Genomic DNA, 49,126 nt, shown 5'->3' on the forward strand with positions numbered 1-49,126 from the left:
GGCGGGGGGAGACCTGGTCGGTCATCGCTGTCCTCTCCGTCGTCGTGCCGTGCGGCGGCCTCAGCCGCCGAGCCCGTTCGGCAGTGCCCGGCTGCCGCCCCGGAACTCGGCGACGACCCCGCCGCCCGGGCGGGTGACGGTGACGTCGTAGATGCCGCTGCGGCCGTAGCGCACCCGCTCGGCCGCCGCCGCGGTGAGCACGTCGCCGTGCCGGGCGGCGGCCACGAACGTGATGTCGGCCGTGGCGGCGACCGCGGTTACGCCGTGGCTGTTGCAGGCCGCGGCGAACGCCGTGTCGGCGAGCAGGAAGACGTACCCGCCGTGGCAGACGCCGTGGCCGTTGATCATGCGCCCGGTGACCCGCATCCGCGCCACGGCCCGGCCGGGGCCGATGTCGGACACCTCGATCCCCAGGGCGGAGGACGCCGCGTCGGCGGCCAGCATGGCGGCGACCGCCCGCTCCGCGGCGGCGCGCGCCTCCGCCGCGCCGGGCGTGTCCGGTGCGTCCGCGCGGCCGTCGTCGGTCACCGCCTCCACCGCCTTCCCGCGAGCGCCGGCACCGCCCGGCGTCCCTTGAAACTGAACGAACGGTCGGTTAGGAATACCTCTAGGAACCATCACCGCCCGGTGATCTGTCAAGAGGCGGCGCGGTCGCCGGAACCACGAGGATGTTGGGAGCGGATCCGTGAGCCAGGGCAGCACAAACCCGTCGGAGTTCTTCGCGCGGCACCGCGACACCCTGAAGGAGGCGGTGGCCGCCGTCCACGGCCGGTACCACTGGAGCCCGTACCCGGAGTCGCCGAGCCCCAAGGTGTACGGCCCGGAGGCGGGACCGGAGGGGCAGGCCGCCTTCGAGCGCTACCTGGGCGCCGACTTCCCGCTGGACCAGCCGGGCGGCGGCGACCGGGTGGTCACCGAACGCTCGCCCTACGGGATCGCCCTCGGCACCGGCTACCCGCACGCCGACGTCGACACCCTTCTCTCGGCCGCCACCGCCGCGCTGCCCCGGTGGCGCGACGCCGGTGCCGAGGTGCGCGCCGGCGTCTGCCTGGAGATCCTGCACCGGCTCAACCGGCGCAGTTTCGAGATCGCGCACGCCGTCCAGCACACCAGCGGGCAGGCGTTCGTGATGGCGTTCCAGGCCGGCGGGCCGCAGGCCCAGGACCGCGGCCTGGAGGCGGTGGCCTACGGCTACGACCTCATCGCGCGCTACGCCGGCGCGGTGCGGTGGGAGAAGCCGCAGCGCAAGGGCGACCCGCTGGTGCTGCAGAAGCGCTTCCACGCCGTGCCGCGCGGAGTGGCGCTGGTCATCGGGTGCAACACCTTCCCGACCTGGAACAGCTACCCCGGGCTCTTCGCGAGCCTGGTCACCGGCAACCCGGTGATCGTCAAACCGCACCCGCGCGCCGTGCTGCCCCTGGCCATCACGGTCGCGGTCGCCCGCGAGGTGCTCGCCGAGGCCGGATACGACCCGGACACCGTGCTGCTGGCCGCCGAGCAGCCCGACGAGCGGCTCGCCGCGACGCTCGCCGTGCGGCCCGAGGTCCGGATCATCGACTACACCGGGTCCACCGAGTTCGGCGACTGGCTGGAGCGCAACGCTCCGCAGGCGTTCGTCAACACGGAGAAGGCCGGGGTGAACCCCGTCGTCATCGACTCCACCGACGACTACGCGGGCATGCTGGGCAACCTCGCGTTCTCGCTGTCGCTCTACAGCGGGCAGATGTGCACCACCCCGCAGAACATCTTCGTGCCGCGCGCCGGGATCACCACCGACGAGGGGCACCGGAGCGTCGAGCAGGTGGGGGCCGACCTCGCGGCGGCCGTGGACCGGCTGCTCGGGGACACCGCCCGCGCCACCGGCGTCCTCGGGGCGATCGCCAACGACGCCGTCCTCGCCCGGCTGGAGGAGGCCGGCGGGCTCGGCGAGGTGCTGCTGGCCTCCCGGAGCGTCGCGCACCCCGACTTCGCCGGCGCCACCGTGCGCACGCCGGCCATCATCCGGGTGGGGGCCGACCGGCGGGACGTCTACGGCCGGGAGCACTTCGGGCCGATCGCGTTCCTGGTGCCGGCGGCCGACACCGGCGACGCGCTGCGGCTGCTGCGCGAGACGGTGTCCGAGCGCGGCGCGCTGACCGCGGCCGTCTACACCCGGGAGGCCGACGTCCTGACCGCGGCCGAACGCGCCGCGCTCGACGCCGGCGTGCACCTGTCCGCGAACCTGACCGGGCAGGTCTTCGTCAACCAGTCGGCCGCCTTCAGCGACTACCACGGCACCGGCGCCAATCCGGCCGCCACCGCCGCACTCACCGACCCGCGCTTCGTCGCCGGGCGGTTCACCTTCGTGCAGTCGCGCCGCCCGGCCTGACCGCCTGCCGGCCGGGAGCGGGCCCGCCGCGCGGGTCCGCCCCGGTCGCACCGGTGCGGGTACGAGCGCGCCCGGACTCCGAGCGTCGCCGCCATGGCGACACAGAGCCGCACCACCGCCGGGCGCGTGCTCGGAGCGACCGACGAGGTCAGCGACGCGCGGCCGCGTGGACTGATCGCCGGTACCTGTCCGGCCCCGGGCGCGCTTGCCCAAGCGGCGCCGGGCCGATCGTGCGGACGAGCGGTCCGGGTGGGCGGACCTCGTTCCCGGGCATGTCGGCGTACTCCGATTCCGGATCCGCCCTCGGCGGCTGGTCCGAGACCCTGGCGGGGGAGGCCGCACCGTCCGGCGTCCGCGTGGTGATCGCCGAGCCCAACCGGTTCCGCACCGGCGTCGACCGGGCCGAGATGCTGGAGTCCGCCGAGGCGTCCGCGGCCCACCGCGACCTGCCCGCCGCGGTCCGGGCCACCTTCCCGGCGCCTGCGGACGCCGGGAAGGCGGCCCGGTGCGGACCGCCGAGCTCATGGTGTCGCCCGCACACGGCGCCGAGGCGTCGCTGCGGCTGCCGCTCGGACGCGAGACGGCCGAGCGCGACCCGAGCGCGTACCGGCGCGGGCTGGACGCGCTCCGGGCACTGGGCCGCCACCGCCCGGAGCGCGGACGTCGGGGGCCTGCCGGCGTCTCGGCCAGCTGCCACGGCCACCGACGCCCTGATGACCAGGGCGCCCGGAACGCTCGGGGACGACGGCCCGCTGCCGGTCGCGGCGATCCACCGCCGGTGTTCCTCCGCCTCACCGGCCCGGCCGACGTCCCCGGGCCGCTGCTGATCACCGAGGTCGCCCACCTCCTCGACGCCTCGCGCCACGCGCCGCGCCACTACGAGCGGGCCGGGCTGACCGAGGGGACCGGGACAGCGGCGGCCAGTGCCTCTCCGACGCCCCGGCGGTGCGGCGCCTGGTGTTCCGCACCCGGACGCGGCTGTCCGTAAGGCCATGCGCGGTGTGCGGCACTACGCGGCCCTCGTCCACGCCGGGAGGCACACGGTGCCCGAGCGGCTCGACCGGCTGGTCGAGGACCGCGGCACCAAGCCGCCGCCGGAACCGTGCGCTGACCCTCTCCCGCGCGGCGACCGAGGACAGGATCGCCCGTACGGGGGGGCGACCGGGCCCGACGTCGCGGACCCCGGCACTGGCGGCGGCCGTACCGCGTCGCCGGAGGAGCGGTCGCGCTCCCCGTCGCCCTCCGGGTGAGGAGCTGGCGCCGCGACGGCCTGGGTGGCCGGGCGGGCCCGCCGCGTCCCTCACACCCGCGGTCCGCCAGGCTGGACGGCCAGGGCGATGTCGTCGGCGAGCCGGGGCAGGTCCGCCAGGTCCAGGGCGGAGACCGTCACCCGGATGCCCGGCGGGGCCGCCGTCCGGAACCGGGCGCCGGGGGTCACCGCCCAGCCGCGGGCGAGCAGCCGGCCGACCGCGGTCGCCTCGTCGGGGACCGCCACCCACACGTTCACCCCCGAGCGCCCGGTCGCGGTGACCCCGTGCCGGGCGAGCAGCGCGACCAGCGCGTCGCGGCGCTCGCGGTACCGGTGGGCGGCCCGCCCGGGGTCGACCGCCCCGGACCGCCACAGCTCGACGAACGCCTCCTGGAGCACGTGGCTCACCCAGCCGGGGCCGAGCCGCTGCTGGGCGCGCACCCGGTCCACGGTCGCGGGGTCGCCGGCGAGCAGCGCCAGCCGCAGGTCCGGACCGTACCCCTTGGCCACCGAGCGCACCACCGCCCAGCGCCCGGTGGCACCGGCGAGCCGGCGGAAGGGGAGGTCGACGAACCCGAACCCGTGGTCGTCCTCCACCGTGAGCACGTCCGGGTGCGCGGCGAGCAGCACGCGCAGGCGCTCGGCGCGGTCGAAGGTGAGCGCCGCGCCGGTGGGGTTCTGCGCCCGGCTGGTGACCAGCACGGCCCGCGCTCCCGAGCGCAGCGCCGCATCGACGTCCTCGGGCAGCGGACCGTCGCCGTCGACGCGCATGGGAATCCGCCGCAGCCCGAGAGCCGCGGCGAGGTCGAGGCCGCTGGTCCAGCCGGGATCCTCCACGGCGATGCCGTCGCCGGTGCGCAGGGCGCCGCGCAGCACGCGGTCGATCCCGTCCAGCGCCCCGGAGGTGACGGTGAGCGCGTCCGCCGGCACTCCGTCCGCCGTGAACGACTCGCGGGCCACCGCCAGCAGGTCGGGGCTGACGGCGGGGTCGCCGTAGAGCGGATGCCGCCCAGCCCGCCGCGCCGCGACGGCGGCGAGCGCGGCACCCAGGTCCGGGAGCAGCCGGGGGTCGGGGTTGCCGCTGGCGGCGTCCCGCGCCCCTGGCGGCACCGCCTCGGGCTCGATGTCGCGCGGCAGCGCGACGGGCTGCGCGCGCACCCGCGTCCCGCGCCGGCCCCCCGTCTCCACCAGGCCGCGCTCACGCAGCACCCGGTAGGCCGACGCCACCGTGTTGGGACTGACCCCCAGCCGGCCCGCGAGTTCCCGGATCGGCGGCAGCGCGGCCCCGGCCCCGAGGCCCCCGCCGGTGATCGCCCGTTCCACGCTGTCGGCGATCTCCTGCGCTCCGCGCCCGGTGATGACCATGCCCCCATTGTGCCCGCGCCGCGGCCGGGACCGCGGATCCGGCGGCCCCGCCGCCACCGGCTACAGGTCCCGCTCCCAGGTCTCGCCGACCAGGTCCACGCCGAAGCTGCGGTGCGGCTTGGCGCGGACCCGGGTGAAGCCGGCACGGCCGTAGATCCGGCGTGCGGAGGTCAGGACGTCGTTGGTCCACAGCGTCATCCGCCGGTAGCCGGCGGCCCGGGCGAAGGAGAGGCACTCCGCCACGAGCCGGCTGCCGATGCCGTTCCCCCGGGCGGAGGGCTCCACCAGCAGCAGGCGCAGCTTGGCGGTGGTGTCGTCTCCCCGGACGCAGAGGACGCAGCCGGCGGGCTCGCCGTCGAGTTCGGCGATCCACCCGGTCTCGCGGTGCGGGTCGTGGGAGCGGCCGTAGTCGGCGACGATCTCGGCGACCAGGGCCTCGTAGGTCTGGTCGAAGCCGTACTCCGCGGCGTAGAGCGCGGCATTGCGCTGCACCATCCAGCCCAGGTCGCCGGGGCGCAGCGGGCGCAGCAGCACGGTGCCCGGGCGCGCGGCCGGGCCGGTCGCGGCGGTGAGCAGCCGGCGCGCGGTGGCGAGCGCGGTGACGAGCCGCTGCCGGTCGGCGGGGTGCAGGGGGGCGAGTTCGGCGCGGACCTGCTCGGAGGCGCGGCCGTCCAGCATCGCCGCCGTCTCGGTTCCGGCCGCCGTCAGCTCCAGCACCTGCCGCCGGCCGTCGGCGGGGGAGGGGTGCCGGGTGAGCAGGCCGCCGTCGACCAACCGGGCGACGACCCGGCTGAGCTGGCCGGCGTCGATGTCGAGCTCCCGGCGCAGGTCGGCGAGCTCCGTGCGGCCGGAGCGGGCCAGTTCGTACATGACGCGCGCCTCGGTGAGCGACCACCGGGTGTCGAGCAGCCCGGCGCGCAGCACGCCGAGGCGGTTGGTGAAGAACCGGCTGAACGCGCGGATCTCGGCGACGTCCTCGGGGGAAACCGGCGTTTCGGCGGGGGAGAGGGCATCCATGATGGAGTCAACAATCTTCTTGACTGAGTCAACTACCGCGCACTCTACTCCCGGAATGCCGGCGTGGCACCCGCGACGGCCGTCCCGGCACCGGTCCGCCACAATGGGGCGGACCGGTGGACGTCCGCCGCCGGGGTGTTCTCGGGCGAGGCGAAGGAGGAGCCATGGACACCGGACTCGCGGGGCGCACGGCGATCGTGCCGGGATCGAGCGCCGGACTGGGGCTGGCGGTCGCCCGGGCGCTGGCCGCCGAGGGCGCCAACGTCGTCATGACGGCACGGCGCGGCGACCTGCTGCGGCGGTGGGCGGACGAGCTCCCCTCGGCCCTAGCCGTTCCGGCCGACATCGCCGATCCCCAGACGCCGGCCCGGCTGGTGGCCGCGGCGCAGGAGCGGTTCGGCGCCGTGGACGTGTGCGTGCTCAACGGCGGCGGTCCCCGGCCCCAGGCCGCGGCGGAGGCCACCGACGCCGACCTGCTGGCGGCCATCGAGACCCAGCTGCTCGCGCAGCAGCGCCTGGTCGCCGCCGTGCTGCCCGGCATGCGCGAGCGGGGCTGGGGCCGCGTCGTCGCCGTCGGCTCGACGTTCGTGCGCCAGCCGGCCCCCGACATGGTCGGCTCCAACACCGCACGCGCCGCGCTGGCCAGCTACCTCAAGACCCTCGCGGCCGAGGTCGCCGCCGACGGCGTCACCGTCAACATGGTGCTGCCCGGCCGGATCGACACCGACCGGGTCGCCGCCCTGGACCGCGCCGCGGCGGAGCGGTCCGGCCGCACCCCCGAGGAGGTGCGGGCCGCCGCGATCGCCCAGATCCCGGCCGGCCGGCTGGGCACGCCCGAGGAGTTCGCCGCGGTGGTCACGTTCCTCGCCAGCGCGGGTGCCTCCTACGTGACCGGCACCCGGATCAGCTGCGACGGCGGCCTGCTGCGCGCGCTCTGACGCCGTCGCACTCCGGCGGCCACGGGCCGGGGAACGCGGTCCGGGAACCGGGGTGCCAGGGGGAGGGCTGCCGGTCAGCCCCCCGCCAGTGCGGCGAGGAGGCGGGCGGCCGCCTCCGTCGCCGTCAGGGCACCGGCGCTGCCCCCCGACCTGGACCGAAGCGAAGCGAGCCCGCGCGGCTGCTCCGGGCGGTCCCGCGTGCGGCGGGAGACGCCCGCGCCGCCCGCCGCGAAGACCCGCGACCGGCGGACCGCCCGCTTCAGCGCCCCGCTCCCGCGACGGCGGCCTGCCGGGAGGGCGGCCGGCCGCCCTCCCGGGCGTGCCCGCCTGGGCCGGGAGGGATGCGCTCGTCCTCGGGCCCGTGCCGGGAGCTCCGCGGCCCGCGGTCAGCGGCGGGACCCGCCGACCGCGGATCTCCGCACGCGGCGGTTCGGCTGGGCTGTGATGCCCGCCGGGGCGGCCGCGCCCGGTTCCCCGGCACGAACGGGGTCCCCGCCCGCAAGGCCCGCCATGGTGGGCAGGCCCGCGAGCCCCCCGCACGGGCGGCCCGGCCATGGGGGCGGCTCGCACGGGCCGCCGGGCCCGCCGCGGGCTCCGTCTCCCGGCGGCCCGGCGCGGCATGCGGCGCAGCACCCGGTGCCGGTCTGCCAGGGCGGCGGACCCGCCGGACCCGGCACGGAGACCGGGCGGGACGGATGGTCCCAGGTGCGCCGTCCGCTCCGGCGACCGCGCACCGCAGCCGGTCCCCCGCGGGCAGTGGCGGCCGGCAGCGTCCCGCCCGTGGTCCGGCGCGCGGTCACCGGATCCCCCGGACGCGCGCCGGTGGCTGCGGGCATCCGGTGCGGGAACGCTCGCCCGCCGCCCCGACCCGCGTCGGGTTCCTCCTGGTGGGCCACCGCCCGGAGGCGTATCGCACATCGGGGATCCCGCCTTCCGCCGACCGGGGGGATAGGTTAGCCTCTACTAAGTTTCAGAGTGACGGTGTCGGCGTCGGAGGTTCCTGGTGTTCCACTCGCTGCGGCGCGCCCTCCCCTTGTGCCGGGCGGGCGGGCGGTGACCCCGGGGGGCTCCTCCGCGGCCCAGGTCATCGACGGCCCGACCCGCGATGCCGCGGCCGCGCTGGAGCGGCGCACCGCGGCGCACGCGCGGGTGCACGCGGCGCGGGCCGCCGGGCTGCTGGTCGCGCTGGGCGTGCTGGGGCTGTGCGTGCTGCTCAGCATCGCGGTCGGAGCCAAGGCCATCCCGCTGTCCACGGTGTGGCAGGCCCTGTGGAACTACGACGGCTCCTACGACCACAGCGTCATCTTCGAACTGCGGCTGCCGCGCACCCTCCTCGGCGTGGCGGTCGGCGCCGCGCTCGGGCTGTCCGGCGCGCTCATGCAGGCGCTCACCCGCAACCCGCTGGCCGACCCCGGCATCCTCGGGATCAACGCCGGCGCCGCCGCCGCGGTGGTGCTGGCCGTCTACGTCTTCGGGCTGACCGACCTCAACGCCTACGTGTGGTTCGCGTTCGCGGGGGCAGCACTGACCACCGTGGTGGTCTACGTGCTCGGGTCGGCGGGACGCGGCGGCGCCACCCCGGTCCGGCTCGCGCTCGCCGGAACGGCCATCGGCGCGGTGCTGATCGGCCTGGTGCACGGCGTCATCATCCTCAACGAGTTCGTGTTCGACCAGATCCGGTTCTGGCAGATCGGCTCGCTGGTCGGCCGCGACCTGGGCGTCTTCACCGCGGTGCTGCCGTTCCTGCTCGCCGGCACGCTCCTCGCGCTGCTGCTGGGATCGCAGCTGAACGCGGTCGCCCTCGGCGAGGACCTGGCCGCCGCCCTCGGCGCGCGCGTCAACCGCACCCGTGCGGTGACCGCCCTGGCCATCGTGCTGCTGTGCGGCGGCGCGACGGCCGCCGCCGGTCCCATCGCCTTCGTCGGGCTCACCGTGCCGCACGTCGCGCGCGCCCTCATCGGCCCCGACCAGCGGTGGGTGCTGCCGTACTCGGCGGTGCTCGCGGCCATCCTGCTGGTCGGCGCCGACACCCTCGGCCGGATCGTGCTGCCCACCGGCGAACTGGAGGTGGGCATCATCACCGCGCTGGTCGGCGCGCCCGTGTTCATCGCCCTGGTCCGGCGCAAGAAGGTGGCGAAGCTGTGACGGCGCTACTTCCCGGCCCTTCCGGCTCTTCCGGCCCGTCCGGCTCCGCGCCGGAGCGAGGTGACGGCCGCACCCCGGCCGGCCGCGTGGTGCGGCTCGGCGACCGCGTCTCCTTCCGGCTGCGCCCGCGGCTGGCGGCGGTGTACGCGTCGCTGGTCGCCGCCGCGCTCGTGGTGCTCGCGGTCACCCTGATGGTCGGCGACTACCAGATCCCGCTGCCCGAGGTGCTGCTCGCGCTGACCGGCCGGGGCGAGCGGCTCGACGTCTTCTTCGTCCAGGGCGTGCGCCTGCCCCGGGCGCTGACCGCGCTGCTCGTCGGCGCCGGGCTCGGTGTGGCAGGGGCGGTCTTCCAGAGCCTGTCGCGCAACCCGCTCGGCAGCCCGGACATCATCGGGTTCACCCACGGTGCGGCCACCGGGGCGGTGCTCACCATCCTGGTGCTGGGCGGGGGCATGGTGGCCACCGCGCTCGGCGCGGTCGCCGGCGGCGTCGCCACGGCGCTGCTCGTCTACCTCCTGGCCATGAAGCGGGGCGTGCAGGGCTACCGGCTCATCCTGGTCGGCATCGGTCTGAGCGCCATGCTGCTCGCGGTACGCGACTACCTGATCAGCCGTGCCGAGCTGACCGACGCCATGGCCGCGCAGGTGTGGATGATCGGCAGCCTCAACGCCCGGACCTGGGGGCACGTCATCGCGGTCGCCGTCGGGACCGCCGTCCTCGTCCCGCTGATCATCGCCTACGGCCGCCGCCTGCGGCTGATGGAGATGGGGCACGACACCGCCCGGGCGCTCGGGGTCTCCCCGCAGTCCACCCAGGCGATGGCGCTCCTGGCGGCGAGCGCGCTCACCGGCGTCGCCATCGCGGTCTCCGGCCCGATCTCGTTCATCGCGCTCGCCGCCCCGCAGCTCGCCCGGCGGCTGGCCCGCGCCGAGGGGGCCACGATCGCGGGCGCCGGCCTCATGGGCGCGTTCCTGATGCTCACCGCCGACCTGGTGGCGCAGCGCGCGATGGCCCCCGTCCAGCTCCCGGTCGGCGTCGTCAGCGCCGTCATCGGCGGCAGCTACCTGGTCTGGCTGCTGTACCGCGAATGGCGCACCGGCCGTGCCTGACCGGCGCCCCCGGCAGGAAGAACCTCCAGGAGAGAAGCGAGAGAACATGTCCGAACCGGCCCGGTTGTGGGGAGAGAACCTGACGCTGGCCTACGACCAGCGGGTCATCTCCCGTGACCTCGGGATCACGATCCCGGACAACTCCTTCACCGTGATCGTGGGCCCCAACGCCTGCGGGAAGTCCACCCTGCTGCGCGCGCTGTCCCGCATGCTCAAGCCCAGTTCCGGCGCGGTCCACCTCGACGGCCGGCTGATCGGCTCCTACCCGTCCAAGGAGGTCGCCCGGCGGCTCGGCCTGCTGCCGCAGAGCTCCGTGGCGCCGGACGGCATCACCGTCGCCGACCTGGTCGCGCGCGGGCGCTACCCGCACCAGAAGCTGCTGAAGCAGTGGTCGCGGGCCGACGAGCAGATCATCACCGAGGCCATGGACGCCACGCGGGTCACCGACCTCGCCGCCCGGATGGTGGACGAACTCTCCGGCGGGCAGCGGCAGCGCGTGTGGCTGGCCATGGTGCTGGCCCAGCGGACCCCGCTGCTGCTGCTGGACGAACCGACGACCTACCTCGACATCGCCCACCAGATGGACGTGCTCGACCTGTGCGCCGAACTGCACCACGAGCGCGGCTACACGCTGGTCGCGGTGCTGCACGACCTCAACCAGGCGTGCCGGTACGCCACCCACATCATCACGATGAAGGACGGGCGGATCGTGGCCGAGGGGGACCCGGCCGAGGTCATCACCGCCGAGCTCGTCGAGGAGGTGTTCGGCCTGCCCTGCCGGGTCATCCCCGACCCCGAGACGGGCACCCCGCTGATCGTCGCCACCGACCGCCGCGGGACCATCGCGCGGCGCGCCGCCGGCCGCTCCGGCGCGGGCGCCGGCGAGTCCCCGCAGGCCGGCGCCGACGACGCCTCCGGAGTCCCGCAGCGCGCCTGAGCGCCGGGGCCGGCCCCGGCTACCGCTCCGCGGCCGGCGTGATCCGCGGCGGGTCGAACACCCGCACCGGCGGCGGGGTGCCCTCGAAGCGCTCCACCTCGACCAGCGCCAGCTGGCCGGTGCTGCCGTGGCTGAGCGCCGACGTGCCCGCGTCCGGGGTGAGCACGTTCGGATTGCCGTGCACGCAGGACAGCCCCGGGGCGCCCGACGGGTCGAACCACGCGCCGGTGGCCAGCTGCACCACCCCCGGGCGCAGATCCGTGCTGGTCCGGACGCCCGCGAGGCAGCTCCCGCGGTCGTTGGCCACCCGCACCACGTCGCCGTCCGCGAGGCCGCGCGCCGCCGCGTCCGCGGGGTGCATCCGGATCGGCGCCCGGTCCGCGATCTTCTCCGACCGGCTGTGTTCGCCCATGTCCTGCTGGCTGTGCAGCCGCCCGGTCGGCTGGTTGGCGACGAGCAGCAGCGGCCAGGTCCGCGACCGCGGCGATCCGAGGCGCTCCTCGGGGTCCAGCCAGGTCGGCCGGCCCGGGCAGTCCGGGTAGCCGAAACCGGCGATGGTGGCCGAGTACAGCTCGATCCGGCCGCTCGGCGTGCCCAGCGGGCAGCCGTCGGGGTCCGCGCGGAAGTCACCGAACAGCGCGCTGTCCTCGACCCGCCCCGGGATCGGGATGCTCCCGGCCGCCCAGAACTCCTCGAACGGCGGCGGCACCTCCGTGCCCGCCGCGCGCAGCCGCCCGCGCCACTCCTCGTACAGGTGCACCAGCCACTCCGCTGACGTGCGCCCCTCGGTGAACTCCGCGCCGACGCCCATCCGCGCGGCCAGCTCCGAGAACACGTCGTACTCGTCGCGCGCCTCGCCGTGCGGCGCGACCACCCGCGGCATGGCGCGCAGCCGCAGGTCCCCCTGGCCGGCGGTGAAGTCGTCCCGCTCCAGAGCGGTCGTCGAGGGCAGCACGATGTCGGCGTGCCGGGCGGTCGCCGTCCAGTGCGTCTCGTGGACCACCACCGTCTCGGGGCGGCCGAACGCCCGGCTCAGCCGGTTGAGGTCCTGGTGGTGGTGGAACGGGTTGCCGCCCGACCAGTACACCAGCCGGATGTCGGGGTAGCGGAGCCGGCGGCCGTCGAAGTCGAACGGCGCTCCCGGGTTCAGCAGCATGTCGGTCACCCGCGCGACCGGGATGACCGAGTCCACCGGGTTGCGGCCCTGCGGGAAGGTCGGCAGCCCCTCCGGCGTGGCGCCGCCGCCGTAGGAACCCATCGAGCCGTAGCCCGTGGCGAAGCCGCCGCCGGGCAGCCCGATCTGGCCGAGGCAGGCGGCGAGTGCGAGCCCCGCCCACAGCGGCTGCTCACCGTAGCGGGCGCGCTGCACCGACCAGCCCACGTTGACGAGGGTGCGGCCGGCCGCCATCCGCCGGGCGAGGTCGCGGAGCCCGTCGGCCGGCAGCCCGCTCAGCTCGGCGGCCCACTCGGGGCTCTTGGGGACCCCGTCCACGTCGCCCATGACGTAGTCGCGCAGTTCGTCCGCGCCCACGGTGTAGCGCGCGAGGAAGCCAGTGTCGGCCAGACCGTCCGCGAACAGCGTGTGGATCAGGGCGAGCAGCACCGCGGTGTCGGTACCGGGCGAGATCGGCAGCCACTCGGCCGCCACGTCGGCCGGCGTGTCGTCGCGCAGCGGGCTGACGGACACCATGCGCACGCCCCGCCCGGCGGCGGCACGCAGGTCGGGTTCGGCCGTGTGCGCCGCGCGGCCGCCGGAGGCGGTCCACATGTTGGAGACGCGCAGGCCGCCGAAGCTGACGAGCAGGTCGGTGTGCTCGGCGATGGCGCGCCACGTCGGCGGGCGCCGCAGCAGCTCGTAACCGCCGCGCGGCCCCACCACGTGCGGGAACAGCACCTCGACCGCCGCGTGGCTGTAGGTGGCGCGGGAGCGCGTGTAGCCGCCGATGGTGTTGAGGAACCGGTGCAGCTGCCCCTGCGAGTGGTGCAGCCGCCCGGCGCTCGCCCACCCGTAGGAGCCGCCGTAGACGGCGGTGCCGCCGTGTTCGCGACGCACCCGGTCGAGTTCGGCGGCGAGCAGGTCCAGCGCGGTCTCCCAGTCCACGGCCACGTACTCGTCGTCCGGGTGGCCGCGCCGGTCGTCGGGACCGGGACCGCTCTCCAGCCAGCGCCGCCGGACGGCCGGCCGGGCCACCCGGGTCGCGTGGTGCTGCGCCACCGGCGTGTTGCGGATCACCGGAGAGGGCGCCGGGTCGGCGGGGTCGGGCCGGACGCCCACCACGGTGCCGTCGCGGACCAGGACCTGGTAGCTGCCCCAGTGCGCGTGGGTCGGATGGACGGTGACGGGGGCACGGCCCTCTCCGTCTGCCATGGTGCTCCTCCCGGACGTGACGCGGCCGACCGCCAGCCTACGCGGGCGCCCCTCCGCACCCCGAGCCGCGGCTTTGCCAGACTGGACGAATCACGTTGGGCGCAGCGGTGGGAGGAACGGTCGATGGGTGCGGTGGCGTCGCGGTCGCGCAGGTCGGTGCTCGCGGTCCCGGGGTCCAACCCCCGGTTCCTGGAGAAGGCCCGCGGCCTGCCGGTCGACGCGTTCTTCCTCGACCTGGAGGACGCGGTCGCGCCGCTGGAGAAGGAGAAGGCGCGCGACACCGTGGTCGCCGCGCTGAACGAGGGCGGCTGGGACGGCAAGGTCCGCGCGGTGCGGGTGAACGACCTCGGCACGCGGTGGACCTACCGCGACGTCATCGCCGTGGTGGAGGGCGCCGGCGCCGAACTGGACTGCCTGGTGCTGCCGAAGGTCACCGACCCCGCGCACGTGCGCTGGCTGGACCTCCTGCTCACCCAGATCGAGAAGGCGGTCGGCCTGGAGGCCGGCCGCATCGGCATCGAGGCGCAGATCGAGGACGCCCGCGGCCTGGTCCGCGTCGACGAGATCGCCGCCGCCTCGCCCCGCCTGGAGAGCCTGGTGTACGGGCCGGCCGACTTCATGGCGTCGATCAACATGAAGACCCTCGTCGTGGGCGAGCAGCCGCCGGGCTACGACGTCGGCGACGCCTACCACCACGTCCTCATGCGGATCCTCATGGCCGCGCGCGCCAACGACCTCCAGGCGATCGACGGCCCCTACCTCCAGGTGCGCGACGTCTCCGCCTTCACCCGGTCCGCCCGGCGCACCGCCGCGCTCGGCTACGACGGCAAGTGGGTGCTGCACCCGGGCCAGGTCGACGCGGCCAACGAGGTGTTCTCGCCGACCCAGGACGACTACGACCACGCCGAGCTCATCCTGGACGCCTACCAGCACGCCACCACGGTCCAGCGGCGCGGGGCGGTCATGCTCGGCGACGAGATGCTCGACGAGGCGTCCCGCAAGATGGCCCTGGTCGTCGCCGCCAAGGGGCGCGCCGCCGGGCTGCGCCGCACGCGGACCTTCACCCCGGACGCCGGCTGACCGGCCCGGCCCCCGCGCGCCGGGTCACCTCGCGCGCCGCGGCCGGGACCGGTCGATGAGCAGGCTGAGCCCGATCGCCAGCAGCCAGCCGTCCTTGGCGAGGGCGATGCCCTGCTGGGACGGCCGGATCCCGTCCCGCTCCCGGGCGTCGGGGTCGGTGAAGTAGAGCCCGAGCAGCCCCGCGGCGAATCCGGTCAGCCCGGCACCCGCGATGGCACTGGGGACCGCGGGCACCAGGAGCGCGGACCCGAGGGTGATCTCGGCGGCGCTGAGCAGCTTCGTGAACTTCCGCGGATCGACCTCCTTGAGGAACGGGTAGGCGCGCGCCGCCTCGGCGTGCAGGTACCCGGCGGTGGCATCGTCGGCCCGGCGCTTGCCGAGACCGGAGTTGAGGATGAACGCGCCGGTGATCAGGCGCAGCGGCAGGTGGTGCGGGCGCATGGCCATGTTCCTGACTCTCCCCGTGGTCGACGTCGTGCGGTGGCCCCGTACGGAGCGACCGCGGGCACCGACACCCGTCGGCGCCCGCATGCCTGGGTCTACCCCGTGGGTCCCGGCTCACCGTCCAGGTGGAGCGATACGCGGGTCGAACGTCCGGATCACCGGCATCGCTATGAATTGCTGGTCGTCCGGGCGGGTTCGCGGCCCGGCAGGAGGAGAATCCATACTTCGCCAAGGTCTGATGTGCTTCGTGCTGTTGGTCGAGTTTGGCGCTGGAACTTGATTTGTGAGTGCTGCCGTATTATCGAGGCGCTTTCCAGTTGAGTGCGGCATTGATTGAGGCGGCGCCTCGGGTGTGTTTCGTGCTACTTTGCTGGAATGCGGGTGGGAATTTATGTCGACGCCTACAATCTGTACTATGGGGGGCGCGGCCTCTGTGGGCGCGGTGTAGCTGGTTGGCGTTGGCTTGACATTCGGTCCTTGGTGGAACGCCTTGTGGTGACGCGTGCTGAGTGGGGTGGCGCCGCGGTGGCCAGGATCGTCTACTGCACAGCCCGCATCGGCGCTCGGGGCAATCCTTCCGGACATCGAGACCAAGATATTTATCTGAAGGCTCTACTGGCGGCGAAAAGCGTTGATCATATCGAGTACGGCCAGTACGTCGAGCGCGTCAAACGTGCTCCACTCGCCGTGGCCGACAAGAAGGGGCGTCCGCAGACCGCCAGGCCCACCTGGCCGGTGATGGTGCAGGAGGGTGGTATCCCGCGTCCGGATTCTGTCTTTCTGGTCTCCTTCGCCCATCGGGAAGAGAAAGGCTCGGACGTCAACGTCGCCTCGCATCTGCTCCTCGATGTCCTGGAGCGGGAAGTGGACGCCGCCGTGGTGCTGTCGAACGACAGCGACCTGAAACTCCCGCTTTCCATCGCGCGGCAACGTGTGCCGGTCGGCCTCGTCAACCCCACCAGGGCTGTCCTGGCCGGCGCTCTGAGGGGCGCTGCTGGCGAAGGAGTCGGCAGGCACTGGTGGAGGCAACTGACCGTCGAGGACTTCGTCAACCACCAGCTGCCCGAGACCGTGGGCCGCTATGTGCGGCCACAGGGATGGTGAGGACTCCGCACATGACATCGTCGTCCCGAAGTTGACGTGGGTGCGTAGCGCTACTTAGTATCGATGCCATCACTCACCTGGTCCCTTGTGGGCCAGGTTTTTTTGCTGCCTGCCGCGGGACGCCAGTGGTAGGCCGCCCGCGAGCACTGGTCAGGCCCGCGCACTGACAGGGCATGTCACTCTTACCGATCGCTAACCCGCATGCGCCACGATGGCAGCCATGAACGCACCCAGCCGAGTCCTGCTCGCCGACGACGACCGCGCCATCCGCGAGTCCCTCGAACGTGCCCTGCAGCTGGAGGGCTACGAGGTGCGGACCGCGGCCGACGGCGTGCAGGCGCTGGCGTCGGTGCACCGGGAGCCGGTGGACCTGCTGGTGCTGGACGTGATGATGCCGGGGGTGGACGGGCTCGGCGTGTGCCGGGTGCTGCGGGCCGAGGGGGACCGCACTCCGATCCTCATGCTGACCGCGCGGGTGGAGACCCCGGACCGGGTGGCCGGACTGGACGCCGGGGCCGACGACTACCTGGCCAAGCCGTTCGAGCTCGACGAGCTGCTCGCCCGGCTGCGCGCGCTGCTGCGCCGCGCCGCGCCCGTCGTGGAGGGCGAGGGCGGCGAGCCGCCTATCAGGGTCGGCGACCTGCGGATCGAGCCGGGCGCCCGCCGCGTGTGGCGGGGCGGACGCGAGGTCGACCTGTCCAAGACCGAGTTCGACCTGCTGGAGCTGCTGGCCCGCAACGCCGGCATCGTGCTGGACCACGCCACCATCTACGACCGCATCTGGGGCTACGACTTCGGTCCGGAGTCCAAGAACCTCGCGGTCTACATCAGCTACCTGCGCCGCAAGCTGGAACCGGCCGGCTCGGCCCCGCTGATCCAGACGGTGCGCGGCGTCGGGTACACCATCCGACCGCAGTGAGGGGACCGGCGCTGGACATGTACGGTTCGACCGGCACTCCCGGTACACCCGGCACTCCCGGCACTCCCGGCCCTCCCGGCGACGGCCGGCCGGCCCAGGCCGCGCCGCGCCTGGCGCGCCGGTTCGAGGACATGTCGCTGGGCACCCGGTTCGCGGTGTCGTTCGCGCTGGTGGCCGCCGCGGTCATCATCCTGGTCGGCTCGCTGGCCTACAACGCCGCGGCCCTGCTCATCCGCACCGACGCCCAGCAGGAGTTCGACTCCACCGTCGCCGGGCTCGCCAGCGACCTGCGCTCCTCCGCGCTCGGCGACGGCGGCATCGGCCAGCTCGGCCTGCTGCACTCCGAGACCTTCACGTTCCAGCTGCTGTCGCCCACCGGCAACGTCTCCGTCCCGGTCAACGACCGCAACCAGATCGAGGTCCTGCCCGTCACCCCCTCGGACCGCGCCGTCGCCGCCGAGACCGCGGCGGGGGTGGTGCGCACCCGTGAGGACCACGCCAACGGCGAGACGTACCGGATCGCCACGATCTCCTACGGCAACGGCCGCGGCGCCGTGCAGATCGGCCAGCGGCTGTCGCCGATGGAGCGCATGCTCGACTCGATGGCCTGGCAGATGGTCGCCGTGGGCGCGGTCGTCCTGCTGTGCGCCGGCGGCGCCGGGTGGCTGATCGCCCGGCGGGTCACCGGCCGCCTGGTGCGGCTGACCGAGGCGGCGGAGTACGTGGGCTCCACCGGGCGCATCGACGTCGCCGCGCCGGACGCGGGTTCCGGCTCGCGCGACGAGGTGGGCCGGCTGGGCCGGGCGTTCGACGCCATGCTGTCCCGCCTCGCCGCGTCCAAGGAGGACCAGCGCCGCCTGGTGCAGAACGCCTCCCACGAACTGCGCACGCCGCTGACCAGCCTGCGCACCAACGTCAGCGTCATGAAGCGGTTCGACCGGCTCTCACCGGACGCCCAGCGCCGGCTGATCGACGACCTCCAGGGCGAGACCCGCGAGCTCACCGACCTCGTCAACGAGCTCGTGGAGCTGGCCACCGAGACCCGGGAGGACGAGGCCCCGCAGGAGGTCTCGCTGCGCGAGCTGGCCCGCAGTGTCGCCGCGCGGACCGGGCGGCGGACCGGCCGCGAGATCATCGTGGACGCCGACGACAGCGTGGTGTTCGGCCGGCCGCACGCGCTGGAGCGCGCGCTGTCCAACCCCGTGGAGAACGCCGCGAAGTTCGACACCGAGCGCGCCGGCCCCATCGAGATCGTGATCCGGGCGGGCCGGGTCGAGGTCCGCGACCGCGGGCCGGGCATCGACCCGAACGAGCTCGGGCACATCTTCGAGCGGTTCTACCGCGCCACGTCGGCCCGCAGCATGCCCGGTTCCGGGCTCGGCCTGTCGATGGTGCACGACATCGCCACCGCGCACGGCGGCCGGGTCTTCGCCGGCAACCGCCCGGGCGGCGGCGCCGTGATCGGCTTCGAACTGCCGCTCGCGCACCCCGGGGGCGCCCACCGGTGAGAACGGGCCCGCGCGGGGCCGGCGGTCACCGGCCGGAGTCCTCCGCCAGCTCGTCGCGCAGCTCGTCGATCGCCAGCAGGTCCCTGCGCACCCGGCCGGTGCGGTAGGCCGCCCGGCCGGCGATGTGCGCCGCCACCGGCACGGTGAGCAGCTGGAACAGCGCCACCAGCACCAGGATGCCCACCCGCGGATCGGGCGCCATCCGCAGCCCGATCCCGACCAGGATCAGCAGCAGCCCGAGGATCTGCGGCTTCGCGGCGGTGTGCATGCGCGACAGCAGGTCGGGGAAGCGCACCAGCCCCACCCCGGCCGCGAACGACAGCAGCGCGCCGCCGAGCAGGCAGCCCAGCGCGATCCAGTCAAGTACGGCGGTCACCGCTCGCTCCCCCTCTCGGTCCCGCTCCCGGGCCCCTGCTCCCCGCCCGGCGGCTCCGGGTCGGTGCGCCGGGCGACGAACCGGGCCACGCTCACCGAGCCCACGAACCCCAGCAGCGACACCACCAGCAGCACGGGCAGCAGCGTCGGATCACGGTGGAAGGCCGCGAACGTGCCGATCCCGGCGATCGTGGCGGCGAGCACGACGTCCACCGACAGCGCCCGGTCCAGGATGGACGGGCCCATCACCAGCCGGGCCATGCTGAGCAGCGCCGCCGCTCCCAGCAGCACCTCGATCGCGATCCACACGGCCGTCACCGGGCACCCCGCTCTCCGCCGGCCGCCTCCAGGAGCCGGATGTCCTCTCGGGTGCCGAACGCGCGGACCACCCGCTCCTCCAGCCGCAGTACGTCCGCCCGGGCGGCGTCCGCCGCGGCGGCGTTGGCCGCCCCCAGCACGTGGACGAACAGTGTCCGCGTGGCGTAGCGGACCTCGACGAGCACGCTGCCCGGCACCACCGACAGCGCCACGGCGGTCCCGGTCAGCATCAGATCGGACCGGGTGCGCAGCGGGACCCGGATCACCGAGCTGTGCGGTACCCGGCCGAACGCGAACGTGTACCGCAGCACCCGGGCGCTCGCCAGCACGATGTCCACCGCCGTCCGCGCCAGCAGCCGCACGCACGCCCACGGGCGCAGCCGCAGAGTGGAGTCCACCGCCGGCATCGGGAAGGCCAGCAGCACGGCCAGGCCGACCAGCACGCCCGAGAGCAGCACGCCCGCCGACACCTCGTCGTAGAGCATGGCCCAGACCACGACCAGCACGCCGAGGGTCGGCAGGTGGACCGCCCGGCGGCCGACCCGCAGCCGCGCCGGCGGGCGGGGGCGGTCACTCGGCGCCGTCATGACGTTCCTCCCGGGAAGACCGCGGTGATGTAGGGGGCGCGTGCGAGCAGTTCGGCCGCGGCGCGGTCGCAGTATCCGATCAGCGGCCCGGCGAACAGCGTGAAGGCGAGCCCCAGGAGCACCAGTCCCGCCGTCGCGCCCACCATGGCCGCGGGCAGGGAGGTCGACGTCACGATCCTGCGCCCGCCGAGCGTCGACGCCCGGGCCACGGTCCGCGCGGCCGGCGTGCGCACCCGCGACGACGGGCCCACGGCCTCGCCCGGGCCGAACGCCGAGGTCGGCGACTCGTCCTCCTCGGTCTCCTCCAGCACGGTCCCGGGCGCGATCACCGCCCCCGCCGCCGGCGCCCGCCAGAAGGCGTGGTTCCAGACCCGGGCGATCGCGTACAGCGTCAGCAGGCTGGTCAGCACCGATCCGGCGACGAGCGTGTAGGCCAGCGGGGTGCCGGCCTGCACGCCGGCCTGCATCAGGCCGAGCTTGCCGAGGAACCCGGACAGCGGCGGGATGCCGGCCAGGTTCATCGCGGGCACGAAGAACAGGATCGCCACCAGCGGCGAGAGCCGCGCCAGCCCGCCCAGGTCGGTCATGGAGGTGCTGCCGCCGCGCCGCTCGATCAGACCGGTGACCAGGAACAGCCCGGTCTGCACGGTGATGTGGTGCGCGACGTAGTAGACGGCCCCGGCCAGTCCGTGCGCGCTGCCCAGCGCGATCCCGAACACCATGTAGCCGATGTGGCTGACGAGCGTGAACGACAGCAGCCGCTTGATGTCGGTCTGCGCGACCGCGCCGAGGATGCCCACCACCATCGTGGCCAGCGCCGCCCACATCAGCAGGTCGTCCACCCGGCCGTCCGGGAACAGCAGGGTCTGGGTGCGGATCATGGCGTACACGCCGACCTTGGTCAGCAGGCCGGCGAAGACCGCGGTGACCGGTGCCGGGGCGGTGGGGTAGGAGTCCGGCAGCCACGCCGAGAGCGGGAACACCGCGGCCTTGATCGCGAACGCGGCGAGCAGCATCACCTGGAGCACCAGCCCCAGCTCCGCGGGGACCTCGGGCAGCCGGACCGCCAGCTGCGCCAGGTTCACCGTGCCCGCCGCCGCGTAGGTGAGGCCGACCGCGATCAGGAAGAGCAGCGACGACAGCAGGGACACCACCACGTAGGTGGCGCCCGCGCGGATGCGCGCGTGGGTCCCGCCGATGGTCAGCAGCACGTAGCTCGCGGTCAGCAGGATCTCGAACCCCACGTAGAGGTTGAAGAGGTCGCCGGCGAGGAAGGCGTTCGACACGCCCGCCACCAGGATCAGGTACGTGGGGTGGAACACCGCGAGCGGGGCCACCTCGTCCTCGTCCGCCAGGCCCTGGCCGATCGAGTAGACGAGGACGCCCAGCGTGATCGCCGCGGAGACCGTGACCATGAGCGCCGACAGCCGGTCGGCCACCAGCGCGATGCCGATCGGTGCGCCCCACTCGCCGACGTGCACGACCTGCGGCCCGTGGGCGTCCACCCCGAAGAGCAGCACCAGGCCGATGGCGAGCACCGCCGTGAGCGCCGCGACGCTCATCGCGCGCTGCAGCCGGGCGAGCCGGGTGCCGATCGCGAGTTTGAGGCCGGCGGTGAACAGCGGCAGGACGACCGGCAGCGGAACCAGGTAGTGCAGGATGTCGGCCATCTAGTCGCTCCCCTGGAGGTCGCTGTCCTCGGCGCGGGCCAGCCGCTCGCGCTCGGCCCGGATCGCGGTGTGCAGCCGCCGCTTCTGCGCGCGGACCCGCCGCCGGAGTTCGCGGCGCATCTCCCGCTCGGTCTCCCGGTCGATCCGGCGGTGCTCGCGCAGGCCCTCCCGGCAGGACTCGACCTCCCGGCGCAGGTCCGCCACGCTGTCCTGGCGGGCCTGGCGCGCGTCGCGGATCCGCTGCGCCACCTCCGCGTCGTCGGCGCCCGCACCGCCCCGACCGCCCGCGCGCAGCGAGGCGCGCAGCTCCCGGTCGGCGGCCAGCATCCGGGAGCGCAGCGCGGCCCGTTCGGCGGCCTCCCTGCGGTCCTGCGCGGCCATCCGGTCGCGTAGGTCCGCGCGCTGCGTCCGGATCTCGGCCCGGAGTTCGCGCCGCTGCCGCCGGATCTGCCGGCGCAGCTCCCGCCGACCGCCGCCGAAGGCGATGCGGCGGTCCTCGGCGTCGTCCTGGACGTCGTCGTTGCCCTGGAGCTGCCAGCTGCGGTACGCCATGGCGAGCAGGAACGCGGTGACGCCCAGCGTGATGACGATCGCGGTGAGGATCATCGCCTGCGGCAGCGGGTCGGCCATCTCCGACTCGGGGGTGAGCCCGAGCAGCGGCGGCCCGCCCGCGGTGCCGCCCGTGGACAGGATCATCAGGTTGATCCCGTTGCCCATCAGGATCACGCCGAGCAGCACCCGGGTGAGGCTGCGCTCCAGCAGCAGCATCACGCCCACCGCCACCAGCACACCGGTGACGGCCACCAGGAGAAGGGTCGGGGTGTCGTTCACGGGGTGACCTCCTCGGCCTGCCGCTCGGTCGGGCTCTCCTTCTCCAGCTGCTCGTCGACCCGCGCGCCCAGGCTGCGCAGGATGTCGAGCACGAGCCCGATCACGAGCAGGTACACGCCGAAGTCGAACACCAGTGCCGACGTCAGGTGCAGGTCCCCGACCAGCGGGATGTGCAGGTCGAACGCGCCGCCGGCCAGGATCTCGGTGCCGAACACCGCACCGGCCAGCGCGGTCCCGGTCGCGATCACCAGGCCCATGCCGATCAGCGCGCCCGGCTGCGCCCGGACGGCCGCGTACAGCTCGTAGCGGCCGCCGGCGAGGTAGCGCACCATCAGGCCGAGCCCGGCCACGATCCCCCCGGCGAAGCCGCCGCCCACGTCGGTGTGCCCGACGAACAGCAGGTAGACCGAGAGCAGCATGACCACCGGGAACAGCGCGCGGGCGATCACCTCGAACACGATGGAGCGCCGTTCCCGGGCCAGCGCCTGCGCGCCGGGCAGCCAGAGCGGGTTCCAGCGCGGCTCGACCCGCAGCTGCCGCGGAGCGGTGGTGAGCACGGTCGGCTGCCACGGGGCTCCCGCGCTGCCTGCGGTTCCGTCGGCCACCGGGGCCGCGGCCAGCGGCACGGCGCGCTCGCCCGGCCGGCCGCGCACCGGCTGGGTGCGCCGGCGCAGGAACATGAGGCTGGCGACCCCCGCGGCGGCGACCGCGAGCACGGAGATCTCGCCCATCGTGTCCCAGGCGCGCAGGTCCACGAGGATCACGCTGATGATGTTCGTGCCGCCGGCCTCCCGCGCGGCGTCGGGGAACCCGGTCGAGATCGACTCGGCGCGCCGCCCGGCCAGGGCGAAGTAGGCCATCGCGGCGACGAGCAGCCCCGTCGCCGCTCCGATCAGCAGGTTGCCGAGCCGGCGGCCGCGCAGCGCCGGCGTGCTGAAGCGGGGCGGCAGCCGGCGCAGCACCAGCACGAACACCACCAGGCTGACCGTCTCGACGAGGAACTGGGTGAGTGCCAGGTCCGGGGCGCCCTGCAGGGCGAACAGCGTCGCCGTTCCGTAGCCGGTCAGCCCCACCAAGACCACCGCGAACAGCCGGCGGCGCACCCGGAGCACCCCGAGGGCGGCGACGACTGTGATGATGGCCGGGACGAGCTGCACGGGGGAGTCCCACAGCCGGACCGGCGGCGCCTCCATGGTCCACAGCCGGCCCTGGATGATGGGGATCCCGCTCAGCACCACCACCGTGACCAGCGTCGTGCCGAGGTAGATCGGCAGCGAGCCCCGCTGGGTGAAGCCGGTGACCTGCAGCGCGAACGAGTCGACCGCCGCGAGCGTGCGGCGGTACACGCGGTCGGCGTCCACGAGCTCCAGCCGGTGGCCGAGCCAGGCCACGCGTTCGCGGAGGCCGAACAGCACCAGGCCGCCCGCGACGCACAGCGCCGAGAGGGCCAGCGGCAGTCCGACACCGTGCCACAGCGCCAGGTGCTGTGCCTCGGCCCCGCCGGTCCAGCGCACCGTGTCCGCGTACCCGGCCACCACGGGGTCCACGGCACCGGCGAGCGGGCCGCCGGCCAGGCTCAGCGCCGCCAGCACCACGGCCGGCGCCACGAACAGCGGCCCGGGGGCGTGCACCGGCGTGGGCGCGACGTCCGGCTTGCCGGCGAAGGCGCCCCACAGGAACCGCAGACTGTAGCCGACCGTGCACACCGACCCCAGCACCACCGCGGCCAGGACCACCGGACCGGCGGGCCCGGTGTGGGTGAGCGCCTCGAACGCCGCCTCCTTCGCCACGAACCCGGCGGTGGGCGGCAGCCCGGCCATCGAGGCGAGCGCCACCACGGCGGTCCAGAAGGTCACGGGCATCGCCCGCCGCAGACCGGACAGCTCCCGCAGGTCGCGCGTCCCCGTGCTGTGGTCGATGATGCCGACCACGAGGAACAGCGGCGCCTTGAACAGCGCGTGCGCGCACAGCATGGCGAGGCCGGCCAGCGCGGCGTCGCGGGTCCCCGCTCCGAGCAGGACGGTGAGGAAGCCGAGCTGGCTGACGGTGCCGTAGGCCAGCAGCAGCTTCAGGTCGTACTCGCGCAGCGCCCGCCACCCGGCGAGGACCATGGTGACGGCACCGAACGCCAGCGCCGTCACCTGCCAGACCGGCAGGTCGCCGAACGCGGGGGTGAGCCGGGCGACCAGGTAGACGCCCGCCTTGACCATCGCGGCGGCGTGCAGGTAGCCGCTCACGGGGGTGGGCGCCTGCATGGCGGCGGGCAGCCAGAGGCTGAACGGCAGCAGCGCGGACTTGGACAGCGCCCCGACCAGGACCAGCGCCAGGGCGACCGTCACCACGGTCCCGCGCGGCGGGTCGGCGAGGATGTCGGAGACCAGGTAGCTGCCGGCCGCCTCGCCGAGCATGATCACGCCCACCAGCATGGCCAGACCGCCCAGCGTGGTGACCACCAGCGCGGTCATGGCCGCCCGGCGGCTCTCCCGCAGTTCGGCGCGGTGGCCGATCAGCAGGTAGGAGAAGACCGTGGTCAGCTCCCAGTAGACGAAGAGCTGGATGAGGTCGTCGGCTAGGACGAGGCCGAGCATCGCCCCGGCGAACGCGGTCAGTACGCCGGCGAACCGGCCGAGCCCCGGCTCGTCGTCGGAGAAGTAGCGTGCGCAGTAGACGAGGACCAGGGTGCCGATCCCGGCCGCGATCAGCGTCATGACCAGGCCGAGCGCGTCCATCCGGAACGCCAGGGTGAGGGAGAACTCCGGCGCCCACGGGATCCGCGTGGTCACCGGGTGGCCGGCCACGACGCCGGGCGCGTGCAGCAGCGCCCACACCGCGGCCGCTCCGGGCACGGCGGCCAGCATGAGGAAGGCGGTGCGTCCCCACCGGCGGACGAGGAGCGGGGCCAGCAGGGCGGCGGCGAAGTGCGCGGTCAGCAGCGCGAGCACGTGCGGCCTCCCTCCTACCGGTGTCCGGCGGCCCGCGCGGGGCGCGGTCGGGCGGGTCCGCGGCGGCCGCCGTCCGGCGGGGGCCACGCGGTGGCGGGGACACCGGCGGCCGGAGTCGGCGCCGCCTCCCCGAGCACGGTCGACAGGGGACCCACCCATCACTCCCTTCTCGGCCCGCCCACCGGCCGCGTTCCGCGTGGCGCGGTCCGCCAGAGCCGACCCTAGGCGCGTCGGGCGCGGTGCCCGGGCCGGGCGTCCTGGCACGGGGCCGGTGGTTTACCTCAAATTTATGTGCGGTAGCTATTAGATGTACATGCTACTTAATCGAAGATTGTCCGGAACGCGCGGGGTGGGACTGCGGTATGGATCGGGACGGCGAGGCGGCGTTCGCCGAGTTCGCGGCCGCCTGGAGCGACCTCGTCGGCGCGGTGGTCCGCGCCAAGGCGCGGGGCGCCCACAACGGTGAGCACGGCCTCACCATGGGCCAGGCCCTCGTCATGCACGCCATCTCCGGCCTGGAGCGCCCCACCGTCGGCGCCGTGGCCCACGCCCTGCACATCGCCTCGCCGTCGGCCACCCGCATGCTCCAGCAACTGGAGCGCAAGGGGGTGGTGGCCCGCCGCCGCTGCGCCGAGGACGAGCGCACCATCCTGGTCAGTGTCACCCCGCACGGCGAGGAGCTCCTCGCCGAGTGGCGCGCGCGGATGGCCGAGCGCCAGCGGCAGCTCTTCGACCGGATCGCCCCCGAACAGCGGCCGGTGCTCGTCGCGCTGCTGCACGACATGGGCGCGGTGATCGACGACCTCTGACCCGGGCCGCGCCGGGGAGCGCGGCCGCCACCGGGCGGCGGTAGGCGCCGCAGGCACCGGATGCCGGGGCCCCGCCGCCGCGACGGCGCGGGGGCCCACGGGGAGACCCGGACCGGCCGAGCGCCCGCGGCGCGGGTGCCGCCGTACCGGGCCGCGCCACGAGGACCGCGGCCGCCGTCGCGGCGCCGCACCCCGCCCGGCGCACGCGCGCGGTCCGCGGGCTCCGCCGCGCGCCGCCCGCGGCGTACCGGTGGCGCGGGTTTCGCCCCCCTCATCAGGGGGACCGCTTGGCCGGGACGGCGGCCGGAACCACCCACCTGCCCCTTCCTGCCGCGAACAGGCGGCCGTGAGTGTACGGCCGCCCGCCGCCCATGAGCGGGCACCGGGCGAGCCGTTCCGGGGCAGGCGGCGGCCGGGCTGGCAGGGCGCGTGGTCCGCTGGCGCAGGCACCACCGACACGCCCACCTCGTGCCGGTGGTGCCGGCCTCGCTGGCCGCCAGGAGCGCTGTCCGGGGTGCTGACCGCGGCCGCGGTGCTCTGATCAGCGCGGCCCGGCCCCCTGGCCGCTCCTCGGCGCGCTGGCGCAGCGGACAGCCGCGGGCGGGCGCGGAGCGCGCCGGTCTCTGCCGGGACGGCCGTTCGCCCGTACTGGGGCCCGTGCGCGCCGACCGCGCCTGGCCGGCCGCCGCCGCATGGTCGGCGCTCACGCGGGTCTCGAATCGGACGCCGGGCCTCCCGGCAAGGCGGATGTCCGGAACACGGCGGCCGGGCGTGCGTGACCGTCGGCGACCGGACCGGCGCGGGCGGCAAGCGGGCAGGTCACCGGGACTTCCCGGGTGGCACCGGGTGGCCTCCGTTACCAGTAATCTCGGTTTGCCCCGCTTCACCGTCCGGAGTGCGCCGGTTCTACGTGTCCCACCACGGCAGCGCGTCGTTGACCCGGACCGCGCGGGTGCACCTGGGCAGGGGGAAAGCAGGGCCCCATGACCAGGGGCGCGACAGAACGGCGGCGTCCACGGGACCGGAACGCACTCGGGCCGGGGAAGGGGCTGGTACATGACGTGGGCCATCGCGGTGGCCGTCGCGGGGGCGCTGGCCTTCGCCGCGGGGGCCGCGCTCCAGCAGCGCGCGGCCGTGCACGTGTCGCCCGGGGCCGGTCAGGTCGGCATGCTCGTCCGGCTGTCCCGCGACCCGGTGTGGCTGGCCGGGACCGTGCTCAGCGGCTGCGGCCTCGCCGGGCACATGCTGGCCCTCGCACACGCCCCGCTCATGATCGTGCAGCCGGTCAACGTCAGCGGCCTGCTGTTCGCGGTGCTGATCTCGGCGCTCGTCCACCGCCGCAGACCGCGGGCCGCGCAGATCTGGGGGGCGGCGGCGATCACCGTCGGGCTCGTCGCCCTGCTGTGCGTGCTGCCCATGCCGGCGGAGGATCCCCGGTTGGACGGCGGGGAGCCGGTCGGACTACCGCTCATCGCGCTGGCCGTCATGCTGGCCTGCGTGTGGCTCTCCAGGTACACCAGCGGCGCCGCGCGGGCGCTGGCCCTCGCGGTCGCGGGCGGCGTGGGGTACGCGGTGCTGTCGGCACTGGCCCGCGTGATCGGCGTGGGGGCCCTGGACCATCCGGCCGGCGTGCTGCGCCCGCTCACCCTGGTGGCCGTCGTGGTGGGGCTGCTCGGCGCGCTCATCATCCAGAACGCCTACCGGACCGAGCACTTCACGCTGGCCTACGCCACGCTGCTGATCTGCGACCCGCTTGCCTCGGTGGTCATCGGCGTGCTCTGCCTCGGCGAACCGCTGCCGAGCCATCCGGGTGCGGCCACCGTCGCGGCGCTGGCCGGCCTGCTCATCGCCGTCGGCACGGCCGTGCTGGCCCGCCACTCCCGGCCGCACGGCGCACTGCCCGCGACGGCACCGGCGCCCGACGAGCGACCGCACGGCACTCCCGATCCCGCTCCCGCCGACCCCGACCCACGCGACCAGGAACCCGCACGGTCCTGAACCGGACCGCCGGCGGGATGTCCGGACCCCGCGGCGGCCCGCCCCGCGAGCACACCGGGGAGGCGGCACCGGCGCCCGCGGCAGGCCTGCGGGCGCGCGGCCGGCACGCTGTCCGCACCGTGTCCGGCGTCGCGCAGGGGCGCCGGGGGGAGAGCGGCCGGCGGCCGACCGGGGGCACCGCGGAGAGCCGGCGGCATCGACCACCAGCCGGCAGACGACCTTCCCGGGAACCCTCTGGTACCGCGTGGGCACGGCCGAACGAGCCGATCCCCCTCCGGCCACGCCGCCACGGTCCGGTGCCATGCCCCGGGCGCGGCGACGCGGCGCCGATCACGCGACCGCGCGGCCCCCGTCCGCGATCGACCAGGCGGGGCGCGCACGCGGGCCGGACCGGGGCACGCGGACCCCGGCAGGGCCGGACGCGGCCCCCAGGGCGGGATCGGAAACCTCGATGGGCCTGACCATCGCCCGTACCGCCGGGTGGCCGCGTTCCTCCCGGGGACGCCGGCGGAACCCTCGTCTCGCTCTCGGCTACCGGGGCGCAGCGCGGCCGGGCGAGGGCGCGACCACCGATGCGGCGCGGCCGCGATGCCAGGCCTTCACCGGCCAGCTGTCACCGGTCAGCCGTTCTCCGTGCCGCCGCCGCTGATACCCGTGCTCTCGGCCGGGGCGGCGGGCCCGCTCGTCCACATTCCGGCGGACCCGTTCGCCCGGGGCGCTCGCGGCGTGGAACACGACGGCCCGCGCCGTCCTGCTGCAGGCGGCCGGCGCGGTGGACGCGATCGTCGCCGGCTCCCCGCCCCTGGAAGCAGCGGGCCCGTGGGGCTCACCGCGGCCGTGCGGTACACCTGCCGGCTCCCGGCGCGCCGCGCACGGTCCGCGCTCCTGGCCCGGCCCTTCCCCGGCTCCGCGCCACCCGCCGCCCGGTGACCGGACGGCCCCGGCGGTGGAAGGGGCGGCGCCGCGCGGTCCCTCCGGCGCGCGGGCCGCCTCCTGGCGGCACCTCGCGCGAGCGGTTCCGGGCGGCTGAGGCGAAGGGCAGGGCCCTCCCCGCGGCCGGGACCCACCGCCGGCGTCGTCGGACGGCACGAGAGGCGGCCGCGAACCGGAGCCGCTCTCGGACCGGTGCGGCCGGCCGCCGGCGCACAGCACCCCGGGTGGCGACCGTGCAGTGGGAAGGTTCGCACGGGCGCCACCCGGGGCGGTTCCGGGCGGGGCGCCGCCGTCTCGGCGGTCCCCGGAGCGGTCCTCGTCTGGAGTTGTGGATGGGACGCACCCGGCCCCCAGTCCCCCCAGATGGGGACCGGGTGCGGGTCGGTCATCCGCCGATGCTGTCGGCGGACTGGGTGGAGAGGGTCACGTCGGTCTCGTGGGTCCGGCCGTCCCGCTGGTAGGTGACGGTGACCGTGTCGCCCGGTTGGTGGGAGCGTACCGCGGCGATGAGGACGTCGGCGTCGGACACCCGCCGGTCGTCGATCTTGGTGACGACGTCGCCCGGCTGGAGCCCGGCGTCGTCCGCCGCGCCGCCGGAGGAGACCCGGACGATCCCCGCGCCCGGCTCGCCGTCGCCGCCGCCGGCCGAGGTGATGGTCGCGTCGATCGCCGCGTAATCGGCCCGGCCGTCCTCGATCAGCTGCTCGGCGATCGGGCGGGCCTGGTTGATCGGGATGGCGAAGCCGAGGCCGATCGACCCCGACTCGCCAGCGCCGGCACCCGTGGTCGCGATGGCCGTGTTGATGCCGATGACCTCGCCGGACATGTTCATCAGCGGACCGCCCGAGTTGCCCGGGTTGATGGGGGCGTCGGTCTGGATGGCGTTGATGACCGTGGAGGTCTGCGTCGACGTCGGTCCCGAGGAGCCGTCCCCCTGGCCGGGGAACCCGAACGGCAGCTGCTGCTGCGGCTGCTCCTCCTGGGTGGTCCCGGTGTTGACGGGGCGGTCCACCGCGCTGACCACGCCGGACGTCACCGTCCCGGAGAGCCCGAGCGGTGAGCCGATCGCGACCACGTCCGCGCCCACCTCGACCTTGTCGGAGTCGCCGAACGCGGCCGGGGTGAGGTCGTCCCGTCCGTCGACCTTGATCACCGCCAGGTCCGACACCGGGTCGGCGCCGAGCACGCGGGCGGCGGCCTCGCTGCCGTCGTTGAACTGGACCTTGAGGCCGTCGTCGGCCGCGCCGGCGACCACGTGGTTGTTGGTGAGGATCTGGCCGTCGGCGCTGATGACGACGCCGCTGCCGCCGCTCCCGGTGCTCGTGCTGATGGACACCACGCTGGGCAGCGTCTTGGCGGCCACCGTGCTCACCGAGCCGCTGGAGACGGAGCCGGACGGCTGCGCGGTCAGTGAGCTGGCCGCGGACCCCTCGTTGTGGGACAGCACCCGCGTCGTGACGACCGCCGCGGTCGGCCCGACGACCAGGCTGGTGACGAGCGCGGTCGCACCGGCGACCACCAGCATCCGCTTCTGGCCCGGACGCCCGCGGCCCGGTCGCGGCGGGCCCGCGGCGAACGCGCCGTGGGGGTGGAAGGGCGGCCCGCCGTAGCCGCCGCCGGCGTGCCCGCCGGCGGGGTGACCGCCGAACCCGTACGGGTCCGTCGGCTGCTCCGCCGAAGGCGCCGCGGCGAACGCCGCCGCCTCCCCCGGCGCGCCGGCGGGGTGGCTCCCGGCCGCGGCCGGGTGGCCGGCGGGGTCGTCCGGGTGACGGCCGTACGGCCCGGGTTCCCGGTACGGGGCGGCGGCCGGACCGCTCCAAGCGGCCGCCGCCGGGGCCGCGTCCCACTCGGCCCGCGGCCGCTCGGCGCGGGGGCGGCCGAACAGCCGCCGCCAGCGCGGCGGGCGGTTCGCGACCGAGGACCGGTGCGGCTGCCCGGCGGCCGGCGGCTGCTGCGCCGCCGCGGCTGCCTGGCCGCCGAGGACCGGGGGGAGCACGGCCGTCTCGTCGGCGGCTCCCGGTCCGGGCTCCGGCCGGGGGCCGTCCTCGGCCGCGCCGTGGTCGGAGGCGAAGGCACCGGTGCGGTCGGCGTCGGCGCCGGAGGGGGACGGCGGTCCGGCCGGCGCGGGGTCGGCACCGGCCGGACCGCTCCGCCGGTCGCCGGCGCGGTCGCCGCCCAGGCCCTCGCTGGAAGCGCCGCTGGTGGGGTCGGATGCGCTCATGTGCTCCTCCGGACGGGGCTCGGGTTCCGGTGGGCGGCGGCTCCGGTCCGGGAGTCCCGCCCTCGGCGGAGAAGGTCGCCGCCGATATCTCGTGGTTCGCCAACAAGACTCGGCGCGGAAGGTTAGAGTGCGGTGAGACGGCGGATAGGCCGGGTTTCGAGTGGAAGGAGACGCTTGTCGGCCGGTCCGCGACGATGACACGCCCTACCGGCGTCCGGGCCCCCGCGCCCGTCTGACGAGGACGACGCGACCTCCTCGACCACCTTCCCCGCCGGTCGCGCGGCCGGGAGAGGCGTCCGGCCGGAACCGGCCGGACCGCCCACGTACGGGGGACGTCCGTCCGACCGCCGCCACGGCCGCGGCCCCCTCTCCACCGACGCGGAGCTCCCGCGAGCCGCCCTGACCCCCATCCGGCGCGTCGCCCGCGTTCCGGCCGCGACGTGCCGCACCATTGAGCCGTGCCGCCCCACGCCTCTCACACGAACCCACCGCGTGGCCGCCCACTAACCCAAGTCCGCAGGCCACGCGGTGTCCAGTCAGGGTAGCCCCCCGGCCCGCGCGCCGGAGCCGGGGGTCGGCGCGCGGCCTCCGGCGGCCCGGCCGGACTCACCCCGCCGGTCAGCGGCCGAGGGGAGCGCCGACGGCCGGCAGGACCGCCTGGTCGACGATGGCGGTGATCGTGTCGTCGTCCGGTGGAACGCCGGTGTCGGTGAAGTACTTGATCACCAGCGCCTCGCCGATGTCCGCCACCACGGGGGTCACCAGCGCCCCGTCGATGGCGCCGCAGGCGGCGTAGTGCCGCAGGACCGTACGGGTGAAGCGCCCGCCGCGCGGCTCGAAGACGCGCTCGAACAGCGCTTCCGCCAACCCCGGATGCCGGTCGCGCTCGGTCATGATGGCGGCCACCGCGCGCGCCTGCGGGCTGCCCATCCAGCCGACCATCTGCCGCAGCGCCTCGATGAGGTCCCCGCGCAGGTCGTCGCTCGCGGGGGAGGGCACCTCCTGCGGGAAGGCGTCGCGCAGCGCGTCCAGCAGTAGGTCGTGCGGCGAGGTCCAGCGCCGGTACAGCGAGGTTTTGGCGGCCCCCGCGCGGCGGGCGATGCCCTCCATCGTCATGCGTCCGAGGCCCACCTCCAGTACCTCCGCGATGGCCGCGTCATGGATGGCGGCCACCAGGGCCGCCCCCCGGCGCCGTCTGCCCGCGGGGCGCGTTTCCGCCGCCTCGTCGTCCATATGGATCTGATCCCCTTCTTAGATACGGAAGCGTTGCTTATATCGGGTCATTGGGATACGCTCGCGTATCTAACGGCAGCGTAGTGCGCCCTTTGCCGGTGATGCGTTCGAGCCCACTCCTGCCGGCATGTCCCGTCATGTTCACCCCCATTCCGGACAGAAGGCGAGACCCCGTGTCCACTTCGTTCACCGCAGCGGGGCCGGCCGCCCCCGACGCCGCGCGAGCGCCCCGCCGCTCTCTCGCCCCCGACCTGGCCCGCGGCCTGATGCTGCTGGTCATCGCGCTCGTCCACGCGCACATGTTCGTGGCCGTCGCCCCGCCCCTCAGCACGGGTTATCCGTCGGAGGGCACCGTCCTCGACCGCACCGCCGCCGCCGTGCTCACCCTGCTGGCCGACGGCCGCGGCTACCCGATGTTCGCCGCGCTGTTCGGCTACGGGCTCGCGCGGATCCTCGCCCGGCAGGAGGCCCGCGGCCGCGGCTGGCCGGCGGCCCGCCGGCTGCTGCGCAGGCGCGCCTGGTGGCTGCTCGCATTCGGCGCCTGCCACGCGCTGCTGCTGTTCGGCGGCGACATCCTCGGCCCCTACGGCCTGCTCGCGCTGCTGCTCGTGGGGCTGCTGCGCCTCTCGGACCGGGCGCTGCTGTGGACCGCCGCCGCCTGCGCCGCTGTGCTGCCGGTGCTGTACAACATCGCCTACACCTCCCTCATGATGGCGACGGGGTCCGCCGCGTCGGGCGCGGGAACGACCGACCCCCTGACCGACGCGGGACTGCGGATCGCGACCTGGCCGATCACCAGCCTGATGTTCGCGGTCGCGGCCGCCGCCCCGTTCCTCGTCGGCATGTGGGCCGGCCGGCACCGGCTGCTGGACCACCCCGAGCGCCACGTCACCCTGCTGCGCCGCGCGACCGCCGTCGGCATCTCCGCCGCCGTGCTCGGCGGTCTGCCGCTCGCGGCTGTCAACGCGCTGGTGTGGGAGGACCCGTCCACCACCGCGCTCATAGCGGTGAACACCCTGCACAGCGTCTCGGGGTACCTGGGCGGATTCGGCTACGCCGCGCTGATCGGCCTGCTGGCCGCGCGGTTCGCCGACCGGCGTGGCCCGGTCGTCACCGCCCTGGCCGCCTGCGGGGAGCGCTCCATGACCTGCTACCTGCTGCAGTCCGTGGCCTGGATGGTGCTCTTCACGCCCTACTACCTGGGGGTGGGCGAGCACGTCGGCGTCGCGCTGTCCGTCGCGGTCGCGGTCGCCGTCTGGCTGACCGGGATCGCGGTGGCGGAGGTGCTGCGCCGGGCCGGCCGGCGCGGTCCGGCCGAGGCCCTGCTGCGGCGGCTCGCCTACGGTCGGCCGGCCGCCGCGGCCCGCTAGGCCGCTGCCGCCGGATCGGTGCTGGTCAGCGGTGGTCGGCGGTCGGCCACCGCTCGACCGGCGCGCCGATCAGCCGGCCGCGGTGCCCTCCCCGGTCTCGGCCGGAAGGCCGGGGTCCTGGCCCCAGGCGCTCCACGAACCGGGGTACAGCCGGGCGCCGGCGAACCCCGCCAGCTCCAGGGCGAGCAGGTCGTGGCAGGCGGTGACCCCGGAGCCGCAGTACGCGGTGACCGTGGCGGCCCCCGCCGCTCCGAGCCCGGCGAAGCGCTCGCGCAGCCGCTCCGGCGGCGCGAACCGGCCGTCCGGCCCCAGGTTGTCCTGCCAGAACGCGCTGCGCGCGCTCGGGATGTGGCCGGGACGCGCGTCGACCGGCGCGGGCTGGGCGCCGGTGAACCGGCCGTGCGTGCGGGCGTCGAGCAGCAGCTGGCCGTCGTCGCCGGTCGCGGCGAGGACGGCCGCGGTGTCGACCACCCGGTCGGCCGGCCACGCGACCGGGGTCCGCGGCCGGGGCGAGGGTGCCACCGGGCCGCTCGGCAGGTCACCCGGCCAGGCCTGGATACCGCCGTCGAGCAGCGCGGCCGGCGAGCCGAGCACGCGCAGCATCCACACCAGGCGGGCCGCGACCGACCCTCCGGCGTCGTCGTAGGCGACCACGGGCGTGCCGTCCCCGATCCCGAGCGCGCCGGCGGCCACGGCGAACGCCTCCGGGGTCGGCAGCGGGTGGCGGCCGCCCTCTGGGCTAGCGGGGGCGGCGAGATCGGTGTCGACGTCCACGAACACCGCGCCCGGCAGGTGCCCGCCGAGGTAGGCGTCGCGGCCGGACCGTCCGTCCAGGTACCAGCGCACGTCGGCGACCAGCACCTCGTCGAGATGGTCGGCCAGCCAGTCGGCGCTGACGACGACGGGGAGGCGGGACGGCTCATCCGGCTGCGGCATGGCCGCAGGATACAACGCGGATCCCCGACCGACCGGGGCGGCTGACCGAGGCGACCGATCGGGGCGACCGGCCTGGGGCCGGCCGCGCGGCGGCGGATGGCGCGTTTGCGCATTCCATACCAGCTCTGTACCCGACATTTCCGGGCGCCGGGCCGGACGGCCGGTGCGCGCTTCCTAGGGTCCCTACCGACGCCGCCCGGCGTCTGGGAAGCGACGGTCGATGCCATGAGCGAGGGCACGCCGACCGGGCCGGAGCGCGTCCAGCCGGCCGTACTCGGCAGGTTCGCCTCGTCCGCCCTCGTCCTGGCGGTGGCGGCGATCCTCGTGGTGCACACGGACGGGGACATGGACCCCGTGAACCAGGTGGTGAGCTCCTTCGCCTTCTCCCGGTACGGGGTGCTGGTCGGGCCGGCCATCGCGGCGCTGAGCGTCGCATCGGCGGCGGTCTTCGCGGCCCTGCGGATGCGCTACGGGCCACTGGGCGGCCTCACCTGGACCCTGGCCGGCGTCTGGTGCGCGGGACTGCTGGTCGCGGCCTTCGTCCCCACGGACCCGACCGGGCACCCGGGCCTGTCGGTCGGCGGCGAGATCCACCGCTGGGCGACGCTGGGCAGCTTCTGCTGCCTGCCGGTGGCGTCGCTGCACCTGGCGTCCCGGCTCTCCGCGGTGAACCCGGCGGCCCCGGCCGCGGCGCTGCGCCGGCTCGCCCTGGCCAGCCTGGCCATGCTCGGGGTGATGCTGGTGATCACGCTGTACTGCCACCGCGCCGGGATCGGCATGGCGCAGCGGGCCATGCTGGTCACCGAGGTGGGCATCATCGCGGTCCTGCTCCGCAGCGCGGCCTCGCGGACCCGCCGGGGGCGCGCCGGACCCCCGGGTCAGGCCGTCCGCTGCGCCGCGCGGTCCAGCCGGCCGACGCGCCGCAGCCAGAGCAGGCCGAGTACGGGCAGCACCAGCGGGATGAAGAGGTAGCCGCTGCCGTAGCGCGACCACACCGTGTCGTCGGGGAACGCGGCCGGGTCGAACACGCTGAGGGAGCCGACCACCAGCACCCCGGCCAGCTCCACGGCGCACGACACCATGGCCACCCGGTGCGAGGTGCGGCCGGTGCGCGCGATCCCCACGGCGGCGACGAGGTAGACGAGGCCGGCCAGCGCCGAGAGCAGGTAGGCGAGCGGGGCCTCGTCGAACCTGGTGAGGATCTGCACGGCGGCGCGCGCGGTGGCCGCGAGGGCGAACACCGCGTACACCGCGACCAGCACCCGGCCGGGACCGCTGCGGCTGGCCGGTGCGGAGGCGGACGGGGGCGCGGACTCAGAGGACACTCGGATCCCAGATCTGTTCGAGCCGGACCATCATCACCGGCAGGATGAGACAGGCGAACGCGATCACCGCCGGGCCCCACCGGCTGCGCTCCATGAACCCCCACACGGCGCACGCCGGCGGGATGAGCACCACGGTGGCGAGGTAGCCGACGAAGGTGATCGTCTCGGCGGGCCGCTCCCCGCCGACCATCAGCACCGTCGACACCACCGCTTGCCCGATCAGCAGCAGCTCCAGCACCGCGATGGCGACGAGGTGCGGCACCACCATCGGCTGGTCGCGCACGGTGGAGACCAGGCACCACACGGCGAGGGCCAGCGACGCGATCTCGATGGTCGTGGTCAGTCCGTCAACCACGCGTGCCTCCGGGCATCGTGCGGTACCTCCAAGGTCCGCTCGGCAGTCATTACTACGCAATGTAGTACGCGGTGCGGGCCATCGAAAATCCGGCCGGTCGAACGCGGGGCTCCCGCGCGGCCGCGCCCCCGGCGCCGGGCCGTGGTGCCGTCCGGGTCCCTTCGGCCGCCGCCGATACCCGGTCCGGACCCCGGGCGCCGAGGAAGATCGCTGGTCTGCCGCGGGTAAAGACACGGCAACTCCGCGGTTCGCTCACCCGCGGCCGCCGGCCGTTCCGGCAGAGTTACGGAGGGTCATCGGGTGATCGCTCAGCACGCTTTGATGGCCACACGCATCGATAACCGTTGACGAGAAAGGCTGTCCTATGCGCGCCATGAAGAAGATCGCGACCGTTGGTGTGGTCAGCGCTGCCATGTTCGGCTTCGGGGCGGGCCCCGCGCTCGCGACCGGGCACGACAGGCACCACGAGAAGGAGCTGGAGATCGTCGCGCAGTGTCTCCAGAACCAGGAGAACGGCCCCGCGGTGATCAACGTCGGCCTGATCCTGAACCTGCTCTCGCAGTGCACCGCGGACAACGACTAGCGACCGCACCCGGTTCCCGGCCGTGAGCCCGCCCCGTCGCGTTCGGACGACGGGGCGGGCTTCGACGGTCACACCAGCGAGTAGACCGCCATCCCCAGACCGCCTCCCACCAGGCCGCCGATCACCGGACCGACGACCGGGATCCAGGCGTAGCCCCAGTCGGAGCCGCCCTTCCCGGCGATGGGCAGCAGCTGGTGCATGATGCGGGGGCCGAGGTCGCGCGCCGGGTTGATGGCGTACCCGGTCGGCCCGCCCAGCGAGAGCCCGATGCCCACCACGAGCAGGGCGACGATGAGCACCCCGGTGCCCGACACCGCCAGCCCGGTGTTCTGGCCCGTCGCCACGATCACGAACACCAGCGCGAAGGTGCCGATGATCTCGGTGAGCAGGTTCTGCACGGGGTTGCGGACCTCGGGCGCGGTGGAGAACACGCCGAGGAACGGCCCCTCGGAGGCGCGGAACTGGCCGAGGTAGGCGAGCCAGACCAGCGTCGCGCCGAGCATGGCGCCGAGGAACTGCCCGGCGAAGTAGACCGGGACCAGCGGCCAGTCCCCGCTCTCCAGCGCCAGCCCGAGCGTGACCGCCGGGTTGAGGTGCCCGCCCGACAGCGGCAGCGCCAGGTAGGCGCCGGCCATGACGCCGAACCCCCAGCCGAACGCGATGGCCACCCAGCCGGCGTTCTTCGCCTTGGAGCGGTTCAGGGTGACCGCGGCGCACACCCCGCCGCCGAACAGGACGAGTATCGCCGTCCCGAACAACTCCCCGACGAAGATCGATGCCGGTGTCATGAGGGCCTCCGATCGGCATGGCGTAACAGGACCGAAATACCGTTCGCATACCCCTCCGGAACCCGGACTATGACGATTCGCTGAAACGTGTTTCAGAAATCCGCCGGATGTCCGGTCCCGCGGGCCCGCCGCCGCGGCCGAATTGCCCCGTGCGGCGCGCTCGCGCTAGCATCCTCGAATCGTTCTGGCGGCGACTCCACTTCGCGCGCTGAGGATCGGCACGAACCGGGGGAGCCCGGGGCGGGACCCACGCACCCGCCGCCGGCTGTCCGATCCCGCCGAAAGACAAGGCTGCCGTTCCATGGCCGAACCCTCCGCCGCCCCCGAACCCGACGTCGAGATCCGCGCCGAGCGGGCGCACCTGGCCGCCGCCCGTGCCGCGCTGCGCGACATGCGCGCCAACGTCCTCGGTACCGAGACCGCGCTCGGCGACATCGTCGGCGACAAGTACACCAACGAGGTGCTCCGGCGTGCCCGCGCCCGGCGGGCCGAGGAGCTGGTCGACCTCCCCGACGTTCCACTGTTCTTCGGCCGCCTCGACTTCGAGCCCGGCACCGTCTTCGACTCCGATCCCGCGGCGGGTCCGCCCGCCGGCCCGGACGGCGACCGCGTGCACATCGGGCGCCGGCACGTCCACGACGCCGCCGGCACGCCGCTGGTGCTGGACTGGCGGGCCCCGATCTCGGTCGCGTTCTACCGCGCCACCCCCGACGACCCCATGGGCGTGCGCTCCCGCCGCCGCTACGGCTTCGACGCCCGCGCCGAACTCACCGCCTACGAGGACGAGTCCCTGACCTCGGCGGGGGAGGGGCCCGCCGAGGGCGGCGCACTGCTGGCGGCCGAGATCGAACGCCCCCGCTCCGGCCCCATGCGCGACATCGTCGCCACCATCCAGCCCGAGCAGGACGACCTCGTCCGCGCCCCCCTGGAGCACACCCTGTGCGTCCAGGGCGCCCCCGGCACCGGCAAGACCGCCGTCGGCCTGCACCGCATCGCCTACCTCCTCTACCACCAGCGCAAGCGGCTGTCCCGGTCGGGTGTGGCCATCATCGGTCCCAACCGCTCCTTCCTCGCCTACATCCGCAACGTCCTGCCCGCTCTCGGCGAGGTCGACGTCACCCAGACCACCGTCGAGGACCTCCTCGGCCACGCCGAGGTGCGCGCCACCGACACCCCCGCCGCCGCCCGCGTCAAGGGCGACGCCCGCATGGCCGAGGTGCTCCGCCGCGACCTGTGGTCGCTGCCCGCACCGCCCGCCGAGCCCCTCGTCGTGCAGCGCGGATCCCGCCGCTGGCGGCTGTACCCCGACGAACTCGGCCACCTGCTCACCGAGCTGCGGACCCGGGGCGTCGCCTACGGCTCGGGGCGCGACCTGCTCGCCCACCGCATCGCCCACGCTGTCCTGTCCCGCATGGAAGCGGCCGGCGAAACCTGTGACGACCGCACCCACAACCAGGTCCGCCGCGACCGCGCCGTACGCGCGGCCGTCAACGCCGCCTGGCCCAAGGCCGATCCGGTGCGCCTGGTGTTCGGCCTGCTCACCGACCCCGAACGCCTCGCCCGCGCCGCCGAGGGCTTGCTCACCCCCGACGAGCAGGCCGCGATCCTGCTGCCCGGCCGGCCCCGCGGCCCCAAGTCCGCGCGCTGGTCCACCGCCGACCTCGCCCTCATCGACGAGGCCGCCGGCCTGATCGAGCGCCCCGCCGGCTTCGGCCACATCGTGCTGGACGAGGCCCAGGACCTCACCCCCATGCAGGCCCGCGCCATCGCCCGCCGCGCGGGCACCGGCTCGCTGACCGTGCTCGGCGACATCGCCCAGACCACCGTCTCCGCCGCGCCCGCCGACTGGACGGCCCTGCTCGCCCACCTCGGCCGGCCCGAGGCCCGCCTCGCGGTCCTGGACCGGGGCTTCCGGGTGCCCGCCCAGATCATCGACTTCGCCGCCCGCCTGCTGCCGGTGATCGCGCCGGGACTGGGCGCCCCCACCGCCGTGCGCCGGACCGCCGGCGCGCTGCGCGTCACCGCGACCGAACCGCACCGCCACCTCGACGCGGTGACCGACGCCTGCGCGCGGGCGCTGCGCGGCCAGGGCTCGGTCGGCCTGATCGCCGCCGACAGCGACCTGCCCGGCCTGCACGGCGAACTCACCCGGGCCGGGCTGGCCCCCTCGCTCCTGGGCGAGGACCCCGACGCCCTGGAGGGCGCCCGCCTGGTCTGCGTGCCGGCGTCCCTGGCCAAGGGCCTGGAGTTCGACGCCGTGGTCGCGGTCGAACCCGCCCGCATCGCCGCGGCCGAGGAGCGCGGCCTGCACCGCCTCTACGTCGTCCTCACCCGCGCGGTGTCCACGCTGCACGTGGTGCACACCCAGCCCCTCCCCGAACCCCTGCGCGCCGGATGACGGCCGCGCGGGCGGGCGCTTGACCCTCCCGCCGTGTGAGGCCCTGTACTCGGAGGTGCCATGTTCACCATCGGAGACTTCGCCAAGCACGGGCGGGTGTCGGTCCGCATGCTGCGGCACTACGACGCCATCGGGCTGCTGCGCCCCGCCCGCGTGGACCCCGCCACCGGCTACCGCTACTACGAGGCCGGCCAGCTCGCCCGCCTGAACCGCGTCATCGCGCTGAAGGACCTCGGATTCACGCTGCGGCAGGTGCGGTCGATCCTCGGCGACCGCGTGAGCGCGGAGGAGCTGCGCGGGATGCTTCGGCTGCGGCGGGCCGAGCTGGAGACCGCCGTCGCCGACACGTCGGCGCGGCTCGCCCGGGTCGAGGCGCGGCTCCGGACACTCGAAAGCGAGGGAGCGATGTCCGCCGACGACATCGTCGTCAAGACCGTCCCGCCCGTCCGGCTCGCGGAGCTGACCGGGAGCGCCGCGAGCTACGAGCCGCAGGACATCGGGCCGGTCGTCGGCCCGCTGTTCGAGGAGCTGTGCCGCCGGCTGGAGGCAGCCGGCGTGCCGCCGGCCGGTCCGGCCCTCGCGCGCTACGCGGACGCCCCCGGCGGGGCGGTCACCGTGCACGCGGGGATGCCGGTCGCGGCGCACGTCGGCCATGTGCCGGGCGCGGAGGTCGTCGAGCTGCCCGCGGTGGAGCGCGTCGCCGCCGTCGTGCACCGCGGAACGATGGCCGACGTCCTCCCCACGGCCCAGGCCCTGGCCAGGTGGATCGACGCCAACGGCTACCGCTCCACGGGGTACGCCCGCGAGGTCACGATCGCCGCCCCGGAGGACCCCGCCCAATGGGTCACCGAGCTCCAGGAGCCCGTTGCCGAGGCGGCCGGATGACCGCCTCCGCTCCGCCGCCGGACCGCGACGAGGGGCTCCCCGCGGCGCGCTACGTCGGCTCCGGCCCCTACTGCTACGCCGACTCCCTGGCGATGGTGCTCGGCGCCGAGGCCCCGCCGCCCGGGGTCGTCGAGACGCTGACCGGCTCGCCGTTCGGCGTCCAGGTGGCCCCCGACTCCCTCCCGTACTTCGACCCGCACGGCTGGGACCCCGAGATCGGCCTGGACACCGCGATCGCCCTGCTCGGCTGGCGCTGCCGGCCCGACGCCGGCGGGACCCCGGAGGAGGCCGTGGCCCGCCTGCGGGCGGCCTGCGCCCGGGGCCCCGTCCTCGCCGGACCCGTGGACCTGGGGCTGCTGCGCTACCGGCCCGGCGCCGAGGCCGAGGAGGGGGGCGACCACTACCTCGTCGTCCTCGGAGTCGAGGACGGCACCGTGCTGCTGCACGATCCGCACGGCCACCCCTACGCCACCCTGCCCACGGCGACGTTCACGGCGGCGTGGCGGGCCGAGGCGGTCTACTACACCGACCGGCCGTTCGTGCTGCGCAGCGGCTTCGTCCGCGAGCACCGCGTCACCGGGGCCGAGGCGCTGCGGCGCTCGCTCCCCCTGGCGGCCCGGTGGCTGGCCGGCCGCGCGGAGCCCTCCACCGCCCCGGGAACGCTCGGCGGGGCCGACGCCGTCGAGGAGCTGGCCGCCCGGGTACGGCGCGGACTCGACCCGGTCGTCCGCGCCCACCTGGCGGCGTTCGCGGTCCGGGTCGGGGCGCGCAGGCTCGCCGACGCGGCGCGGTGCCTGGCCGGACTGGACCTGCCCCGCGCCGCGGCTGTCGCTGACAAGCAGGCCCGGATCGTGGGCGGCCTGCAGTACCCCGCCGCCGTCGGCGACGACCGGGAGCTGGCGGCGGGGCTGCGCCGGCTGGCCCCCACCTACGAGCGGCTGCGCGGGGAGCTGGCCGCGGCCGCGGCGGCCGCGGGGCACCCCTGACCCCGCCCGACCGCCGGACCCCGACGGCCGCACCCCCTCTGGTAGCGTTCCCGGTATGCAGCGTGCCGCCATGACGACGACGCCGGAGAGTGTCCCGGCGCGCTGACAGCTGTCCTTCGAAGCCCCGGGGCGAGTGCCCCGGGGCTTCGCCGTGCGGCCACTCGCCCGATGACCGAGTGGAGACCGCCGTGCACGACCACCGCCGGCTCGGCCGCGAGCTCGAGCTGTTCGACACCGACCCGCTGATCGGCGCGGGACTGCCGTACTGGCTGCCCGACGGCGCCATCGTGCGGCACGCCCTGGAGGAGTACGTCCGCGATGCCGAGCGGCGGGCGGGCTACCGCCACGTGTCCTCCCCGGTGCTCGGCAAACGGGAGCTGTACGAGCTCTCCGGGCACTGGTCGCACTACCGCGACGACATGTTCCCCGCGATGGACCTGGGCGGCGAGCAGGTCGTGCTGCGGCCCAGCCTGTGCCCGCACCACGCGCTCATCTACCGGTCCCGCCCGCACAGCCACCGCGAGCTGCCGCTGCGCATGGCTGAGCTGGGCGGCATGTACCGCGCGGAGCTCTCGGGGGTGCTCGGCGGGCTGACCCGGGTCCGGGCCATCCAGCTCAACGACGCGCACATCTTCTGCACCCTGGACCAGGTCGCCGACGAGGTGCTCGGCGCCCTGGAGATGATCCGCCGGGCCTACCGGGCGCTCGGCATCAGCGCGACCCGCCACCGGCTCTCGCTGCCGGGACCGGGCGGCAAGTACGTCGCCGCCCCCGAGATGTGGCGGCGCTCCACCGCGCTGCTCGCCGAGGCGCTCGACCGCTCCGGACTGCCCTACGAGGCGGCCGAGGGGGAGGCCGCGTTCTACGGCCCGAAGATCGACGTCCAGATCACCGACGGGGCCGGCCGGGAGTCGACCCTGTCCACCGTCCAGGTGGACTTCCACCAGCCCGAGCGGTTCGATCTGCGCTACGTCGGCGCGGACGGCGCCAAGCACCGGCCGGTCATGGTGCACCGCAGCGTCATCGGCAGCGTCGAGCGGGCCGTCGCGCACCTCCTCGAACAGCACGGCGGCGCCTTCCCCGCCTGGCTCGCCCCCACCCAGCTGGTCGTCCTCCCGGTCTCCGAGGCCGAGTCGGCGTGCGCCGCCGAGCTCGTCCGGCGCTGCCTCGACCTCGGGCTGCGCGCCGAGGTCGCCGAGCCGGAGCGCGGCAGCCTGGGGGCCCGCGTCCGCCGGGCCCGCCTCGTCCCCTACCAGGCCGTCGTCGGCGCCCGGGAGGCCGCCGACGGCAGCGTGGCCCTGCGCCTACGCGACGGGCGGCGCCTCGCCCCGCTGCCCGTCGGCGACGTCCTCGCCCGCGTCGGCGCGCTCGTCGCCGCCCGCACCACCGACCTGTGGGAGGAGCGGGCGGCGTAGCCGGGCGGCCCGCCGGGCTCAGCCGGCGGTCCGCCCGGGTGCGGGGGCGTGCCACAGGGTCGGAAGCCCGCCCGCCGCGAGCAGCCACACCGCGACCGCGGACACCTGCACGCGCTGCGCCGCGCCGAGGCCCGGGACCGGTTCGCCGGCGCCCGCGACGAGGAACAGCAGGAACGCCGCGAGCGCCGCCGCCTCGACGGCCAGCACCGCCCACAGCACCGCGGACGGCCGGCCGGCCCGGCCAGCGGCGAGTGCCGTCGCCGCGGTGCCGACCAGCGCCGCGGCGCCGGCGGCGGCGCTGCTGTAGGTGTGCGCCGCGGTGAACTCGTGTGCGCGGTCCAGTACCGCGCATCGGGCGCTCACCGAGACCGCGCAGTCCATCGGCGCGGCGGCGTCCACCACCGTCGCGACGCCGAAGGCCAGCAGCGCCAGGCCGGCGAGGCGGGGCAGGCGCCCCGGCGCGCCGGCCGCCAGGCAGGCCGCGCCCGCGGCGGCTGCCAGCGCGCCGGCCACCAGGTCGCCGACGCCGAAGAACCCGGCGTAGGGGCGGTCCCGTGCGGCCAGCTCGCTCACGAAGCTCGACGCCGGGTCGAGGCCGGTGGGCAGCACGAACTCCAGCGTCCACAGGCTGTAGACCGGCGCCGCGAGCAGCGCGGCGATCCGGCCGGCCCACCGGAGCGCGGCCGTGAACGACGGGTTCACCGCGCCCCCGGGCGGACCAGCGGGAACGGCAGGGTGTCGCGGATGGACCGCCCGGTCACCAGCATCACCAACCGGTCGACGCCGAGGCCGAGCCCGCCCGTGGGCGGCATGGCGTACTCCAGCGCCCGCAGGAAGTCCTCGTCCAACTCCATCGCCTCGGGGTCGCCGGCGGCCGCGGCCAGCGACTGGGCCGCCAGCCGGCGGCGCTGCTCCACCGGGTCGACCAGTTCCGAGTAGGCGGTGCCGATCTCCATGCCGAAGGCGACCAGGTCCCACTTCTCGGCGATCCGGGGGTCGTCGCGGTGCGGGCGGGTCAGCGGGCAGACGTCGGACGGGAAGTCGGTGTAGAAGGTCGGCAGTGTGGTGCGCTCCTCCACGAGCCGCTCGTAGAGGTCCACCAGCACCGCGCCGCGGCCGCCCCCGGAGCGGACCGGGACACCCGCGCGCCCGGCGAGCGCGCGCAGCTCCTCCTCCGGGGTGTCGGCGGTGACCTCGCGGCCCACCGCCGCCGAGACCGCGTCGTTCACGGCGACCACCGGCCAGTCGCCGCCGATGCCGACGTCGCGCACGGTGCCGTCGGCCAGGCGCCGGCGGAGCACCGGCGCGCCGTGCGCCGCCGTCGCCGCCCGGCGGACGAGTTCCTGGGCGAGGGCGCGCATGTCGTGGTAGTCGGCGTAGGCCTGGTAGGCCTCCAGCATCGTGAACTCGGGGTTGTGCCGCGCGGAGGCCCCCTCGTTGCGGAACGCGCGGCCGAGCTCGAACACCCTCTCGACCCCGCCCACGCACAGCCGCTTGAGGAACAGCTCCGGCGCGATGCGCAGGTACAGGTCCATGTCGTAGGCGTTGATGTGCGTGCGAAAGGGGCGCGCGTGCGCACCGCCGTGCACCGGTTGCAGGATCGGGGTCTCGACCTCGACGAACCCGCGCCCGACCAGCGTGCGCCGCAGGCTGAGCGTGACCGCGCCGCGCACCCGCAGCGCCTCGCGCGCCTCCGGGTTCACCACCAGGTCGAGGTAGCGCCGCCGGACCCGGGCCTCCGGATCGGTCAGGCCGTGCCGCTTGTCCGGCAGCGGGCGCAGGCACTTGGCGGTGAGCCGCCAACCGGTGGCCGCCACCGACGGCTCGCCGGCCCGGCTGGCCGCCAGGGTGCCGCACACCCCCACGTGGTCGCCGAGGTCCACCTCGGCCCGCCAGCGGCGCAGCGCCGCTGCTCCGGCCCCGGTCTCGGTCAGCATCACCTGGAGGTCGCCGCTCCAGTCGCGCAGCGTCGCGAAGCAGATCCCCCCGTGGTCGCGGACCAGCACCACCCGGCCGGCCACGGCGACCGGTTCGGCGGTGACGGTGCCGGGCGGCAGGCCGGCGGCGCGCGCCCGCGCGCCGGCGCAGCCGTCGGTCTTCGGGAAGCCGGGCGGATAGGGGTCCCGGCCGTCCGCGCGGACGGCGTCCAGCTTGGCCAGCCGCACCCGGGTCTGCTCGGAGGCCGCCCGTGCGCCGGGGGGCCGCGCGGGGCCGCCGGCCCGCTCGGCCGCCGACGGGCCGGGGACCACGGCCGGCGGCGCCGGCGAGGGGAGGGGACGGCGGTCCGCCGCCGCCCCCCGCAGCAGCCGCGGCGCGGTCACGAACCCCTCGGCGATGCCCGACGCCAGCGCCACCCGCGCCAGGTCCCGGGCGTCGCCGAAGCACAGGAAACGCGGGATCCACTCCGGGCGGTACTTGACGTTCGACCGGTACAGCGCCTCCAGCTGCCACCAGCGCGACAGGAACAGCAGCAGCCCACGCCACGCGCGCAGCACCGGTCCGGCGCCGATCCTGGCGCCCTCCTCGAACGCGGAGCGGAACACGGCGAAGTTCAGCGACACGCGGTCGACCCCGAGCCCGGGCGCGGCCCGCACCAGCTCGACGACCATGAACTCCATGAGCCCGTTGTCGCAGGCGCGGTCCCGCCGCATCACGTCGAGGGACAGGCCGTGCCGCCCCCACGGCACGAACGACAGCACCGCCGCCAGCCGCCCCCGCGCGTCCCGCGCCTCCGCCAGCACGCAGGCGCCGTCGGCGGGGTCGCCGAGCCGCCCGAGCGCCATCGAGAAGCCGCGCTCGGTCTCGGTGTCCCGCCAGGCCGCCGCGTGCTCGACGATGCCGGCCATCTCCGCCGGGTCGATCCCGGCGTGCCGCCGGACCCGCACGGTGTAGCCCGCGCGCGCCACCCGGTGCACCGCCTGGCGGACCACCCGCATGGAGCGCCCCTCCAGGGAGAAGGCGGGCACGTGCAGGACGGCCTCGTCGCCGAGCTGCAGCACGCGCAGCCCGGCGCGCGCGTAGGCGCGGGCGCCCTCCTCCGAGGCGCCCATGACGGCGGGACGCCAGGCGTGCGCCGCGCCCTCGTCCAGCCAGGCCCGCACCGCGCCGCCCCACGCCTCCGGGTCCCCGATCGGGTCGCCGCTGGCCAGGCTCACCCCGGCCACCACGCGGTAGGTGACCGCCGCCTTGCGGCTGGGGGAGAAGCACGCGGACTTGTCGCGGCGGGTCGCGAAGTAGCCGAGGGAGTCGCGCTCGCCCTGCCGGTCGAGCAGGGCGCGGAGCTCGGCCTCCTCGGCCGGTGTGATCTCCGCACGGGCGCGCTGCGACCGGAACAGCGCGATCACCGCGGCGAACAGCGCCAAGGCTCCGAACAGCCCCAGAGCGAGGTTCACGCCTCCCGGTGCCTCCCCGGCCCGCCCCACCGTGAGCCGGAACGCCCCGCCGAGGACCTTCTCGGCCGACCACAGCAGCCGGTCCCACCCGGGGGCGAGGGTTCCCGGGGCCAGGGACACCAGCCCCCAGCCGAGCAGGATCCCGGCGGCCAGCCCGCAGACGAGGACGAGCAGCGCCCGCCCGAACGAGAAGGGCTGCACCGCCGCCCGGAACTCGCGGCGGGCGGCGACGAGCAGCACCAGCAGCAGGACGGTGACCACCGTGTTGGGCACCGTCCACCACAGCGCCCAGTCCCGCAGGTGCTCCTCGGCGGGGTGGAGGGGGGCCACCACGATGCCGACCAGCGCGACGGTGTCGATCGCCGTCACGAGAAGGAGGTAGCCGAGCGCGACGGTGTAGGCGGGACGTTTGCGGGCGGCGAGCGCCCCGGCCAGCAGCGACAGGAAGACGGCGTAGGCCAGGTTCGCGGGGGCGGGGACGAAGACGATCTCCAGCAGGCGGGCGATCGGCTGGGTCAGCACCCGGAGCGGGTAGAAGACCGCGCGCAGCGCCGAGACCAGGGCGATCACGGCCAGCGCCCACGCGAGCACCGCCGGGACGCGGTGGCTGACGCGTGGCCAGAGCGCGGTCCGGGGCCGCTCGTCCCCGGTCGGGCGCGGTGTCCGCCGCCCCGGTGCGGTGGCGCGTGCCGTGGCGTTCACCTGTCTCCTCGTCGTCGCTGCCGGCCATCCGGTATGTACCCAGCTCAGGCGGTGCCTCCCGGGCCTCGCGGCGGGCGGGGCGGCCGCGGGCGGCGGGCCGTGACGAATCGGACAGGACGCGCGTGCCTGACACGTGGTGTGCCGGGTACCACCAGGATCGTCCGGATCGGATCCGGTCCCCCGGCCGGCTGGCGGAGCGGCCGCACCCGGCCCGCCGCGCCCGGCCGGGACCGGTGGGCGAGCGAGAGCGAGGCACATCGATGAACAGCACGTCGCCGACCCGCTGGATCATCGCGGGCGTGGACGGCTCCGACTCCAGCCGGTACGCGCTCGAATGGTCCGCCAACGAGGCGCGGCTGCGCGGCCTGGGGCTCCGGATCGTCACCGCGGTCCCGCCGCACGAGAAGGAGGGGCCGTTCAGCGAGTTCGTCGTCCGCGGCCGTACGGAGGAGGCGCCGCAGGCGGCCGACGCGCGGGCGCTGCTGGACTACGCGCGCGAGTGGATCACCCGGATCTACCCGGAGCTGGTGGTCGAGGCGCGCCTGGTCGAGCAACGGCCGGCCGAGGCGCTGCTCCAGGAGGCGGCCGAGCCCGACGCGGCGGCCGTGGTCCTGGGGTCGCGGGGCCTGGGCAGCTTCGCGTCGGCGTTCGTGGGATCGGTCGGCGTCGAGGTCTCGGCCCACGCGTCGATCCCGGTCGTGGTGCTGCCGAAGAAGCACGAGACCGCCCAGGGCGTCCGGGGGCGGATCGTCGTCGGGGTGGACGGTTCGGAGACCGGGCAGCGGGCGGCGCGGTTCGCGTTCGAGCAGGCGCGCATCCGCTCCGCCGAGCTCGTGGCGGTCAGCGCCTGGCAGCCCATCACCGCGTTCGCCTCGTCCATGGGGCCGGTGCCGGCCGAGGTCTTCGACGACGAGTCGGTGGCGGCGGCCGCCCGCACCACCCTGGACGAGGCGCTCGCGGAGCTGCGGTCCGCCTATCCGGACGTCAGCGTCCAGGCGCGCGCGGTCCGCGGCCACCCGGTCGTGGTGCTCCTGGAGGAGAGCACGCCGGCCGATCTCATCGTGGTGGGGTCGCGCGGGCGCGGCGGGTTCCGCGGGCTGCTGCTGGGCTCGGTCAGCCAGTCGGTCCTGCACGGCGCGCACGGGCCGGTCGCGGTCGTGCACTGAGGACCGGGCGCCGAGCCGGATGAGGGGACCGGACGCCCGCGGCGGCCGACCTGCGGCCGAGCCGGGCGTGCGGGAGCGGTCCTCCGGTGGTCCGGACCAGCGCGGAGCCCGCCCGGCCGAGGCCCCCGGCGCGGCTGCCCCTCCGCCCCCGCGCGGACCCGGGCCGGGCGGGGAGCCGTTCGCGCTCTCCGGTCACCCAGCGGTCACCACTCAGGCCCGGCCCCGGCTCGACCGGCGACGCCCGTGCGGGCCGCCACCCGGAGCCGCCGGCCGACCGACCCCCCGTGCCGCCAGGTCCCCGCTCGCGCGCGACGTCCCCGGCCGGGCGCTCTGAGTGGCCGCCCGCGGGTGTACCGG

At 75.5% G+C, this 49,126-nt stretch carries 39 protein-coding genes; 20 read left to right on the forward strand and 19 right to left on the reverse strand.

Annotation, left to right across the window (positions count from 1 at the left end):
* Nucleotides 1-60: 60 nt before the first annotated feature.
* Nucleotides 61-444, reverse strand: a complete 384-nt coding sequence (paaI, locus tag DEF28_RS07365; protein ID WP_114396809.1) for a hydroxyphenylacetyl-CoA thioesterase PaaI — start codon at nucleotides 442-444, stop codon at nucleotides 61-63.
* Nucleotides 445-685: 241 nt separating this feature from the next.
* Between paaI and paaN the strand changes: the two genes are divergently transcribed.
* Together paaN and DEF28_RS29050 are read left to right on the forward strand one after the other, a co-directional pair.
* Nucleotides 686-2,368, forward strand: a complete 1,683-nt coding sequence (gene paaN, locus DEF28_RS07370; RefSeq protein ID WP_114396803.1) for a phenylacetic acid degradation protein PaaN — start codon at nucleotides 686-688, stop codon at nucleotides 2,366-2,368.
* A gap of 53 nt (nucleotides 2,369-2,421) precedes the next feature.
* Nucleotides 2,422-3,195 (forward strand): SDR family NAD(P)-dependent oxidoreductase, encoded by a 774-nt coding sequence (locus DEF28_RS29050; RefSeq protein WP_369122474.1) that lies wholly within the window; start codon nucleotides 2,422-2,424, stop codon nucleotides 3,193-3,195.
* Between the two features lie 473 nt (nucleotides 3,196-3,668).
* On the opposite strand, the gene DEF28_RS07385 is transcribed toward DEF28_RS29050, so the two are convergent.
* On the reverse strand, nucleotides 3,669-4,982 hold the full coding sequence (locus DEF28_RS07385; RefSeq protein ID WP_114396802.1) for an aminotransferase class I/II-fold pyridoxal phosphate-dependent enzyme: 1,314 nt from the start codon (nucleotides 4,980-4,982) through the stop codon (nucleotides 3,669-3,671).
* Between the two features lie 60 nt (nucleotides 4,983-5,042).
* Nucleotides 5,043-5,999, reverse strand: a complete 957-nt coding sequence (locus DEF28_RS07390; RefSeq protein WP_114396801.1) for a bifunctional helix-turn-helix transcriptional regulator/GNAT family N-acetyltransferase — start codon at nucleotides 5,997-5,999, stop codon at nucleotides 5,043-5,045.
* A 164-nt stretch (nucleotides 6,000-6,163) separates the two neighbouring features.
* Here DEF28_RS07390 and DEF28_RS07395 point away from each other — a divergent pair, with 164 nt between their 5' ends.
* The 4 genes from DEF28_RS07395 to DEF28_RS07410 all read left to right on the forward strand — a co-directional run bounded on the left by DEF28_RS07395 (nucleotide 6,164) and on the right by DEF28_RS07410 (nucleotide 11,128).
* On the forward strand, nucleotides 6,164-6,937 hold the full coding sequence (locus DEF28_RS07395) for an SDR family oxidoreductase (protein WP_114396800.1): 774 nt from the start codon (nucleotides 6,164-6,166) through the stop codon (nucleotides 6,935-6,937).
* Nucleotides 6,938-8,056: 1,119 nt separating this feature from the next.
* Nucleotides 8,057-9,082 carry a FecCD family ABC transporter permease gene (locus DEF28_RS07400; RefSeq protein ID WP_114396808.1) on the forward strand — a complete coding sequence of 342 codons (1,026 nt, stop codon included), beginning with the start codon at nucleotides 8,057-8,059 and terminating at the stop codon, nucleotides 9,080-9,082.
* Between the two features lie 86 nt (nucleotides 9,083-9,168).
* Complete coding sequence (locus DEF28_RS07405; protein WP_233515149.1) at nucleotides 9,169-10,191, forward strand: FecCD family ABC transporter permease; 1,023 nt, start codon at nucleotides 9,169-9,171, stop codon at nucleotides 10,189-10,191.
* 46 nt (nucleotides 10,192-10,237) lie between these two features.
* On the forward strand, nucleotides 10,238-11,128 hold the full coding sequence (locus tag DEF28_RS07410) for an ABC transporter ATP-binding protein (RefSeq protein ID WP_233515145.1): 891 nt from the start codon (nucleotides 10,238-10,240) through the stop codon (nucleotides 11,126-11,128).
* 19 nt (nucleotides 11,129-11,147) lie between these two features.
* Here the strand turns inward: DEF28_RS07410 and DEF28_RS07415 are convergent, their stop codons facing one another.
* Nucleotides 11,148-13,496: a molybdopterin-dependent oxidoreductase gene (locus tag DEF28_RS07415; RefSeq protein WP_114396797.1), complete on the reverse strand. Its 2,349-nt coding sequence runs from the start codon at nucleotides 13,494-13,496 to the stop codon at nucleotides 11,148-11,150.
* 123 nt (nucleotides 13,497-13,619) lie between these two features.
* On the opposite strand from DEF28_RS07415, the gene DEF28_RS07420 reads away from it, so the two are divergent.
* Nucleotides 13,620-14,576, forward strand: a complete 957-nt coding sequence (locus tag DEF28_RS07420; RefSeq protein WP_114396796.1) for an HpcH/HpaI aldolase/citrate lyase family protein — start codon at nucleotides 13,620-13,622, stop codon at nucleotides 14,574-14,576.
* A 24-nt stretch (nucleotides 14,577-14,600) separates the two neighbouring features.
* On the opposite strand, the gene DEF28_RS07425 is transcribed toward DEF28_RS07420, so the two are convergent.
* The gene (locus DEF28_RS07425) at nucleotides 14,601-15,023 is read right to left on the reverse strand and encodes a hypothetical protein (RefSeq protein WP_114396795.1); all 423 of its coding nucleotides are present in this window, start codon (nucleotides 15,021-15,023) and stop codon (nucleotides 14,601-14,603) included.
* A 474-nt stretch (nucleotides 15,024-15,497) separates the two neighbouring features.
* Between DEF28_RS07425 and DEF28_RS07430 the strand changes: the two genes are divergently transcribed.
* The 3 genes from DEF28_RS07430 (at nucleotide 15,498) to DEF28_RS07440 (ending at nucleotide 18,551) form a co-directional block, all read left to right on the forward strand.
* Nucleotides 15,498-16,124 (forward strand): PIN domain-containing protein, encoded by a 627-nt coding sequence (locus DEF28_RS07430; RefSeq protein ID WP_325048990.1) that lies wholly within the window; start codon nucleotides 15,498-15,500, stop codon nucleotides 16,122-16,124.
* A 220-nt stretch (nucleotides 16,125-16,344) separates the two neighbouring features.
* On the forward strand, nucleotides 16,345-17,043 hold the full coding sequence (locus DEF28_RS07435) for a response regulator transcription factor (RefSeq protein WP_114396793.1): 699 nt from the start codon (nucleotides 16,345-16,347) through the stop codon (nucleotides 17,041-17,043).
* 131 nt (nucleotides 17,044-17,174) lie between these two features.
* Nucleotides 17,175-18,551 carry a HAMP domain-containing sensor histidine kinase gene (locus tag DEF28_RS07440; protein WP_114396807.1) on the forward strand — a complete coding sequence of 459 codons (1,377 nt, stop codon included), beginning with the start codon at nucleotides 17,175-17,177 and terminating at the stop codon, nucleotides 18,549-18,551.
* A 25-nt stretch (nucleotides 18,552-18,576) separates the two neighbouring features.
* On the opposite strand, the gene mnhG is transcribed toward DEF28_RS07440, so the two are convergent.
* Genes mnhG through DEF28_RS07470 form a run of 6 tightly spaced genes read right to left on the reverse strand, consistent with a single transcriptional unit; the run spans nucleotide 18,577 to nucleotide 25,265 of the window.
* Nucleotides 18,577-18,927, reverse strand: a complete 351-nt coding sequence (gene mnhG / locus DEF28_RS07445; RefSeq protein ID WP_114396792.1) for a monovalent cation/H(+) antiporter subunit G — start codon at nucleotides 18,925-18,927, stop codon at nucleotides 18,577-18,579.
* Nucleotides 18,924-19,244, reverse strand: a complete 321-nt coding sequence (locus DEF28_RS07450; protein ID WP_181874230.1) for a monovalent cation/H+ antiporter complex subunit F — start codon at nucleotides 19,242-19,244, stop codon at nucleotides 18,924-18,926. The genes mnhG and DEF28_RS07450 overlap by 4 nt, the downstream gene beginning before the upstream one ends.
* Nucleotides 19,241-19,831 (reverse strand): Na+/H+ antiporter subunit E, encoded by a 591-nt coding sequence (locus DEF28_RS07455; protein ID WP_114396791.1) that lies wholly within the window; start codon nucleotides 19,829-19,831, stop codon nucleotides 19,241-19,243. The genes DEF28_RS07450 and DEF28_RS07455 overlap by 4 nt, the downstream gene beginning before the upstream one ends.
* Nucleotides 19,828-21,501 (reverse strand): Na+/H+ antiporter subunit D, encoded by a 1,674-nt coding sequence (locus DEF28_RS07460; protein WP_114396790.1) that lies wholly within the window; start codon nucleotides 21,499-21,501, stop codon nucleotides 19,828-19,830. Before DEF28_RS07460 ends, DEF28_RS07455 begins: the two co-directional genes overlap by 4 nt.
* Nucleotides 21,502-22,332: a Na(+)/H(+) antiporter subunit C gene (locus DEF28_RS07465; protein ID WP_114396789.1), complete on the reverse strand. Its 831-nt coding sequence runs from the start codon at nucleotides 22,330-22,332 to the stop codon at nucleotides 21,502-21,504. It lies immediately after the preceding gene.
* Nucleotides 22,329-25,265 carry a Na+/H+ antiporter subunit A gene (locus DEF28_RS07470; protein WP_114396805.1) on the reverse strand — a complete coding sequence of 979 codons (2,937 nt, stop codon included), beginning with the start codon at nucleotides 25,263-25,265 and terminating at the stop codon, nucleotides 22,329-22,331. Before DEF28_RS07470 ends, DEF28_RS07465 begins: the two co-directional genes overlap by 4 nt.
* Before the next feature lie 371 nt (nucleotides 25,266-25,636).
* Here DEF28_RS07470 and DEF28_RS07475 point away from each other — a divergent pair, with 371 nt between their 5' ends.
* Complete coding sequence (locus tag DEF28_RS07475; protein WP_114396788.1) at nucleotides 25,637-26,083, forward strand: MarR family winged helix-turn-helix transcriptional regulator; 447 nt, start codon at nucleotides 25,637-25,639, stop codon at nucleotides 26,081-26,083.
* Between the two features lie 1,056 nt (nucleotides 26,084-27,139).
* Entirely contained in the window at nucleotides 27,140-28,081 is a 942-nt protein-coding gene (locus DEF28_RS07480) for a DMT family transporter (RefSeq protein WP_114396787.1), read from the forward strand.
* A gap of 1,318 nt (nucleotides 28,082-29,399) precedes the next feature.
* Here the strand turns inward: DEF28_RS07480 and DEF28_RS07485 are convergent.
* On the reverse strand, nucleotides 29,400-31,235 hold the full coding sequence (locus DEF28_RS07485; protein WP_114396786.1) for a S1C family serine protease: 1,836 nt from the start codon (nucleotides 31,233-31,235) through the stop codon (nucleotides 29,400-29,402).
* A 618-nt stretch (nucleotides 31,236-31,853) separates the two neighbouring features.
* Nucleotides 31,854-32,408 (reverse strand): TetR/AcrR family transcriptional regulator, encoded by a 555-nt coding sequence (locus DEF28_RS07490; protein ID WP_233515146.1) that lies wholly within the window; start codon nucleotides 32,406-32,408, stop codon nucleotides 31,854-31,856.
* Nucleotides 32,409-32,641: 233 nt separating this feature from the next.
* Between DEF28_RS07490 and DEF28_RS07495 the strand changes: the two genes are divergently transcribed.
* Nucleotides 32,642-33,838, forward strand: a complete 1,197-nt coding sequence (locus tag DEF28_RS07495) for a DUF418 domain-containing protein (protein ID WP_233515147.1) — start codon at nucleotides 32,642-32,644, stop codon at nucleotides 33,836-33,838.
* A gap of 69 nt (nucleotides 33,839-33,907) precedes the next feature.
* Here the strand turns inward: DEF28_RS07495 and DEF28_RS07500 are convergent, their stop codons facing one another.
* Nucleotides 33,908-34,774 (reverse strand): sulfurtransferase, encoded by an 867-nt coding sequence (locus tag DEF28_RS07500; protein ID WP_114396783.1) that lies wholly within the window; start codon nucleotides 34,772-34,774, stop codon nucleotides 33,908-33,910.
* A gap of 225 nt (nucleotides 34,775-34,999) precedes the next feature.
* Here DEF28_RS07500 and DEF28_RS07505 point away from each other — a divergent pair, with 225 nt between their 5' ends.
* Entirely contained in the window at nucleotides 35,000-35,746 is a 747-nt protein-coding gene (locus DEF28_RS07505) for a DUF998 domain-containing protein (protein WP_158562776.1), read from the forward strand.
* Here DEF28_RS07505 and DEF28_RS07510 read toward each other — a convergent pair.
* The gene (locus tag DEF28_RS07510; RefSeq protein ID WP_114396781.1) at nucleotides 35,653-36,099 is read right to left on the reverse strand and encodes a hypothetical protein; all 447 of its coding nucleotides are present in this window, start codon (nucleotides 36,097-36,099) and stop codon (nucleotides 35,653-35,655) included. The genes DEF28_RS07505 and DEF28_RS07510 overlap by 94 nt on opposite strands.
* Nucleotides 36,089-36,454, reverse strand: a complete 366-nt coding sequence (locus DEF28_RS07515) for a hypothetical protein (RefSeq protein ID WP_114396780.1) — start codon at nucleotides 36,452-36,454, stop codon at nucleotides 36,089-36,091. The genes DEF28_RS07510 and DEF28_RS07515 overlap by 11 nt, the downstream gene beginning before the upstream one ends.
* 373 nt (nucleotides 36,455-36,827) lie before the next feature.
* Between DEF28_RS07515 and DEF28_RS07520 the strand changes: the two genes are divergently transcribed.
* Entirely contained in the window at nucleotides 36,828-37,037 is a 210-nt protein-coding gene (locus DEF28_RS07520) for a hypothetical protein (protein WP_147280072.1), read from the forward strand.
* 68 nt (nucleotides 37,038-37,105) lie between these two features.
* Here DEF28_RS07520 and DEF28_RS07525 read toward each other — a convergent pair whose 3' ends face one another.
* Nucleotides 37,106-37,825 (reverse strand): MIP/aquaporin family protein, encoded by a 720-nt coding sequence (locus DEF28_RS07525; protein WP_114396778.1) that lies wholly within the window; start codon nucleotides 37,823-37,825, stop codon nucleotides 37,106-37,108.
* Nucleotides 37,826-38,126: 301 nt separating this feature from the next.
* On the opposite strand from DEF28_RS07525, the gene DEF28_RS07530 reads away from it, so the two are divergent.
* From DEF28_RS07530 to thrS, 4 genes are all read left to right on the forward strand, one after another.
* Nucleotides 38,127-40,223: a HelD family protein gene (locus tag DEF28_RS07530; RefSeq protein WP_114396777.1), complete on the forward strand. Its 2,097-nt coding sequence runs from the start codon at nucleotides 38,127-38,129 to the stop codon at nucleotides 40,221-40,223.
* Nucleotides 40,224-40,283: 60 nt separating this feature from the next.
* Nucleotides 40,284-41,108 carry a MerR family transcriptional regulator gene (locus DEF28_RS07535; protein WP_114396776.1) on the forward strand — a complete coding sequence of 275 codons (825 nt, stop codon included), beginning with the start codon at nucleotides 40,284-40,286 and terminating at the stop codon, nucleotides 41,106-41,108.
* A complete protein-coding gene (locus DEF28_RS07540; protein WP_114396775.1) occupies nucleotides 41,105-42,094 on the forward strand; it encodes a hypothetical protein in 990 nt (329 codons plus the stop codon). Before DEF28_RS07535 ends, DEF28_RS07540 begins: the two co-directional genes overlap by 4 nt.
* A 188-nt stretch (nucleotides 42,095-42,282) precedes the next feature.
* Complete coding sequence (gene thrS, locus DEF28_RS07545) at nucleotides 42,283-43,509, forward strand: threonine--tRNA ligase (RefSeq protein ID WP_114396804.1); 1,227 nt, start codon at nucleotides 42,283-42,285, stop codon at nucleotides 43,507-43,509.
* Between the two features lie 18 nt (nucleotides 43,510-43,527).
* Here the strand turns inward: thrS and DEF28_RS07550 are convergent, their stop codons facing one another.
* Together DEF28_RS07550 and lysX are read right to left on the reverse strand one after the other, a co-directional pair.
* Nucleotides 43,528-44,211: a DUF998 domain-containing protein gene (locus DEF28_RS07550; protein WP_114396774.1), complete on the reverse strand. Its 684-nt coding sequence runs from the start codon at nucleotides 44,209-44,211 to the stop codon at nucleotides 43,528-43,530.
* Complete coding sequence (gene lysX, locus DEF28_RS07555) at nucleotides 44,208-47,603, reverse strand: bifunctional lysylphosphatidylglycerol synthetase/lysine--tRNA ligase LysX (RefSeq protein ID WP_233515148.1); 3,396 nt, start codon at nucleotides 47,601-47,603, stop codon at nucleotides 44,208-44,210. Before lysX ends, DEF28_RS07550 begins: the two co-directional genes overlap by 4 nt.
* A 260-nt stretch (nucleotides 47,604-47,863) precedes the next feature.
* Between lysX and DEF28_RS07560 the strand changes: the two genes are divergently transcribed.
* Nucleotides 47,864-48,769, forward strand: a complete 906-nt coding sequence (locus tag DEF28_RS07560; RefSeq protein WP_114396772.1) for a universal stress protein — start codon at nucleotides 47,864-47,866, stop codon at nucleotides 48,767-48,769.
* Nucleotides 48,770-49,126 lie beyond the last annotated feature (357 nt).

The organism is Marinitenerispora sediminis (genome assembly GCF_003336425.1).
Lineage (GTDB): Bacteria > Actinomycetota > Actinomycetes > Streptosporangiales > Streptosporangiaceae > Marinitenerispora > Marinitenerispora sediminis.

What these genes read in the sequence shown, in the direction of transcription:
- DEF28_RS07395 (WP_114396800.1), top strand. Translation starts at nt 6,164, where the DNA reads ATGGACACCGGACTCGCGGGGCGCACGGCGATCGTGCCGGGATCGAGC.
- DEF28_RS07505 (WP_158562776.1), top strand. Translation starts at nt 35,000, where the DNA reads ATGAGCGAGGGCACGCCGACCGGGCCGGAGCGCGTCCAGCCGGCCGTA.
- DEF28_RS07435 (WP_114396793.1), top strand. Translation starts at nt 16,345, where the DNA reads ATGAACGCACCCAGCCGAGTCCTGCTCGCCGACGACGACCGCGCCATC.
- DEF28_RS07540 (WP_114396775.1), top strand. Translation starts at nt 41,105, where the DNA reads ATGACCGCCTCCGCTCCGCCGCCGGACCGCGACGAGGGGCTCCCCGCG.
- DEF28_RS07560 (WP_114396772.1), top strand. Translation starts at nt 47,864, where the DNA reads ATGAACAGCACGTCGCCGACCCGCTGGATCATCGCGGGCGTGGACGGC.
- DEF28_RS07390 (WP_114396801.1), bottom strand. Translation starts at nt 5,999, where the DNA reads ATGGATGCCCTCTCCCCCGCCGAAACGCCGGTTTCCCCCGAGGACGTC.
- DEF28_RS07455 (WP_114396791.1), bottom strand. Translation starts at nt 19,831, where the DNA reads ATGACGGCGCCGAGTGACCGCCCCCGCCCGCCGGCGCGGCTGCGGGTC.
- DEF28_RS07415 (WP_114396797.1), bottom strand. Translation starts at nt 13,496, where the DNA reads ATGGCAGACGGAGAGGGCCGTGCCCCCGTCACCGTCCATCCGACCCAC.
- DEF28_RS07530 (WP_114396777.1), top strand. Translation starts at nt 38,127, where the DNA reads ATGGCCGAACCCTCCGCCGCCCCCGAACCCGACGTCGAGATCCGCGCC.
- DEF28_RS07420 (WP_114396796.1), top strand. Translation starts at nt 13,620, where the DNA reads ATGGGTGCGGTGGCGTCGCGGTCGCGCAGGTCGGTGCTCGCGGTCCCG.
- DEF28_RS07500 (WP_114396783.1), bottom strand. Translation starts at nt 34,774, where the DNA reads ATGCCGCAGCCGGATGAGCCGTCCCGCCTCCCCGTCGTCGTCAGCGCC.
- DEF28_RS07425 (WP_114396795.1), bottom strand. Translation starts at nt 15,023, where the DNA reads ATGGCCATGCGCCCGCACCACCTGCCGCTGCGCCTGATCACCGGCGCG.
- DEF28_RS07485 (WP_114396786.1), bottom strand. Translation starts at nt 31,235, where the DNA reads ATGAGCGCATCCGACCCCACCAGCGGCGCTTCCAGCGAGGGCCTGGGC.
- DEF28_RS07525 (WP_114396778.1), bottom strand. Translation starts at nt 37,825, where the DNA reads ATGACACCGGCATCGATCTTCGTCGGGGAGTTGTTCGGGACGGCGATA.
- DEF28_RS07410 (WP_233515145.1), top strand. Translation starts at nt 10,238, where the DNA reads ATGTCCGAACCGGCCCGGTTGTGGGGAGAGAACCTGACGCTGGCCTAC.
- DEF28_RS07460 (WP_114396790.1), bottom strand. Translation starts at nt 21,501, where the DNA reads ATGGCCGACATCCTGCACTACCTGGTTCCGCTGCCGGTCGTCCTGCCG.
- DEF28_RS07385 (WP_114396802.1), bottom strand. Translation starts at nt 4,982, where the DNA reads ATGGTCATCACCGGGCGCGGAGCGCAGGAGATCGCCGACAGCGTGGAA.
- DEF28_RS07475 (WP_114396788.1), top strand. Translation starts at nt 25,637, where the DNA reads ATGGATCGGGACGGCGAGGCGGCGTTCGCCGAGTTCGCGGCCGCCTGG.
- DEF28_RS07520 (WP_147280072.1), top strand. Translation starts at nt 36,828, where the DNA reads ATGAAGAAGATCGCGACCGTTGGTGTGGTCAGCGCTGCCATGTTCGGC.
- DEF28_RS07535 (WP_114396776.1), top strand. Translation starts at nt 40,284, where the DNA reads ATGTTCACCATCGGAGACTTCGCCAAGCACGGGCGGGTGTCGGTCCGC.
- DEF28_RS07480 (WP_114396787.1), top strand. Translation starts at nt 27,140, where the DNA reads ATGACGTGGGCCATCGCGGTGGCCGTCGCGGGGGCGCTGGCCTTCGCC.
- DEF28_RS07440 (WP_114396807.1), top strand. Translation starts at nt 17,175, where the DNA reads ATGTCGCTGGGCACCCGGTTCGCGGTGTCGTTCGCGCTGGTGGCCGCC.
- paaI (WP_114396809.1), bottom strand. Translation starts at nt 444, where the DNA reads ATGCTGGCCGCCGACGCGGCGTCCTCCGCCCTGGGGATCGAGGTGTCC.